General features: G+C 64.7%; 56 protein-coding genes (1 of these 56 running past the window's edge). 40 read left to right on the plus strand and 16 right to left on the minus strand.

What is annotated here, in order from left to right; genetic code table 11:
- The first annotated feature begins 47 nt into the window (after positions 1–47).
- The 6 genes from B0I08_RS00265 (at position 48) to trmD (ending at position 4,647) form a co-directional block, all read left to right on the plus strand.
- Positions 48–1,046: a DMT family transporter gene (locus B0I08_RS00265; RefSeq protein ID WP_219905585.1), complete on the plus strand. Its 999-nt coding sequence runs from the start codon at positions 48–50 to the stop codon at positions 1,044–1,046.
- A 570-nt stretch (positions 1,047–1,616) separates the two neighbouring features.
- On the plus strand, positions 1,617–2,039 hold the full coding sequence (gene rpsP, locus B0I08_RS00270; RefSeq protein WP_106208692.1) for a 30S ribosomal protein S16: 423 nt from the start codon (positions 1,617–1,619) through the stop codon (positions 2,037–2,039).
- Between the two features lie 4 nt (positions 2,040–2,043).
- The gene (locus tag B0I08_RS00275; protein WP_106208694.1) at positions 2,044–2,280 is read left to right on the plus strand and encodes an RNA-binding protein; all 237 of its coding nucleotides are present in this window, start codon (positions 2,044–2,046) and stop codon (positions 2,278–2,280) included.
- 2 nt (positions 2,281–2,282) lie between these two features.
- A complete protein-coding gene (gene rimM / locus B0I08_RS00280) occupies positions 2,283–2,894 on the plus strand; it encodes a ribosome maturation factor RimM (RefSeq protein WP_245884413.1) in 612 nt (203 codons plus the stop codon).
- A 96-nt stretch (positions 2,895–2,990) separates the two neighbouring features.
- A complete protein-coding gene (locus tag B0I08_RS00285) occupies positions 2,991–3,947 on the plus strand; it encodes a formate/nitrite transporter family protein (protein ID WP_106208696.1) in 957 nt (318 codons plus the stop codon).
- 10 nt (positions 3,948–3,957) lie between these two features.
- Positions 3,958–4,647, plus strand: coding sequence for a tRNA (guanosine(37)-N1)-methyltransferase TrmD (trmD, locus tag B0I08_RS00290; protein ID WP_106208698.1), 690 nt, complete (start codon positions 3,958–3,960; stop codon positions 4,645–4,647).
- A 141-nt stretch (positions 4,648–4,788) separates the two neighbouring features.
- Here trmD and map read toward each other — a convergent pair whose 3' ends face one another.
- Both map and B0I08_RS00300 read right to left on the minus strand, forming a co-directional pair.
- A complete protein-coding gene (map, locus tag B0I08_RS00295; RefSeq protein ID WP_106208700.1) occupies positions 4,789–5,559 on the minus strand; it encodes a type I methionyl aminopeptidase in 771 nt (256 codons plus the stop codon).
- The gene (locus tag B0I08_RS00300) at positions 5,556–6,203 is read right to left on the minus strand and encodes a TetR/AcrR family transcriptional regulator (RefSeq protein WP_106208701.1); all 648 of its coding nucleotides are present in this window, start codon (positions 6,201–6,203) and stop codon (positions 5,556–5,558) included. Before B0I08_RS00300 ends, map begins: the two co-directional genes overlap by 4 nt.
- Before the next feature lie 54 nt (positions 6,204–6,257).
- Between B0I08_RS00300 and B0I08_RS00305 the strand changes: the two genes are divergently transcribed.
- The 7 genes from B0I08_RS00305 (at position 6,258) to B0I08_RS00335 (ending at position 11,322) form a co-directional block, all read left to right on the plus strand.
- Entirely contained in the window at positions 6,258–6,737 is a 480-nt protein-coding gene (locus tag B0I08_RS00305) for an MFS transporter (protein WP_106208703.1), read from the plus strand.
- A 178-nt stretch (positions 6,738–6,915) separates the two neighbouring features.
- Positions 6,916–7,266, plus strand: a complete 351-nt coding sequence (gene rplS / locus B0I08_RS00310) for a 50S ribosomal protein L19 (RefSeq protein ID WP_106208705.1) — start codon at positions 6,916–6,918, stop codon at positions 7,264–7,266.
- Positions 7,267–7,354: 88 nt separating this feature from the next.
- On the plus strand, positions 7,355–8,122 hold the full coding sequence (lepB, locus tag B0I08_RS00315) for a signal peptidase I (RefSeq protein WP_245884415.1): 768 nt from the start codon (positions 7,355–7,357) through the stop codon (positions 8,120–8,122).
- 2 nt (positions 8,123–8,124) lie between these two features.
- A complete protein-coding gene (locus tag B0I08_RS00320) occupies positions 8,125–8,874 on the plus strand; it encodes a ribonuclease HII (RefSeq protein ID WP_106208709.1) in 750 nt (249 codons plus the stop codon).
- A 12-nt stretch (positions 8,875–8,886) separates the two neighbouring features.
- Positions 8,887–9,210: a DUF2469 family protein gene (locus B0I08_RS00325; protein ID WP_106208711.1), complete on the plus strand. Its 324-nt coding sequence runs from the start codon at positions 8,887–8,889 to the stop codon at positions 9,208–9,210.
- 220 nt (positions 9,211–9,430) lie between these two features.
- Entirely contained in the window at positions 9,431–9,787 is a 357-nt protein-coding gene (locus B0I08_RS00330; protein ID WP_106208713.1) for a YraN family protein, read from the plus strand.
- Entirely contained in the window at positions 9,787–11,322 is a 1,536-nt protein-coding gene (locus B0I08_RS00335; RefSeq protein ID WP_106208715.1) for a YifB family Mg chelatase-like AAA ATPase, read from the plus strand. Before B0I08_RS00330 ends, B0I08_RS00335 begins: the two co-directional genes overlap by 1 nt.
- 47 nt (positions 11,323–11,369) lie before the next feature.
- Here B0I08_RS00335 and B0I08_RS00340 read toward each other — a convergent pair whose 3' ends face one another.
- On the minus strand, positions 11,370–11,837 hold the full coding sequence (locus tag B0I08_RS00340; protein ID WP_106208717.1) for an SRPBCC family protein: 468 nt from the start codon (positions 11,835–11,837) through the stop codon (positions 11,370–11,372).
- Positions 11,834–12,169 (minus strand): ArsR/SmtB family transcription factor, encoded by a 336-nt coding sequence (locus B0I08_RS00345; protein WP_106209911.1) that lies wholly within the window; start codon positions 12,167–12,169, stop codon positions 11,834–11,836. The genes B0I08_RS00340 and B0I08_RS00345 overlap by 4 nt, the downstream gene beginning before the upstream one ends.
- Positions 12,170–12,348: 179 nt before the next feature.
- Here B0I08_RS00345 and dprA point away from each other — a divergent pair, with 179 nt between their 5' ends.
- Both dprA and B0I08_RS00355 read left to right on the plus strand, forming a co-directional pair.
- On the plus strand, positions 12,349–13,779 hold the full coding sequence (dprA, locus tag B0I08_RS00350) for a DNA-processing protein DprA (protein ID WP_106208719.1): 1,431 nt from the start codon (positions 12,349–12,351) through the stop codon (positions 13,777–13,779).
- A 145-nt stretch (positions 13,780–13,924) separates the two neighbouring features.
- Positions 13,925–15,037, plus strand: coding sequence for an acyltransferase family protein (locus tag B0I08_RS00355; RefSeq protein ID WP_181243095.1), 1,113 nt, complete (start codon positions 13,925–13,927; stop codon positions 15,035–15,037).
- Between the two features lie 133 nt (positions 15,038–15,170).
- On the opposite strand, the gene B0I08_RS00360 is transcribed toward B0I08_RS00355, so the two are convergent.
- Positions 15,171–15,668: a MarR family winged helix-turn-helix transcriptional regulator gene (locus B0I08_RS00360; protein WP_106208723.1), complete on the minus strand. Its 498-nt coding sequence runs from the start codon at positions 15,666–15,668 to the stop codon at positions 15,171–15,173.
- Between the two features lie 68 nt (positions 15,669–15,736).
- On the opposite strand from B0I08_RS00360, the gene B0I08_RS00365 reads away from it, so the two are divergent.
- Positions 15,737–17,782 (plus strand): MMPL family transporter, encoded by a 2,046-nt coding sequence (locus tag B0I08_RS00365; RefSeq protein WP_106208725.1) that lies wholly within the window; start codon positions 15,737–15,739, stop codon positions 17,780–17,782.
- Positions 17,783–17,900: 118 nt separating this feature from the next.
- Complete coding sequence (locus B0I08_RS00370; protein ID WP_106208727.1) at positions 17,901–18,821, plus strand: phosphodiesterase; 921 nt, start codon at positions 17,901–17,903, stop codon at positions 18,819–18,821.
- A 349-nt stretch (positions 18,822–19,170) separates the two neighbouring features.
- Here the strand turns inward: B0I08_RS00370 and B0I08_RS00380 are convergent, their stop codons facing one another.
- The 3 genes from B0I08_RS00380 to B0I08_RS00390 form a co-directional block, all read right to left on the minus strand.
- Positions 19,171–19,749: a YdeI/OmpD-associated family protein gene (locus tag B0I08_RS00380; protein WP_106208729.1), complete on the minus strand. Its 579-nt coding sequence runs from the start codon at positions 19,747–19,749 to the stop codon at positions 19,171–19,173.
- A 230-nt stretch (positions 19,750–19,979) separates the two neighbouring features.
- Positions 19,980–20,198, minus strand: a complete 219-nt coding sequence (locus B0I08_RS00385) for a helix-turn-helix transcriptional regulator (RefSeq protein WP_106208731.1) — start codon at positions 20,196–20,198, stop codon at positions 19,980–19,982.
- A complete protein-coding gene (locus B0I08_RS00390; RefSeq protein WP_106208733.1) occupies positions 20,195–20,611 on the minus strand; it encodes a hypothetical protein in 417 nt (138 codons plus the stop codon). The genes B0I08_RS00385 and B0I08_RS00390 overlap by 4 nt, the downstream gene beginning before the upstream one ends.
- Before the next feature lie 148 nt (positions 20,612–20,759).
- On the opposite strand from B0I08_RS00390, the gene B0I08_RS00395 reads away from it, so the two are divergent.
- Entirely contained in the window at positions 20,760–21,659 is a 900-nt protein-coding gene (locus tag B0I08_RS00395) for a tyrosine recombinase XerC (protein ID WP_106209913.1), read from the plus strand.
- A gap of 35 nt (positions 21,660–21,694) precedes the next feature.
- Here the strand turns inward: B0I08_RS00395 and B0I08_RS00400 are convergent, their stop codons facing one another.
- Entirely contained in the window at positions 21,695–22,345 is a 651-nt protein-coding gene (locus B0I08_RS00400; RefSeq protein ID WP_106208735.1) for a M23 family metallopeptidase, read from the minus strand.
- A 483-nt stretch (positions 22,346–22,828) separates the two neighbouring features.
- Here B0I08_RS00400 and rpsB point away from each other — a divergent pair, with 483 nt between their 5' ends.
- From rpsB to B0I08_RS00445, 9 genes are all read left to right on the plus strand, one after another.
- On the plus strand, positions 22,829–23,905 hold the full coding sequence (gene rpsB / locus B0I08_RS00405) for a 30S ribosomal protein S2 (RefSeq protein WP_106208737.1): 1,077 nt from the start codon (positions 22,829–22,831) through the stop codon (positions 23,903–23,905).
- 9 nt (positions 23,906–23,914) lie between these two features.
- Entirely contained in the window at positions 23,915–24,742 is an 828-nt protein-coding gene (gene tsf, locus B0I08_RS00410; RefSeq protein ID WP_106208739.1) for a translation elongation factor Ts, read from the plus strand.
- 111 nt (positions 24,743–24,853) lie between these two features.
- On the plus strand, positions 24,854–25,567 hold the full coding sequence (gene pyrH, locus B0I08_RS00415; RefSeq protein ID WP_106208741.1) for a UMP kinase: 714 nt from the start codon (positions 24,854–24,856) through the stop codon (positions 25,565–25,567).
- Positions 25,568–25,704: 137 nt separating this feature from the next.
- Positions 25,705–26,259, plus strand: coding sequence for a ribosome recycling factor (frr, locus tag B0I08_RS00420; protein WP_106208743.1), 555 nt, complete (start codon positions 25,705–25,707; stop codon positions 26,257–26,259).
- Positions 26,259–27,206 (plus strand): phosphatidate cytidylyltransferase, encoded by a 948-nt coding sequence (locus tag B0I08_RS00425; RefSeq protein WP_106208745.1) that lies wholly within the window; start codon positions 26,259–26,261, stop codon positions 27,204–27,206. The genes frr and B0I08_RS00425 overlap by 1 nt, the downstream gene beginning before the upstream one ends.
- A 14-nt stretch (positions 27,207–27,220) precedes the next feature.
- Positions 27,221–27,772, plus strand: coding sequence for a DivIVA domain-containing protein (locus B0I08_RS00430; protein ID WP_106208747.1), 552 nt, complete (start codon positions 27,221–27,223; stop codon positions 27,770–27,772).
- 253 nt (positions 27,773–28,025) lie between these two features.
- Entirely contained in the window at positions 28,026–28,589 is a 564-nt protein-coding gene (locus B0I08_RS17960) for an aggregation-promoting factor C-terminal-like domain-containing protein (RefSeq protein WP_425432980.1), read from the plus strand.
- 218 nt (positions 28,590–28,807) lie between these two features.
- Positions 28,808–29,113: a hypothetical protein gene (locus B0I08_RS00440; protein WP_106208750.1), complete on the plus strand. Its 306-nt coding sequence runs from the start codon at positions 28,808–28,810 to the stop codon at positions 29,111–29,113.
- A gap of 2 nt (positions 29,114–29,115) precedes the next feature.
- A complete protein-coding gene (locus B0I08_RS00445) occupies positions 29,116–29,823 on the plus strand; it encodes an alpha/beta hydrolase (RefSeq protein WP_106209916.1) in 708 nt (235 codons plus the stop codon).
- Between the two features lie 51 nt (positions 29,824–29,874).
- On the opposite strand, the gene B0I08_RS00450 is transcribed toward B0I08_RS00445, so the two are convergent.
- Positions 29,875–30,924: an AI-2E family transporter gene (locus B0I08_RS00450; protein WP_106208752.1), complete on the minus strand. Its 1,050-nt coding sequence runs from the start codon at positions 30,922–30,924 to the stop codon at positions 29,875–29,877.
- An 18-nt stretch (positions 30,925–30,942) separates the two neighbouring features.
- Positions 30,943–32,895: a coiled-coil domain-containing protein gene (locus tag B0I08_RS00455; RefSeq protein WP_106208754.1), complete on the minus strand. Its 1,953-nt coding sequence runs from the start codon at positions 32,893–32,895 to the stop codon at positions 30,943–30,945.
- Positions 32,896–33,178: 283 nt separating this feature from the next.
- Between B0I08_RS00455 and B0I08_RS00460 the strand changes: the two genes are divergently transcribed.
- Positions 33,179–34,969: a DUF8094 domain-containing protein gene (locus B0I08_RS00460; protein WP_106208756.1), complete on the plus strand. Its 1,791-nt coding sequence runs from the start codon at positions 33,179–33,181 to the stop codon at positions 34,967–34,969.
- A complete protein-coding gene (locus B0I08_RS00465) occupies positions 34,966–35,877 on the plus strand; it encodes a tetratricopeptide repeat protein (RefSeq protein ID WP_106208758.1) in 912 nt (303 codons plus the stop codon). The genes B0I08_RS00460 and B0I08_RS00465 overlap by 4 nt, the downstream gene beginning before the upstream one ends.
- A gap of 224 nt (positions 35,878–36,101) precedes the next feature.
- On the opposite strand, the gene glgB is transcribed toward B0I08_RS00465, so the two are convergent.
- Both glgB and B0I08_RS00475 read right to left on the minus strand, forming a co-directional pair.
- Positions 36,102–38,276, minus strand: coding sequence for a 1,4-alpha-glucan branching protein GlgB (gene glgB / locus B0I08_RS00470; protein WP_106208760.1), 2,175 nt, complete (start codon positions 38,274–38,276; stop codon positions 36,102–36,104).
- Entirely contained in the window at positions 38,276–40,351 is a 2,076-nt protein-coding gene (locus B0I08_RS00475) for a maltotransferase domain-containing protein (RefSeq protein ID WP_425432981.1), read from the minus strand. Before B0I08_RS00475 ends, glgB begins: the two co-directional genes overlap by 1 nt.
- 127 nt (positions 40,352–40,478) lie before the next feature.
- Between B0I08_RS00475 and glgP the strand changes: the two genes are divergently transcribed.
- A complete protein-coding gene (gene glgP / locus B0I08_RS00480; protein ID WP_106208762.1) occupies positions 40,479–43,034 on the plus strand; it encodes an alpha-glucan family phosphorylase in 2,556 nt (851 codons plus the stop codon).
- Positions 43,035–43,208: 174 nt separating this feature from the next.
- Here glgP and ybaK read toward each other — a convergent pair whose 3' ends face one another.
- Both ybaK and glgX read right to left on the minus strand, forming a co-directional pair.
- Entirely contained in the window at positions 43,209–43,685 is a 477-nt protein-coding gene (gene ybaK, locus B0I08_RS00485; RefSeq protein ID WP_106208764.1) for a Cys-tRNA(Pro) deacylase, read from the minus strand.
- Between the two features lie 21 nt (positions 43,686–43,706).
- Entirely contained in the window at positions 43,707–45,767 is a 2,061-nt protein-coding gene (gene glgX, locus B0I08_RS00490) for a glycogen debranching protein GlgX (protein ID WP_106208766.1), read from the minus strand.
- Between the two features lie 65 nt (positions 45,768–45,832).
- Between glgX and B0I08_RS00495 the strand changes: the two genes are divergently transcribed.
- The 8 genes from B0I08_RS00495 (at position 45,833) to B0I08_RS00530 (ending at position 56,572) form a co-directional block, all read left to right on the plus strand.
- Complete coding sequence (locus B0I08_RS00495; RefSeq protein WP_106208768.1) at positions 45,833–47,011, plus strand: cysteine desulfurase family protein; 1,179 nt, start codon at positions 45,833–45,835, stop codon at positions 47,009–47,011.
- A complete protein-coding gene (locus tag B0I08_RS17665; RefSeq protein ID WP_181243096.1) occupies positions 47,001–47,717 on the plus strand; it encodes a hypothetical protein in 717 nt (238 codons plus the stop codon). Before B0I08_RS00495 ends, B0I08_RS17665 begins: the two co-directional genes overlap by 11 nt.
- A 266-nt stretch (positions 47,718–47,983) precedes the next feature.
- Entirely contained in the window at positions 47,984–50,266 is a 2,283-nt protein-coding gene (locus B0I08_RS00505; RefSeq protein ID WP_181243097.1) for a carbon starvation CstA family protein, read from the plus strand.
- Positions 50,267–50,325: 59 nt separating this feature from the next.
- Positions 50,326–50,547 carry a YbdD/YjiX family protein gene (locus B0I08_RS00510; RefSeq protein WP_106208770.1) on the plus strand — a complete coding sequence of 74 codons (222 nt, stop codon included), beginning with the start codon at positions 50,326–50,328 and terminating at the stop codon, positions 50,545–50,547.
- Positions 50,548–50,622: 75 nt separating this feature from the next.
- A complete protein-coding gene (gene mnmA, locus B0I08_RS00515; RefSeq protein WP_106208773.1) occupies positions 50,623–51,771 on the plus strand; it encodes a tRNA 2-thiouridine(34) synthase MnmA in 1,149 nt (382 codons plus the stop codon).
- Between the two features lie 60 nt (positions 51,772–51,831).
- Positions 51,832–54,246, plus strand: a complete 2,415-nt coding sequence (gene ligA / locus B0I08_RS00520) for an NAD-dependent DNA ligase LigA (RefSeq protein ID WP_106208775.1) — start codon at positions 51,832–51,834, stop codon at positions 54,244–54,246.
- Between the two features lie 315 nt (positions 54,247–54,561).
- The gene (locus B0I08_RS00525; protein WP_146134280.1) at positions 54,562–56,019 is read left to right on the plus strand and encodes an alpha/beta hydrolase; all 1,458 of its coding nucleotides are present in this window, start codon (positions 54,562–54,564) and stop codon (positions 56,017–56,019) included.
- A 52-nt stretch (positions 56,020–56,071) separates the two neighbouring features.
- Positions 56,072–56,572 (plus strand): hypothetical protein, encoded by a 501-nt coding sequence (locus B0I08_RS00530; RefSeq protein WP_106208779.1) that lies wholly within the window; start codon positions 56,072–56,074, stop codon positions 56,570–56,572.
- A gap of 56 nt (positions 56,573–56,628) precedes the next feature.
- Here B0I08_RS00530 and B0I08_RS00535 read toward each other — a convergent pair whose 3' ends face one another.
- Positions 56,629–57,117 (minus strand): NUDIX hydrolase, encoded by a 489-nt coding sequence (locus B0I08_RS00535; protein WP_106208781.1) that lies wholly within the window; start codon positions 57,115–57,117, stop codon positions 56,629–56,631.
- Between the two features lie 83 nt (positions 57,118–57,200).
- Between B0I08_RS00535 and gatC the strand changes: the two genes are divergently transcribed.
- A complete protein-coding gene (gatC, locus tag B0I08_RS00540) occupies positions 57,201–57,524 on the plus strand; it encodes an Asp-tRNA(Asn)/Glu-tRNA(Gln) amidotransferase subunit GatC (RefSeq protein ID WP_106208783.1) in 324 nt (107 codons plus the stop codon).
- A protein-coding gene (gatA, locus tag B0I08_RS00545) for an Asp-tRNA(Asn)/Glu-tRNA(Gln) amidotransferase subunit GatA (RefSeq protein ID WP_106208785.1) crosses the window boundary here: on the plus strand, positions 57,524–57,671 show its start. It continues 1,391 nt past the right edge of the window; the window shows 148 of its 1,539 coding nt (coding positions 1–148); the start codon lies at positions 57,524–57,526; its stop codon lies beyond the right edge, outside the window. Before gatC ends, gatA begins: the two co-directional genes overlap by 1 nt.

A 57,671-nucleotide genomic window follows, 5' to 3' on the forward strand; every position in this document is an offset into this window, starting at 1 on the left:
GCGGATGCCGCGGTGCCTATGTCTCTGGTCCTCGCTACCGTAGAGGCGTGAGTAGACCCGATCGTCCCGAACCTGTTAGATCGTCTCCGGCACCCGGGGCTGCACGCCCGGCATCCACCTCCCCGGCGCCCGGCTCCACCTCCCCAGCATCTGGCGCGGTCATCGCGGAGGCTCCTCGGGGTTGGGTTCTCACCGCGATCGTTGTCACCGTGCTGGCCTGGGCGAGCGCATTTGTGGTCATCCGGGGCACCGGCGAACACTTCAGCGGTGGTGCTCTTGCGTTGGCGCGGCTGCTGGTGGGCTCGCTTCTGCTTGGACTTCTGGTGCTCCGCGGCCGGTGGGTACGTCCCAGTTCCCGCGAATGGTTGGCGCTGGCGCTGTTCGGCGTCGCCTGGTTTGGCGCTTATAACGTGGCCCTCAACACGGCCGAGCAGACTCTCGACGCCGGCACCACAGCGATGCTCGTGAACATCGGCCCGATCCTGATCGCCCTCGGCGCGGGCATCTTCCTCGGTGAGGGAATACCGAAGTGGCTGGCGATCGGCGCTGGTGTCGCATTTGCCGGAGTGATACTCATCGGCGCGGGTAGCGGTGCGTTCACCGGAACCGTGGACGCCGCCGGTGTGATCTGGTGCCTCGTTGCAGCGGTCACCTACGCGATCGGTGTGCTGGTGCAGAAGCCACTGCTGCGTAACCTGCCGTCAGCGCAGGTGACGTGGCTGGGGTGCGTTGCCGGAACGATCGCGTGCCTGCCCTTCGCGGGATCACTCGCTGGTGACCTGCGCGACGCGCCCGTCAGCGCCGTCCTCGGTGCTGTCTACCTTGGCGCGGTACCCACAGCACTCGCGTTCACCACCTGGGGATATGCGCTCGCACGGGTGCCCGCCGGCCGACTCAGCATTTCCACCTATGTGGTTCCTCCGCTGGTGATCCTGCTGGCCCTCGTGGTGTTCGGAGAGGTACCGCCGTTGCTCGCGATCCTGGGTGGGGCGGTGTGCCTGGTCGGCGTTGCGTTGAGCCGCAGAAAGCCGCGCGTTCGCGGGTGACCAGCCCCGGGGCATCCCGCCCATCTCAAGCAACCTAGACTCAGCGATCGTCGACTCAGCGATCGTCGACTCAGCCATCGTCAACTCACACGTGGTCGGCCAGCCCATGCTCCACTCACTCATGGCCGAGCGTCGACTCCTCTGGCCCGGCCGAACCTGGCCGCACCCGACCCGACCTGACCCGACCCGACCCGACCTGACCCGGCCTAACCTGGCCCGGCCGAACCTGACCTGACTTGACCTGACCTAACCTGGCCCGACCCAACCCAACCCGACCCGACCCGACCTGACGTGACCTGGCCTGGCCTGGCCTGAACTGAACTGGCTTGCCACGACCCGCTCGGGCGAACCTCGCCGCGACGCCGTTGCGGCAGGATTTTCCGACAATTGGACGAAATCCGCCCGGGTGGTAGGCGTGTATGCCAAGTATCTGGCAGAATAGGGAGTCGCGTCCGTCGTCGTCCGACCCTCTAATCAGACCCGATGGACACCCTTAGAGCTTTTTTGCCGAGTGTGCCCCCACGCTCACGGCTAGCAGTTCGACACCCTTATAAGTAATTCAGGAGAATTGTGGCTGTCAAGATCCGTTTGAAGCGCATGGGCAAGATCCGTGCACCGTACTACCGCATCGTTGTTGCCGACTCGCGCACCAAGCGCGACGGTCGTGTCATCGAAGAGATCGGCCTGTATCACCCGACCGAGGAGCCCTCGTACATCGAGGTCAAGTCGGAGCGCGCGCAGTACTGGCTGGGCGTCGGCGCGCAGCCGTCCCCGCAGGTTGAAGCAATCCTGAAGCTCACGGGCGACTGGGGAACCTTCAAGGGTGACAAGGACGCTGTCAGCACCGTCAAGGTCAAGGAAGCGAAGGTTCCCTTCGAAGCCGACCTCAAGAAGAAGCCGGTTCTCAAGCCCAAGTCCGAGAAGCCTGCTCCCGTCGTTGAGACCGTCGTAGCCGACGAGCCCGACGCTGCTGCAGACGCCGACCAGGCATAGCAGCATGCTCGCTACCGCCCTCGAACACCTCGTCAAGGGGATCGTAGATAACCCCGCCGAAGTGAAGGTTGTAGCAAAGAACTCTCCCCGTGGCGAGGTCCTTGAGGTGCGCGTGCACCCCGAGGACCTCGGCCGGGTCATCGGGCGCGCCGGTCGCACCGCGAAGGCTCTCCGCACGCTGATCGCGGCACTTGCCGACGGCAAGCGTGTGCGCGTCGACGTGGTAGACACCGACTCCTAGTCGTGGCTGCTTCTGACAATGCGTCGGCCTCCGGGCGCACGCAGCTTCGCATCGGGCGTCTCACTAAGGCGCACGGCCTCAAAGGCGCAATAAAGATCGAGCTATACACGGATGACCCGGAGCGACGTTTCGTCCCCGGTGCCGTGTTCTCGCTCCAGGTTCCGACCGGGCACGCCTGGCACGGCAAAACCCTCGAGCTCGTCGAGCTTCGCTGGTACAACAGCCACGCGGTGGGCTTTTTCAAGGATGTGCCGGATCGCAGCGCCGCCGAGGCCCTGGTCAAGGCGATTCTCTGGGTCGAGCAGGATGCCGCAGAGCTCCCCGAAGAAGAAGACGCCTGGTACGACCATCAGCTGGTGGGACTGACAGTGCTTCGCGACGGGGTGAAGGTCGGCGTCGTCTCGCAGATCGATCACTTCCCGGCACAGGATCTGCTCACGGTGAAAACCGACGACGGCGACGTTCTCGTGCCGTTCGTAAAGGCGATCGTCACCGCGGTCGACGTCAAGGCGGGCACGCTCACCGTGACCCCGCCGCCCGGATTGTTCGAGCAGCTCCCTGAGGACGAGCTCGACCCCGAGTTGGCCGCTCGACCCACCACCGAGAGCGAATAGTCGCCTCACCGGGACTTTCGTCCCGCAAATCGGTGTTCCCCGAGTTCTACCATTGAACGTCGGCCTCTCGGCTGATCCATATGGGAGAAGCGCCGAATGTCGTACGTCAAGCCGGACCAGTTGATCGACGCGATTGTGCACTCCGGTGTCGACAAATCCAACCTCACCGTCTGGCAGATGATCGCCCGGGGCACCCTCGCCGGCGCGATTCTCGGTGCCGCGACCACCGTCGCCCTCACCGCATCGGTGCAGACGGGGCTTCCCATCGTGGGCGCTGTGCTCTTTCCCGTCGGTTTCGTCATCATCATCCTGCTCGGGCTCGAGCTGGTGACCGGCAGTTTCGCTCTGATCCCCCTCGCCGTGATGGAAGGCCGCACGAGCCTCGCGAAGTGCGTGAAGAACTTCGCGATCGTGATTGTGTCGCATATCTTCGGAGCGGTGCTATACGCGGCCCTCTACACATTCGCCATCACGTACGCGGGCACGGATACATCCGACCCCATGATCGAGGCGATCATTCACTTGGCCGAGCACAAGGTGCTGCCCTACGCGGCGGCGGGCGGCGCCGGCATCGCCGTGGTCGTCATCAAGGCGATGCTCTGCAACTGGATGGTTGCGATCGGCACCATCATCTCGTACAGCTCGACATCCACCTCAGGAAAAATCCTCGCCATGTGGCTGCCCGTCACCATTTTCTTCAGTCTCGGACTCGAGCACGCCGTCGTGAACATGTTCGCGATTCCTGCAGGGATGATGCTGGGAGCGGATGTCAGCTTCGGACAGTGGTGGGGCTGGAACCAGGGTCCGGTATTGCTCGGTAACCTGCTCGGGGCGATGCTCTTCACAGCGCTGCCGATCTACTTCTCACATCGCACGCGAGTGAGAAGCGCCTCCGAGCCGCGCGCCGGGCACGCTTCGGGCCAGCGCAGCGCAACTGCTTCGGACGGACGCACTGAGACCACCCATGATGAACCCAACGGGACCGCCGCGAACGGCGAGTCTCTGCTCGAACCACGCGCTGCTGCGGAGTCGGGGGCGTTGCAGCACTCCTAGACTCCTTAGCGTGCGCATCGACATCCTGACCATCTTCCCCGAGTTTTTCTCCGTTCTGGACGTTTCCCTCGTTGGTAAGGCGAGAGCGTCCGGACTCATCGCGCTGTCCGTGCATGACCTCCGCGACTTCACCCACGACAGGCACCGCACGGTCGACGACACACCGTACGGCGGCGGTGCGGGCATGGTCATGAAGCCAGAACCATGGGGCGAAGCTCTCGACTCAATCCTCGCTGACGCCGTCGTAGAGACGACCGTTGTGTTCCCGTCGCCGGCGGGGGAGCGATTCACCCAGGCGACGGCCCGCGAACTCGCGCTCAGCCCCCACCTCGTATTCGGGTGCGGGCGATACGAGGGAATCGACCAGCGCGTCATCGACCACACCCGTACCCGTGCGAACGTGCGTGAGATCAGTCTCGGGGACTACGTTCTCAACGGCGGCGAGGTCGCGGCCATGGCCATGATCGAGGCGATCGGTCGACTGGTGCCGGGCATGGTGGGAAATCCGGAGAGCCTCACCGAGGAGAGTCACGAAGACGGTCTGCTCGAGTACCCCAGCTACACCAAGCCGTCGGCCTGGCGAGGGCTCGAAGTTCCGCCGGTGCTGTTGAGCGGCAACCATGCCAAGATCGCGCAGTGGCGGCACGCCCAGCAAGTGGAACGTACCGAGCGCGTCCGCCCCGATCTGTTGCCCGGCTGACTCACGGACGAGTAACGGTCAGGACCAGCGCGCTGGCGGGGCGCGCGTGCGGTCAGGAGGCGCGTGCGGTCAGAACGAGCGTGCGTGCTGGCGGGACGAGCGTGCGGTCAGGACCAGCGCGCTGGCGGGACGAGCATGCGGTCAGGACGAGCGTGCGGTCAGGACGAGCGGGCCGTCCGCCGTGATCGCGACGGTGTGCTCAGCGTGCGCCGCGCGCGAGCCGTCTGCGCTGCGCAGCGTCCAGCCGTCGCGATCGGTGTAGATCTTGTCCGTGGTGTGCATGAACCACGGCTCAATCGCGAACACCAGGCCCTCGCGCAGCGGCACCCCGCGTTTGGCGCGTCCGTCGTTCGGGACATGGGGATCGCCGTGCATGGTGCGTCCCACACCGTGACCGCCGAAGTCAGTGTTCACTCCGAGACCGGCACTGCGGGCGACGGAACCGATGGCCGCAGACACATCGCCCATCTTTCCGCCGGCGATAGCGGCGGCGATGCCTGCTTCCAGCGCGAAGTCCGTGACCTCGATGAGTCTGAGATCCTCTTCCCGGGGCGTGCCGACAATCATGGTCAACGCTGAATCGCACACCCATCCATTGACAGACGCGGCAAAGTCGAGGCTGATCATGTCGCCATCGCGCAGGCGGTAGTCGTGGGGGAGACCGTGCAGCGCGGCGTCATTGACCGACGTGCAGATGACCTTTCCAAACGGCGAGGCGCCGAAGGAGGGGTGGTAGTCGATGTAACAGCTCTCGGCGCCGCTGCTGCGAATCATGCCGTGCGCGAGCTTGTCAAGGGTGAGAAGGTTCACACCGACTGCCGCAGCTTCGGACGTTGCCTCGAGCACGCTGGCCACGAAGCTGCCCGCCGCTCGCATCTCATCGATCTCGGCGCGGGTGCGTAGTTCGATCACGGAACGACCGGGAGGTGGGTGGATTCTCTAAGGTAGCCGCGAGCGATCTCGCGTGCTTTCTGGATGAATCTCTCATCACCCTGCGGCTCAAGAAGGAATGCTCGCTTCATGAGCGCGTTTTCGATTTCGACGATGATCTCCAGATCGAAGATCAGGTCGTCGGTCGGCACGAAGTTGTACTTCTCGCCGAGGATTCCCGCGATCGCGCGCGAGAAGACACCATTGTTGCTCAAGCTCGGGTCGAGGAACCGGTCGTTGATGACGTCACCGAAGCGGAGGGCGCGGAAGCCGACGTGATTGCGATGCATGTCAACGAAGGTGTCGATGGCGGCGTCCAGCGCATTCCGCCATGCGTTCTGGTCGTTTTCCAGCGCCGCGAACACCCGGTCGGTGTAGTGCTCGAGGTTGCGTGCCGCGAGGGCGCGAAGGAGGGATTGGATGTTTGGAAAGTACCGGTACACAACACCGACGGATGAGCCGGACCGGATCGCGACGTCGCTGGTGGTGAGACTGTCGATTCCGTCGGCGTGGATGATTTCCGCCGCTGCGTCGAGCAACTTTTCGACCCGCTGCGCGCTGCGCTGCTGAATGGGCTCTGTCCGGACCAGGCCTTGGACAGTGGGAACTTCCTGCTGGTCGTTCATGAGAATGTGTCTTCCGATCGGGTAGCGTGCCACTGCTGAAGATACCCTTAAGTTATGTCCTATCGCCGACTTCTTTACCTCGGCCAGTTCGTGGCCGCGGTTGTTCTCCCCACGTGGGTGCTGGTTTCGCGGGGGATACTTGCCGACGGGGTGGGTTGGGAACTTCTGGTATATCTCTTCGCCTGCCCGGCGCTGTTTCTGTCAATGGTCGTAGTGGGCGCGCTGATCAACGCGCGCGTCAGCGTACGGTCGATCCGCGCGGTCTCGTGGCGCGACGCGTCGCTGCTGACGGTCTGGTACCTCGCGATTGTGGCGTACGGACTGTGGGCGTTCCAAGCCCTAGCGGTCGCCGTGGTGCTGCTCTCGATCGCGGCCTTCTGGGTGTCAGCCTGGACGCTGTTCCGCGAAACCCGGGCCCGATTCCGAGGAATTGTTGCGGACTTCGAGCGCGCGGCGCAACCTCCGGGGGCCGCCGGACCTACCGTCGAGCCGCGGCGCATCATTGTGATCAACCCCGATGAGAAACCCCGGTGAGACAAAGCCTGGCCCGGATCGCTCCGTGGGTTAGCAGCTTTGGCTTGCGTATGGCAGAATTACCCCTTGTGCCATGTTTCGGCTCTGCCACAGGGGAGCAAACGGTTCGGGCACACCCTTCATTCTTTTACATAACAGAACGTGATCGACCTGTGGCGGTTACAGAGAGCGACAAGCCATGAGCCATCTCCTCGAAGGCGTCGACGCAGCTTCACTGCGTTCGGACGTCCCCGACTTCCGCGCGGGTGACACCGTCAAGGTGCACGTAAACATCATTGAAGGTACCCGTTCACGTATCCAGGTCTTCCAGGGTGTCGTTATCGGTCGCCAGGGTGACAGCGTTCGCGAGACCTTCACGGTCCGTAAGGTCAGCTTCCAGGTTGGCGTCGAGCGTACCTTCCCGGTGCACTCCCCGGTCATCGATCACATCGAGATTGTGACGCGCGGCGATGTTCGCCGCGCGAAGCTGTACTACCTGCGCGACCTGCGCGGCAAGAAGGCAAAGATCAAGGAAAAGCGTTTCAACTAACTGACGCGCCAATCCACCTCGAGCTCCCTGCATCTACACTTGGCAGGGAGCTCGATGCTTTAACAATCAGGGCTTAAACGACAGGCGCATGAATGACGGACACAGTTTGACGGACACAGTAGACGAGACGCCAGACGGCAGTCTTGATCGACCACGGGACCGTCGGGCAAAGAGCGCGATGCGCTTCGCCCGAGACATCCTGCTCATCTTTCTTGCGGCCCTGCTGATTTCGTTTTTGATCAAGACGTTCCTGATTCGATCCTTCTACATTCCGTCCGAGTCGATGGAACAGACTCTCGTTCTCAACGACCGGATCATCGTCAACGAACTCACTCCCGACCTGGTGCCGATCAGTCGAGGCGACGTGATTGTCTTCCAGGACCCGGGCAACTGGCTTCAGCCCCAGCCCGTTGTTGAGAAGAATCCGCTCGCTGCGGCCATCGACTCTGCGCTCGGCTTCGTCGGGCTGAGTGCGACCGACAGCAACGACCACCTCATCAAGCGGGTCATCGGGCTTCCCGGGGACCACGTGATCTGCTGTGACGAGTTCGGCAGGCTGACCGTCAATGGCACCGCGCTCGAAGAGCCGTACACCCAGCTCAAGGACGGGTTTACCGACGCGTCACCGGAGACGTTTGACATCGTGGTGCCCGAGGACTCCCTCTGGGTCATGGGCGACAACCGATACCAGTCTGCGGATTCGGCGTACCACCACGCGAACGAACCCGGCCACGAGTACGTCCCGTACGACGACGTCGTCGGGCGGGCCTTTGTCGTCAGTTGGCCGCTGAGTCGCTGGGCCTGGCTCGACAATTACCCGCTGGTTTTCAGCGATGTCGAGGACGCGAGCAACTAGTCGTGGCTGTTGCCGAACCCACCCTTGAGTTCGAGACGGAGTTGCACAACTCGGGCGCGCGCTACGTCATCGGGTGCGACGAAGTCGGTAGGGGTGCCATTGCCGGTCCCGTCGGAGTGGGAGTGTGCTTGGTGGATGCCGCGGTCGGCGCTCACCCGGAAGGCCTCAGGGATTCCAAACTCCTCAGTGAGAAGCGTCGGGAGGAACTCGCTCCCCGCGCGGCGCTGTGGGCTCGTTTCAGTGCGGTGGGTCTCGCCACTGCCGAGGAAGTGGACGCCGTCGGCATCATCGCGGCGCTGGGGATAGCCGGAAAGCGTGCGCTTGCGAGCCTCCACCAGGCCGGTGCGAACGTGCGTGACAGCGTCATCCTGCTCGACGGCTCGCACGACTGGCTTTCTCCGTCGCTGGCCACACCATTGCGGGTGCGTACCCGGGTCAAAGCAGATCGCGACTGCGCGTCTGTATCCGCGGCATCCGTTCTCGCCAAGGTGCACCGCGACCGCCTTATGATCGCTGCCGACCTGGCACACCCGGGATATGGCTGGGCGTCCAACAAGGGTTACGGCTCGGTCGCCCATTTCGACGCAATAGCTGCGCTCGGGGCGACGCCGCTGCACCGGCACACCTGGTTGCGCTCGGCGACGCCGACGATCCTGGACCCAGGGGCGTCAGGCGGCGGCGAAACGGGTGCCTCGGGCAACGGAATTGTCAACGCTGTGCACGCCTCGAGCCTGCTCGCGGAAAACGCCTAGACTGATCCCAGCATGGAAGAAGACGAATTCGAAGACTACGACCGAGAGGTCGAGCTTGCTCTCTATCGGGAGTACCGCGACGTGGTGTCGCAATTCCGTTATGTCGTGGAGACGGAGCGCAGGTTTTATCTCGCCAACGAGGTCAGCCTGGTGCGTCAGGACACGGAGCATGACTTCTATTTCGAACTCACCATGAGTGACGTGTGGGTCTGGGACGTCTACCGTTCCGACCGGTTTGTGAAGTCCGTGCGCGTTCTCACGTTCAAGGACGTCAACGTCGAGGAGCTCAGCGCGAAAGAGCTGGAGCTGCCGAAGGAACTCGCGCTCGACGAGTAGTCGCGCTCGACCTTGTAGCGGCGCTCACCTTGTCGCGGCGCTCGACGAGTAGCCGTGGTCGACATGTAGCCGCGCTCAACGAGTACCCGTGGTCGACGCTAGTTGTACTGGCACCACGTCCTCTCCTCCCCAGCCGTCGCTCCTGTCCGGGAACACACCGACCGCGGGAGCTGCGACTGAACGCTCTCCGCCCCCGGCATCCTCGGGGAGGGAGGTTGCGATGGCGGCGAAGGACGAGCTCGGCAGACGCGGTGAGGTGCTCGCGGTCGCACACCTCGAGGCGCTCGGGCTCGAGGTGATCGATCGCAACTGGCGGTGTCGTCAGGGCGAGATCGACATCGTCGCGCGTGACGGCGCGTATGTCGTCTTCGTCGAGGTGAAGACGCGCTCCAGCACCTCCTTTGGCTCTCCGCTGCAGGGGATCACGCCCGCGAAACTGGCGCGCCTGAGACGTCTCGCGGCTGCGTGGTGCGCGGCGCACTCCGGAGACCATCGCTGGGTTCGAATCGATGCCATCGGGGTCCTCCTGCCACGCGTCGGGCCCGTAGCGATCGAGCACCTCCCGCGGATCTTCTGATGGCTCTGGGAAGAACGCACGCGGTGTCGCTGCTGGGGTTGCGCGGCGCGATAGTAGAGATCGAGGCGGATATCTCCAGCAACCTGCCGAGCATGGTGCTTATTGGTCTACCCGACACAGCCCTCAACGAGGCGAAGGATCGCGTTCGTGCGGCCGCCACCAATTCCGGTTGCCCACTCGCCGGGCGTCGCATAACGGTAAACCTCTCGCCGGCCGCGCTCCCCAAACACGGCTCAGGGTTTGATCTCGCCATTGCCCTTGCGGCGCTCGCGGCAAACGGCACGGTGAGCTCCGAATCGATCAACGCGGTGGTGCACCTGGGTGAGTTGGGTCTCGACGGCAGGCTGCGTCCGATCCCGGGGGTACTGCCGGCCGTGCACGCCGCCGCGCAGGCCGGGTTCGCTACCGTGATGGTTCCGACGGGCAACGCGGAGGAAGCTGCGCTCGTTCCTGGAATTCGGGTGGTCGCCGTTCCGTCACTGCGGGACGCGGTGATCTGGCACGGCGGAGCGTTTGCACCCGAACCTGTCGAGCCAGTACTGGTTTCTGTGCCCGCGGAACCTGAGGAAGACAGCAGCGATCTGGCGGATGTTGTCGGCAACGAGGAAGCCGTCGAGGCGATGGTGGTTGCGGCTGCGGGTGGGCACCATGTGTTTTTGCTCGGGCCTCCCGGGGCGGGCAAAACAATGCTTGCGGCACGACTTCCCGGGCTTCTGCCTGATCTGGACGCGCAGGCCGCCCTGGAAGTGAGTTCGGTTCGATCGCTGTCGGGATTGCCTGTCGGGGGCAGCCTCGCGCGCCGCCCGCCCCTCGAGGCACCCCACCACACGGCGACTGCCGCCGCGCTGGTGGGCGGCGGCAGTGCGATGATCCGGCCGGGAGCGGCGGCGCGGGCGAGTCACGGTGTGCTCTTCCTCGATGAGGTGCCCGAGTTTAGTTCCGCCGTGCTCGACGCGCTGCGACAGCCCCTCGAATCTGGGCTGATCACGATCCACAGGGCCAATTCGGTGGCGCAGTTTCCCGCGCGGTTTCAGCTGGTTATGGCAGCAAACCCCTGCCCGTGCGGACAATACGGGCCGCGAGACTCAGACTGCACCTGCAGCCCGCAGGTGCGTCGTCGCTACCTTGCGCGAGTGTCTGGTCCGCTGCTGGACCGCATCGACATTCAACTCCGGGTTCACCGCATCACGTCAGCGCAGATGCGGATTGGCGACGAGAATCCTCGCGTGAGCACAGAGAAGGCCCGCGCGCGCGTCGCCACCGCGCGACTCGTGGCGGCAGAGCGCCTTGCCGGGACACCGTGGAGCCTCAACTCACAGGTGCCCGGCAAGTGGCTGCGCGCTGCGGAATTCCGCTTATCTCCGGCTGTCACCGCTTCAATCGACCGGGCGTTGGAGCGGGGCGGACTGACCATGCGTGGCTATGACCGGGTGCTCCGGTTGGCGTGGACGCTTGCCGACCTCGACGGCGCCACCGCGCCTCGTGCAGATCACGTAGGTCGGGCTCTGTACCTGAGGAAGGCGATGACAACGTAGCGGGGAGTGAACAACGGAACTGCTCCCTCGTGGCGCGGGTTTGCCGCTCAGCGAGTGAGGAACGCTTCGATGCGTTCGAAGGCGCCGACCCACGCCATTGTTTGGAAGAAGTCGCGCACCTCGGGGGTGGGGAAACCCGACTGAACCACTGTGACCAGCGTCGAGTCATCCTGATGGGCCTCGAAGGTGACCACAACGTGTGTGGTCATCGTCATGCCATCGGGATCGCTGCCTGTGGCGTCCGTCACGAGACGGTGTGGTCGATCGATCTCGAGGAAGGTCTGGGTCTCCCGGAAGAGGGAATCTCTGTCCGTTCCCCACACGGCGGTTTGCTGCCCGCCGACGCGGAGATCTGTGGTTATTTCCACGATGCCGGGAGTCTCGTCGAGGATCGAGTACCAGATCTTCTGCTTCTCGGCATCGGTGTAGGCGTCGAACACCTCATCCGGGGTGGCAGGGAGGATCCGCGTCATCCTCAATTCGATTGTTTCGTTTTCGGTGGTGCTCTCGCTCATTTCTCGTGTCCTTTCTGGAGGGTGAAGTAGGCATCGAGACCGTCGAGTCGACGCTCCCAGAGCCGCTGATAGAAACTGATCCATGCCATCGCGTCATCCAAGCGCTCAGCGCCGAGCCGACACTGGCGGGTTCGGCCGATTTTCTCGGTCACAACCAGCCCGGCGTTCTCCAGGACGCGAACATGTTTCGCCATCCCCGTCACGGTGATCCCAGCCGGTTGGGCGAGCTCGCCTACGGTCGCAGGGCCATCGCCGAGCTGAGTGAGAATTCCACGCCGGGTGGGATCCGACAGCGCTGCGAAGGCCTCGTCGAGGGGACTTTGATGAACCATGTGGTTCACTATTGCACCCTCCGTCATCAAGATCAAGGGTCGTGCGGAATCCTCTCCCGAACCGCACGAGAACGCGACAAACAACTCACAGGTTTTGCATCGGCCCCCTATGGAGTTGGCCCAATCGCAATCGTGGACAGGGCGCATCATCCACCCGGTGCGCGGAAAGGCAGAGTCCCATGACCATGTTCGGAATCAAGGAGTCTGAGGCCGCAACGTTGGTCCACACCGTGTCCAGCGAGCCGTTGGATCGCGAAGCCACCCGTGACCGGGTGGCTCGGGCTATGTGGAGCGGCATCATTGAGCCCGGAGATCGCACCGCCGGACTCATCGTTACCCACCTCGGCGCGGCACTGGCGTTGACTCTTGTGATCGAGGGGCGCTCGCCATCCGCAGTAATCGACGCGCTCGCGCAAACCGGCGCAGGCGACCTCGGAGAGGATGCCGGTCTCGTCGCAGACCTGGCGAAGGCGCTCGCCCGGTGGAAACCTCGCGTAGTGCCAGAAGCCACCCTGACGGCGCTTCGGCGCGCAGAGCGGGTTGGTGCGCGGCTGCTCGCACCGCAATCGCCCGACTGGCCGGGCGGCTTGGACGATCTTGGTTTTCATGCGCCGCTCGCGTTGTGGTGCCGGGGAGCGGATGGCGCGCTCGGAGCGCTGGCAAACTCCATAGCGCTCGTGGGGGCGCGCGCCGCGACGGGCTACGGCGAGCACGTGACAATGGAGGCATCGGCTGGGCTCGTGGACCGCGGCTACGCGATCGTGTCCGGTGCTGCGTACGGAATCGATGGGATGGCCCATCGGGCGGCTCTTGCCAGTCACGGGGTGACCGTGGCATTCCTGGCGGGGGGCGTCGACCGCTTCTACCCGAGCGGACACGACACCTTGCTGACCCGAATCGCTGAGTCCGGGGCGGTGATCTCTGAGCTTCCTTGTGGGGAGCCCCCTACGAAGTGGCGATTCCTCCAGCGCAATCGTCTGATCGCGGCCGCCAGCAGGGCCACCGTAGTCATGGAGGCAGGGTGGCGTTCAGGCTCGCTGAACACTGCCGGCCATGCCGCGGCCCTGGCTCGCCCGCTGGGCGCCGTTCCCGGACCGGTGACGAGCGCGGCCTCCGCCGGGTGTCATCGGCTTATCCGCGAGTTCGACGCAGTGTGCGTAACCAACCCCGACGAGATGGCCGAACTCGCCCCGCTGACCTTCGATGAACTAAAGCCCGGCAGATTCGACCTCGATGGCAGCTCGAGCCCGGCCAATAGTGCGGAAGCGGAAGCGGAAGCGGAAGCGGCAGCGAGATCGGGATCGGGAACGGCAGCGGAAGCAGCAGCGGCAGCCGGATCGGGAACGGAAGCGGAAGCAGCAGCCGGATCGGGAACGAACCGTGTGGACCCTCGGCCGAGTCGTCCGGTATCCCTCGGCGACCGGCCGCCGGTGCAACTGCGGGTGCTCGACGCGCTGAGTGCGCGTTCGCCGCGGACCGTCGTGGACGTGGCCGCACGCTGCGGTCTGTCGGTCGCTACCGTGCAAGCGACTCTGGGCCTGTTACAACTGGAACAGAAGGTGATCGAGCGCGAAACGGGATGGGCCGTTGTGCCGCGGGGCCGCGAATAGTCGCCGCCTCACGGCGGTGGGCGTGTCGACGAATATAAATCAGCTTCGACGATAGGCTGACTTGTGCTCATTTACTAAGTGATGCGCACCCCCTTCCTGACGCATGATTTACATGTGCGGGCATCCCCAGCAAGAGGAGCCATCGGTGTCGAGACACACTCGCGGAACCGGGCGCAGAATCAACTCCATTCAGGTGGCACGGGGGCTGGCCGCGCTCGCCGTGGTCGCGTTCCATGCGCTGGCGACCCAGCCCAAGTACTTCGGCGCCGACGTCCTCCCGGATTTCTTCTCGGGTGGCATGGTCGGAATCGATCTGTTTTTTGTGATCAGTGGGTTTGTGATGGTGCTGACTACCCGAGGGCGACACGGCGCCGTGCGCGAGGTGGGTGTTTTCGCGTGGAACCGCGCTTTTCGGATTTATCCGACCTATTGGGTTTACGCACTGATGCTGATCCCAGTGGTGATGTTCCTTCCTGGCTTTGTGAACTCCTCTCAGGGCGGAAACGTTGACATCGTCGGCTCGTTACTTTTGCTTCCGGGGGAGACGCTGCCGATCCTGCTGGTCGCGTGGACGCTGACGCTCGAGCTCTGGTTTTACATCGTTTTCGCGGTCATCCTCGCCCTTCCCGAGCGATTCCTCATTCCGGCTCTAGGGGCCTGGGCTCTCGTGCTGGTGCTGCTCAACTGGAACGGACCGCAGGCGCTGCATCCGCTTCTTCAGGTTCCCGCGAACTCCATGGCCATCGAGTTCATCTTCGGCGGCGTGGCCGCGATCCTCTTCCGGCACGTCAATCGCTACATCGCCATCGCCGCAGGCGCGTTAGGTGTCGCTGTGCTTCTGACACTCGGCACTGCCTCGATTATCGACATTTATAGCGGGCCAGACCTCGTGCGACCGCTCACGGTCGGACTCGGGTTCGGTCTGGTGGTGCTCGGTGTGACCGCGTTTGAGCAGCATGGCGGCATTGGCGTCTTCAGCAAACTGAGGGTACTCGGCGACATGTCCTATTCGGTCTACCTCAGTCACGTCCTTGTCCTCGCTGTCACTGGGCGGGTGTGGCTGGCGATCGCTGGTCCACTGTGGATGAATCCTCTCGTGACCGCTCTTTGGTGGGTTGCCACCCTGGTGGCCGTCCTCGGAGTCGGGTACGCGAGCTACCGCCTGATCGAACGCCCGACGCAGGCGTTTGCAAAAAAGTGGCGGCTACGGGTGTTCTCCCCGGTGGCCCCCGAGCCGAAAAGCGTGGTCCATACATAAGCCAGGCGGGCGAGCCGCACACGATGGTGGGTGCGGCCGCACTTCGGCAGGTGACCACTTGCGCATCTGGCGCCGGATTCCGGGGCTGGGAACTATCTCGGCAGCACACTCGTTCTGTCAGCGCCGTGTCTTGTCAGCGCAATTGTTCCTGATACACGTGCGCCACACGGCGCAGGTACGTGGTTATTGCCGCTCTCTCGGTGGTGGTGAAGTCATCGAGTAGTCGATCCACTCCCATGATGAGCGGAAGGACGTGCCCCATCGCCGCGTCGACGGAAGCCGGGGTCGGCACGACCATCACGCCGCGGCGATCGGTCGGGTGGGGTTCCCGAGTGACATGACCCACCGCCGTGAGCCGATCAACGATGATCGTTGCCGCAGCGGTCGTGACCCCCAGGCGTCGTGCGATCTGGCTGGGGCTGAGCGGCCCACTCGCGATGAGGTGCTGCATCGCGTCGAAATCCCGGCGGTTGACCGATAGCGCCGAGCTGACCTTCGATTCGAACGCGGAGGTGAGCTGAAGTACTTCCCGCAAGAGTTTGCTGGCCTCGCGGACCTCAATCTGCGGCGGGCCGGAAACCGCGAGGACCGCGCTGGTCGGCTCCGCGTCATCCACCGTGAAAGGTTGCATAAGCACCATCCTACGAATAAAGTCTCTAATTGAACTGATAGTCAAATCATTTAGCTAAAAGGGACGTTATGCGACGCCTGACAGATTTTCTCACCGGTCGAGCCACATCGTGGATCGTGCTCGTGGTGACACTCCTCGCGGCCGGGGCGGTATTTGCACTCGGTTCCGGCACCGACTCCGAAACCGGCCCGGGAGCGGGCTTGCCGGACAGCGCCGAATCTGTGCGGGTGAGCCAAGCGCAGGAAGGCCTGCCGAGCGCCGACTCGACCTCCGCCATCCTCGTGTACAGCAACGGGGGCGACGAGCTGTCTGCACCCGAGCTGACCGCCATCACGGCAGCCTCGGCAAATCTTGCGGGGCTGTCGAGTGAGGGTTTCGTGCCTCCGCCCACGGTTTCCGACGATGGATCCACGGCGCTCGTGATTGTTCCTCTCGATGTGGAGGAGGATGTCGCGATTCAAACCGAGCGTGCCGACGAGCTCCGGGCGCTCGCCAACACGGATCTGCCGAACGGGCTGAGCGCCTTGCTGACCGGGCCGGAGGGCTTCACCGTCGACATCACCGCGGTTTTCGCCGGCGCCGATTTCACCCTCCTCCTGACCACGGTCATCGTGGTTGCAATCCTGCTCATCGTCACCTACCGCAGCCCCTGGCTCTGGCTGGTCCCCCTGATCGTGATCGGGATCGCAGACGGCATCGCCGGTATCGTGGCGACGCGGGTTGCGGCGGCAATAGGGATCACCCTGGACGCGTCGACGACCGGGATTCTCTCGGTGCTCGTGTTCGGCGCGGGAACCAACTACGCCCTCCTGCTCATCGCCCGGTATCGGGACGAACTTCGCACCCATGAAGACCGCCGGGCGGCCATGTCGACTGCTCTTCGCGGTGCGGGTCCCGCCGTTTTGGCGAGCGGCAGCACCGTCGTCCTGAGTTTGCTGACGCTCCTGTTCGCGCAGCTGACGGGAAACCGGGCGCTCGGCATAGCGTGCGCCACCGGGATTGTCATCGCGATGCTGTTCGCGCTCGTTGTCCTTCCCGCCGCACTGGTGCTTTTTGGCCGTGGCTTGTTCTGGCCATACATCCCGCGATTCGGTTCAGCGGACCCGTCGGCCAAGGGAGTCTGGGCGCGGCTCGGAGCCCGGGTAGCTCGGCGGCCCCTTGCGGTCGCCGCCATCGGAGTGATGATCCTGGGCGGGCTGTCGGTGGGAGTAACGCAGCTTCGCACCGGTCTCGCGCAAACCGAGGTGTTCATCTCGGAACCCGAGTCAGTACGAGGGCAGAATCTGATTGCGGAGTCTTTCGCCGCGGGCAGTGGCTCGCCCACCACGGTGATCGTCAATTCGGCATTCGCCGATGAGGCGGTGGATGTCGCGTCCGCCGTCCCTGGAGTGGATGCTGCAACTATTGGCGAGAGCGACGGGACGATCACCGAGATTAGCGTGGTGCTGGCCGCCGCGGCCGAGACCGAGGAGGCCTTCGACACCGTGCGGGCGCTCCGCGCCGATCTCGGGGCACTCGATGGGGCAGATGCCCTGGTAGGCGGTTCCGATGCCCAGGCGCTGGATGTCTCCACCGCGACCCTTGCGGACCAGAACCTGGTGATTCCTCTGATACTCGCGCTGGTGTTCCTCGTGCTGATGATCCTGTTGCGGTCGCTGCTCGCGCCCCTGTTGCTGTTGTTCACGGTAGTCGCGTCGTACTTCGCCAGTCTCGGCCTCAGCTGGGTTCTGTTCCGTACGGTGTTCGACTTCCCCGCGATGGACACCAACGTAGTTTTGCTGAGTTTCCTGTTCTTGGTGGCGCTCGGGGTGGACTACAACATCTTCCTTGTGACGCGCGCCAACGAAGAGGCAAAGCTGGTGGGCACCCGTGCGGGCATGATCCGAGCGCTGTCCGCGACCGGTGGTGTGATCACCAGTGCGGGGATCCTGCTCGCGGCGGTATTTGCGGTGCTCGGCGTGCTCCCGCTGATTACCCTGACCCAAATCGGCATCATCGTTTGCGTGGGAGTTTTGCTTGACACCTTGTTGGTGCGCACGGTGATCGTCCCGGCGCTCGCCTTCATCTCGGGCGATGGATTCTGGTGGCCGCGCAAGCTGATGCCCCGCTCCTAGTGCCGGCCAGAAGTTCCGCCAGGTCGCTCGGCCAGTCGGTCCGCCCGAGGCGGCAGAACGACGTCGGCCACCGGAACCTGGACTTCTCGGTGTCGGGCGCGGCCCTTAGGCTGGGCGCGTGACCCAACTTGGACAGTATCCTGCCGCCGCGCATGTCATTGCGCACATTAGTGACACCCACTTTCTCGCTCGCTCAGCACCCCTGTTCGGCTCGGTCGACACAGACGAGAACCTCGCGCAGGCGCTGAAGCAACTCGAACGATCCGGCATCCGTCCGGAGGCCCTGGTCTTCACGGGGGATCTTGCGGACCTGGGGGAGCCGGATGCCTACACTCGGCTGCGTGGCATCGTCGAACCGGTTGCGGAGCGACTTGGCGCCCGCGTGGTCTGGGTGATGGGCAATCATGACGAGCGGCCGCAATACTCTGAGCTGCTTTTTGACGCCGCGCCCACTGAAGCGCCGCAGGACCGTGTCTACGACCTCGATGGACTTCGGTTGATCTCCTTCGACAGCACGGTGCCCGGCTATCACCACGGGGAGCTGACCGACGGGCAGCTGGAATGGCTGGCGGACCTGCTCGCGACGCCGGCACCGCACGGCACCATCCTCGCCATGCACCACCCACCGATTCCCACCCCGCTGCTCTGGGCGATGGAAATGCTTGAGCTTCGCGGGCAGGACCGGCTGGCCGCGGTGATTTCCGGCACCGATGTGAGGGGAATCCTGGCCGGGCACCTGCACTACTCCACGCACAGTACCTTCGCCGGGGTGCCGGTTTCAGTGGCCGCGGCGACCTGTTACACGCTCGATCTCACGGCGCAGGACCGTCTTCTGTCTGGGGTGGACGCGGGCCAGTCGATCAATATCGTGCACGTGTACGAGGACCAGATAGTGCACTCCATAGTTCCGGTGGGGGACACCACGGAGGTCACCGGATTCTCCTCCGAGCACCGCGCAACCATCGAGGCGATGACTCCCGAGCAGCGGTTGGAGATGTTCTCCAACAAGCAGTCCAAGTTCAACCTGGGCGACGCTTAGTCGGCAGTGACAGTGACAGCGGTAGCGACAGCGATAGCGGTAGCGACAGCTGCGTTATTGGTGCGAGCGGTGCTGGGCGACGCTTAGTCGGCAGTGACAGTGACAGCGGTAGCGACAGCGATAGCGGTAGCGACAGCTGCGTTATTGGTGCGAGCGGTGCTGGGCGACGCTTAGTCGGCAGTGACAGTGACAGCGGTAGCGACAGCGATAGCGGTAGCGACAGCTGCGTTATTGGTGCGAGCGGTGCTGGGCGACGCGTAGTCGACAGCGATCGCGACGGCAACAGAACCGGCGATTGCTGTGGTTTAGGTGCGCACGCTGCTGGGCTGCTGGTGCGCGCGTTACGGACCTACGGGTGTGCGCGCTCGCCCTTGGCTGCCTTCATTGCTGTTTCTTCGATTCTTCGGGCGCGCGTAGTTGGGGTTTTCGCTGCTGCGATCCACTCAAGGATGCCGCGTCGCACTGACCGCGGGAACTCGTCGAAGGCTGTGCTTGCGCCCGGATGGCGAGCGAACTCGCCGGTCAGATCAGGCGGTAGTTCAAGGTTGTTGATCGAATCGAGCTTTTCCCAGCTCCCGTCAGCTTGCGCAGTGGTGACTGCTACCTGTCCCGCCGGGCGCATCTGGCCCGACTCGGCCAAACGCTGCACCCGCTCTTTGTTGGTGCGGGACCAACCGGAACCTGGCCTCCGTGGGGTGAACCAGAGCATCGTCCGCTCGTTATCCAGACGAATCTGGCGGGAGTCGACCCAACCGAAGCACAACGCCTGCTCGACCATTTTCGCGTAGCCAATCGCGGGACGGCCAGTGGATGCGCGCCACGACACAACAAAGAGCCCCGACGCGGTTGCGTGGTTGTTCTCCAACCAGTCGCGCCATTGGTTCTCGTGTTCGAAGTGTCTGCGTGGTGCGTCATCCGGGAAGGGCATGAGGCCACGGTAGGGGGCGGATATTCAGCGCGGAACCCCTTACGCAACCCCGCTGCCAATCAGCAGCGACGTTGGGCGCGGGCAATAACTGGTCACCTCCGCAAGATCTGGTCATCTGCCGCAAGATCTGGTCACCTACAGCAAGGTCCGGTCACCTACTGCCGATCTGGTTACCTACCGTAAGATCTGGTTACCTATCGCAAGATCTGGTCGGCTCTTGCCTGAGCTAGTCAACTCGAGGCCGGCGGGAGCGGATCGTCGGGCGGCGTGAATATCGCTTCAATGGGGAGTGAGAAAAGCCGCGCGATACGAAACGCGAGGGGCAGCGCGGGATCGTACTTTCCCGTTTCGAGGGCGTTGACGGTCTGGCGCGATACTCCGAGCCGATCGGCGAGGGCGCCCTGTGTCAACCCTTCACGTTCCCGCAGGTGCTTCAGATCGTTCTTCATCGCGCCCGCGATACCGTGCTCGTCACAAGCCAACCCAGCATGCCCGCGCCGTAGATGATCCAGCCGTCGCCCGTCAGACCCAGTCCTGCGATTTCCAGGAACGCAACAGTGACAGCTGCCAGCATCGCTACGCAGAAGCCCACCGCGAGCCCCTGGAGCAGAAGGAATCGCTGATAATCGTCGATCCGACGGATGTGTCGCAGAATCGCGACGACCACCCACAGCAGCGGGACTACGGGCAGGATTGCCCAGACGAACCGCCACGGGCTTTCGCCATCCAGATCGCCCCAGAGGAGGACCGCGGTAAGCACCACCGCGTACCCGATCATGCCGGGCCAGAACTCGCGGTGGTATGCCCGCGCAATGGTCCTGTCGCCCGTACTTGCGTCCGTCTTGTCAAGGTTGCTTGTCATGCACATATCTTGACCGACACCTCTCGGGGTTGTCAAGCGTCCTTGTCATACTCGTTCAGACCCGTCGGGCGTGAGTCTCGAGCGGAATCAGGTTCATTGTGCGGCTCGCCTGTCTGGACTTCTCCGCACCGTGCGCAACTATGGTGAGATGCAGCTGGAACGGGCGGTTCAGGACTTCGTGGTCTACCTCTCCGCCGAGCGCGGTTTCAGCGCGCACACAGTGCGTTCCTACACGTCCGACCTGCGCGACCTGGTGGAGTTCGCGGCCACACGCGGGGTCGAGCAAACGGATCAGCTTGACCTGGAACTCTTCCGGGACTGGCTGTGGCGGGGGTCGACGTCTGGTCTGGCGAAGTCCACCCTCGCGCGCCGTTCCGCCGCGTCACGGAGCCTGTCCGGGTGGCTCCGGCGCAGTGACATCACTCCCACGGATCCCGCGGTGCGGCTCCGCGCCCCCAAGTCGGACCACCACCTTCCCCGCGTGCTGACAAGAGCACAGGTAGACGCGGTTTTCGCGGACCTCTCGGCGTTGGCTTCGACAGGGGATGTCGCAGCCGCCCGCGACCTCGCCGTCGTAGAACTGCTGTACGCGTCCGCGCTGCGCGTTAGCGAACTCGTGGGACTCGACTTAGATGACATCGACTCCGGCCGACTCACTGCCCGCGTCATCGGCAAAGGATCGAAGGAACGTGTGGTTCCGTTTGGGATCCCCGCCCAGCGCGCGCTCCAGCAGTACCTGCCTCTGCGGGAAACCCTGATCACGCGGCCAACGGCGGCACTTTTTCTCGGCGCTCGTGGGGGCAGGCTCGGAACGCGAGCGGTCTATGAGTTAGTGGCAAGCATCCTCGAGACCATTCCCGGCTCGGGCCCATCAGGACCGCACACACTGCGCCACACAGCGGCGACGCATCTCCTTGATGGCGGCGCGGACCTCCGCTCGGTTCAGGAGATGCTCGGCCACGCCAGCCTTGGCACAACACAGCTGTACACCCACGTCTCCGCTGAGCGGCTCAAAGAGAGTTACAAGATGGCTCACCCCCGCGCGTAGTCTGCGCAGCCGAGATGGGCTGCCCGACCCATCGCCTAGCCGTCGAATCGGCGGGTGGGCAGCAGCACGGAGCGCGGGATGCCTTCGAACAGTAATAGCGGTGAGACATACTCGCCATTGATGCGCACGCCTACGTGAAGACAAAGCGTTTCGCAATGCGGCGGGCCAGTGCCGACCGGAGCGACTTCCCCGATGACCTGCCCCCGCTGCACTGCATCCCCTCGGCGCAGCGCTGTGTTCACCGGCTCGTAGCTCGACAGGTGTCCGTCGGAGTGCATGATCGACAGAACGGGCCGGTCAACAACCACGCCGGCGAAGTGCACCGCGCCGTCGGCGGGCGCGATCACCGCGCCGCTGGTGCTGATGTCAATTCCGCGGTGGCCTGCCGCGTAGCGCCGAGGGGGAGCGGCATATGCCCGGTGGATGAAGCGTGCGCCAGCGGTCGGCCACAGCCACGTCCCGCTGACCGACCTTTCTCCCGGGGTGGCTGGCTCCGCGCCCCCACCTGAAGCCGCTCGGACGGCGGCAAAGCTGTGGTCTACGACCGTCGCGAAGGCGGGAGGAGGATCCTGCGCCGCGGAGGCGCGAGGAGGATACTGCGCCGCGGGCGAGGGCGGGAGCGGGAGCGGGAGCGGGATGAGCGGAAGGATGAGTATGAGGACAAGGGATACGGCGGCGCGTGGCATCCACCTATCGTCAGGATCTTTTTGAGTTCGGAACGGATGTGCGGGGAGGCCGGGGATTTCCGCCGCGCGACCAGGGTTGTCAGGGAGCAGTGCTGCCGAGGTGGCGCTGTAATGGATCAGTGCTGTCGGGGAGTGGTGCTGTTTGCGAGCAGTGCTGTAGGGGAGTGGCGCTGTAGGGGAGTGGCGCTGCCGACAAGCGGTGCTCACAGAGTGGCGCTGCCGACGAGCGGTGCTCTCACAGAGCGGTGCTATGATTTTGGAAGCATCCCGAGCTTTCGGGGTGACTACGCGTGCCCGTTGTGCTCTTCAGAGCATGCATTGCATCCACTCAGTCCGCACCCTTTTCGCGAGAACTTCGCGCCGATCGGGAGCAGGCGGTTGCGTGCCGGGCGCCAGGATCGCGCCAACCGGCCGCGATGACAACTGAGTAGGCACGATACGGCGCTGCCACAAAGCAGCGCGTGCCAGATAAGGACTACGACCATGGCCGTCGTTACCATTCGCCAGCTGCTCGACAGCGGCGTGCACTTCGGGCACCAGACCCGCCGTTGGAACCCGAAGATGAAGCGCTTTATCCTGACCGAGCGGTCCGGAAGCCACATCATCGACCTGCAGCAGTCGCTCGCACACATCGACAAGACCTACGACTACGTCAAGGAGACGGTTGCCCACGGTGGCACCATCCTCTTCGTCGGAACCAAGAAGCAGGCTCAGGGCTCCATCGCCGAGCAGGCTCAGCGCGTCGGCCAGCCCTACGTCAACCAGCGTTGGTTGGGTGGACTGCTCACCAACTTCCAGACGGTCTCCAAGCGTCTTGCACGCATGAAGGAGCTGGAAGAGGTCGACTTCGACGACACCACCCGTGGCTACACCAAGAAGGAGCTGCTCATCCAGCGCCGCGAACTGGTGAAGCTGCAGAAGAGCCTCGGTGGTATCCGTAACCTCACGAAGACCCCGTCTGCCGTGTGGATCGTGGACACCAAGAAGGAGCACCTCGCGATCGACGAGGCGCACAAGCTGGGCATCCCGGTCATCGCCATCCTGGACACCAACTGCGACCCCGACGATGTTCAGTACCCGATCCCGGGCAACGACGACGCGATCCGCTCCGTTGGCCTGTTGACCCGCATCATTGCGGACGCAGCGGCCGAGGGCCTCGTCCAGCGTCACCAGAAGCCCGAAGAGGGTGCAGAAGTTGAGCCCCTCGCCGCGTGGGAGGCCGAGCTGCTCGCCGCTCCCGACACCGCGACCGAGGCGCCCGCCGCGACCGACGCCGCAACTGAGGCTCCTGCCGCAGCTGAGGCCACCGAGGCGCCTGCTGCTGAGGCTCCCGTTGCTGAGGCTCCCGCAGCCAACGTCGAAGAGAACGACGCAGACGCAGCCGTTGCCGAGAAGGCCGCTGAGGCTGACGAGACCATCGTTCCCGAGCACACCGTCGAGTCTGACGCTGAGACCGAAGCGAAGATCGAAGCTGAGGCGACCCCCGCCGAGAAGAAGCCGGCCGCAAAGCCCGCCAAGAAGACCGCTGCTGCAGCAGACGCTGCCGCCGAAACCAAGTAAGGAATCACGATGGCAGATTTCAAGCTGGAAGACCTGAAGACGCTGCGCGAGCAGCTCGGTACCGGCATGGTTGAGACCAAGAACGCGCTCGTCGAGGCGGGCGGTGACCTTGCAAAGGCCACCGAGCTGCTGCGTCTGCGCGGCGCGAAGAGCAATGCGAAGCGCTCCGACCGCTCCACCAGCGAGGGCCTTATCGCCGCGAAGGAGAGCGGTTCGACCACCACGCTCATCGAGCTCGCGTGCGAGACCGACTTCGTCGCCAAGAGCGACAAGTTCATCGCGCTCGGCGAGAAGGTCCTCGAGGCCGTCGCCGCAGCCGGTGCCGCGAACCTTGAGGAAGCCCTCGGCGCTCCTGCGGGCAGCCAGAGCGTCAGCGAACTGATCGGCGACGAGGCAGCAATCCTCGGCGAGAAGATCGAGCTGCGCCGCGTGGAGCTGCTCACGGGGGACAAGTTCTCCGTGTACCTGCACCGCACCAGCTCCGACCTGCCTCCGCAGGTTGGTGTTGTTGTCGCCTACACCGGTGACGACGCGGAGACCGCTCGCAGCATCGCCCAGCACATTTCCTTCGCGAACCCTGCGTACGTGAGCAAGGACGAGGTCCCCGTGGCCGACGTCGAGAACGAGCGTCGCATCGTCGAGGAAATCAGCCGCGGAGAGGGCAAGCCAGAGGCAGCCCTTCCGAAGATCATCGAGGGACGCCTGAACGCGTTCTACAAGCAGGTAGCCCTGCTTGAACAGGACTACGCACGCGACAACAAGTTGTCCGTGAAAAACGTAGCTGCCGACGCCGGCATCACCGTGACCGGGTTCGCCCGATTCAAGGTCGGCGCGTAACACAGTGAGCCAGGGGAGGTCCGAGACAGTTGTCTCGGACCTCCCTTTTTTACGCCTCCCATAGTTTTCGTCCCATAGCCTGTATCGAGCCACCACGAGGGAGATTTCCACATGACAGAAAATCGCAGACGACGCGTCCTACTCAAATTGTCCGGTGAAGCTTTTGGCGCCGGTTCTCTCGGTGTCAATCCCGATGTGGTGAGCGCACTTGCCAAGGAGATTGCGGAAGCGTCGAAGGATGTCGAGATCGCCATCGTCGTCGGCGGCGGCAACTTCTTCCGTGGCGCAGAACTGAGCCAGCGGGGCATGGATCGCGGTCGCGCTGACTACATGGGCATGCTCGGCACCGTGATGAACGCTCTTGCGCTCCAGGACTTCCTTGAGCAGGCCGGCGCCGCGACGCGCGTGCAGTCCGCCATCTCGATGACCCAGGTAGCGGAGCCATACATCCCGCGCCGAGCGGAGCGCCACCTCGAGAAGGGCCGGGTCGTAATCTTCGGCGCCGGGGCGGGCCTCCCGTACTTCTCGACGGACACCGTCGCCGCGCAGCGTGCGCTGGAGATCGGCGCGGACGTTGTGCTGGTCGCCAAGAACGGCGTCGACGGCGTTTACACCGCGGATCCGAAGACGGATGACACGGCGACGATGATCCACGAGATCACCTACCAGGAGGCGCTCGTGCAGGGACTCAAGGTGGTTGACTCCACCGCGTTCAGCCTCTGCATGGACAACCGAATGCCGATGGTTGTGTTCGGCATGTCGCCGGCGGGAAACCTCGCGTCTGCCATCCGTGGTGACCGGATCGGTACTCTCGTCAGCGCCTGACCCGTTGGCGGGAGCTCCCTGCCGGTTGGCGGTGGTTCCCGCCACAGGGGCGGCAGAGCCCGACACACGACCCGACCCGGCCGCGCTTTTCACAGGCGGCTTTCACCTAAACTTGTAGCAACACGAAGGAGCGATACGTGATTAGCGACGTAATGACCGAGGCCACAGACAAGATGAACAAGGCCGTCGAGGTCGCCAAGGATGACTTTGGCACCGTGCGCACCGGTCGCGCCAACCCCGCCCTTTTTCAGAAGGTGCTCGTGGACTACTACGGAAGCCCCACCCCTTTGGCGCAGCTCGCCTCGATGCAGAACCCCGAGGCGCGCACGCTACTCGTCACGCCGTACGACAAGACCGCGCTGAAAGAGATCGAAAAAGCGCTCGTCAACGTGCCTAACCTCGGCGCAAACGTGGGGAACGACGGTGAGGTCATTCGGGTCACGCTGCCCGAGCTCACGCAGGACCGCCGCAAGGAATTCGTCAAGCTCGTGCGCAGCAAGGGCGAAGATGCCAAGGTTGCCATCCGCAACATCCGCCGTCGGGCGAAAGACGACCTCGACGCTCTGAAGAGCGAGGTCGGTGAGGACGAGCTCGCTCGTGCCGAGAAGGACCTCGAGGGTGTGACCAAGGCGCACGTCGACGCGATCGACGAAGCGTTAAAGCGTAAAGAGATCGAGCTGCTCGAGGTCTGATGACTGAGGCGCCGGACGGCCCGCCTCCCCGCTTGAAGAAGCGGGGTCATTCGCGCGCCGAATTTGAAGCGACCGTTGCGGACATCGAGGCCCAAGTGCGTGCCTCGAACGCTCGCCTCGAAAAGCGCGCGGGCCGTAACCTGCCGATGGCGATTCTCATCGGACTCGGCCTCGGTGGCGGACTGCTGGTCAGCCTGCTCTTGGTCAAAGACCTGTTCGTCGTATTCGCGGGCGCGCTTCTGGTCTTCACCGCGTTCGAGCTCGCCAGCGCGCTCCGCTTTGCCGGACGCGACGTGCCCCGCATTGCGACCGTCGTCGCCGCGCTGGCCGTGGGTCCCGCGTCCTTCTACTGGCTCGAGGACGGTCACTGGCTTGTGACCCTTGCCGGGATGGCTCTCGTGTCGGTGTGGCGCGTTGTGGAGACGCTCTGGCCGAAACACCGCGCCCCCCGCGCGGAAGTTGTGAAGGACATCTTCGCTGGCATCTTCGTGCAGGGCTATGTTGTGTTCCTCGGGAGTTTCGCGCTGCTCCTGGCGGGCCACGAGGGTGGCGAGTGGTGGGCGCTGGGATTCTTGGTCGTCGTTGTGTCTACCGACATCGGTGCGTACGCGAGCGGGTTGCTCCTGGGCAAACACAAGATGGCGCCGCGGATCAGTCCGAAGAAGACCTGGGAGGGTTTTATCGGCTCAGTGGCCGCGGCCGTGATCTCGGGCATCCTGGTCGCCGTGTTCATGATCCAGCAGCCGGTCTGGGTGGGATTGCTGTTTGGCGTGGTCCTCGCTCTCACCGCGACCCTTGGCGACCTGTCCGAGTCCCTGATCAAGAGAGATCTCGGTATCAAGGACATCAGTACGTGGTTGCCCGGCCACGGGGGCTTTCTTGACCGCGTCGATTCGGTGTTGCCGTCCGCGGCAGCCGCGTATGCGTTTTACCTGATATTCGCGTAGGGCAAGATAGTCCGGTGAGCACAACTTTTCCGCGCGTCCGTCGGCCCCGACTGGGGTACAACGTCGACCAGGTAGAGGATTTCCTCGAAGAAGCGCGGCGGGCGTACACCGCCGAGCGGGGCGAGCCGAGCGTAGTCAGTGCGGAGAGCATCCGTCGTGTCGCGTTTGACCTCGAAAAGGGCGGATACTCGACCACCCATGTCGACTCCGCACTGGAGCGTCTGGAGGACGCATTCGCCGGCAGGGAGCGGGATCAGGTCTCAGCGGAGGTGGGCGACGCAACCTGGTTTGAGCGTGCGCGTGACACCGCACAGGAGATCCTGGACCGGCTGGACCGCCCGGCCGCGCACCGTTTCGACCGGGTGGGACCGCTCTCGACGGGATACCATCCCACGGACGTCGATGCCTTCGGTGACCAACTCACGGGATATTTTCAGGATGGCACGCCGATGAGCGTTGACGAGGTGCGCGGAGCCGCATTCCGCAGCAGGCGTGGGGGCTATTCCGAAGCGCAGGTCGACCTGCTTCTGGACGCCGTAATCGACGTCATGCTGGCCGTCCGCTAAAACGAACTTGGGCAATCTCGCAATTATGAGGTAAATTAGCCGACCTATGGGTAAACATTCGATAACTGTGTCGTCCCACGGTCAGCCTTCCGCGACCCGGACTTCACTTTCAAGGACCCCTGCGGCCACGCGCACGACTGGCACCGCCGTCGCTACTCCGGTATCCGGAGTACAGCGCCCTGCGCCGCGTAAGTCGCGTCGTTCGCCGTTCTTCCTCCCCGCGCTCGCGTCATTCGCAACCGCCGCCATGGTGATGGTCGTGGTCGTGGACCCGTACTCCGGTGCCTACGCTGCTGCAGCGCTGCCCTCTGAGTGGGAGTCGAACCAGCCCACCCAGACCCTTGTCGTTGCCGATGGGTACGCGGTTGACACGGCTCTGGATGACTACACCATCGAAGAACCGCCGCCGCCGCCACCACCCGTGGTGGTTGCGGAGGTTGAGCCGACGAAATCGTCGTCTTCTTCGTCTTCCCGCTCCTCGTCCTCTGCTGCCCCGGCTGCGGGCACACCGGATCCCGGATCGGCCAAGGCCGTGGCACTGGAAATGGTCAGTGCGCGCGGCTGGGATGACGCGCAGTACAACTGCCTGGTCTCGCTCTGGAACAAGGAGTCGGGCTGGAACATGTACGCGCAGAACAAGTCCAGCGGTGCCTACGGCATTCCGCAGTCTCTTCCCGGCAGCAAGATGGCGTCCGCGGGCGCTGACTGGGCCACGAACGCCGCAACACAGATCTCGTGGGGCCTCGGGTACATCTCGGGGCGTTACCAGACTCCGTGCGGCGCCTGGACCCACTCGCAGGCGGTCGGCTGGTACTGACCCACTCACGGCCGTGTGCGCCGTGTCTCGGGTTTGCTGGATCGAGAAATAAGCATTAGACGGCGTCGGCGGGGTTTTCCCGCCGGCGCCGTTGGTGTTTTCGGCCGCGTTTCAGCAGCATTCCAGCAGAGTTTCCGCAGAGTTCCAGCATAGTTTCAGGAGTGTCGCAGCAGATCGACGAGCATGGCCGAATCGCGCGTACGCCTAAGCTGGTGGGTATGCCTCGATCCAATCGTCCCCGCGGACCCCGTCAGGGCCGCGGCGATGACGACGACGGGCTGGACTTGTCCCGCGCGCTGGCTGGGCGACGCGAGAACACCTACAAGCGCGATGGTGCGTGGACCGCACAGAGCGTGGCCGCAGCATCCGCCACAAAGCACTACACCTGTCCATCCTGCGGACGTGACATCGCCCCGGGTGTTGCCCACACCGTCGCCTGGCGGGCAGACGGAATAATGGGCGAGGCAGATGACATTGCCGCCCGCAGGCACTGGCACACCCACTGTTGGAGGATCAAGCCGTGACCATCGAGATTCGCGGCGCAGTCGAGCTGCCCGCCGTGCGTGAAGACATTGAGCTGACCACCTCGGACGGCCTCACCTTGGTCGGCGAATTGGCGCTGCCGGAGTCGGGTGCGCCCGTCGCGACCCTCGTGTCGCTGCATCCGCTCCCCACCCACGGCGGTTTTATGGACTCTCACATTCTGCGAAAGGCGGCGGCCAGGCTGCCCGCGCTCGCGGACGTGGCCGTATTGCGCTTCAACTTTCGCGGCGTGACGTCCCCGCGCGGGCGATCGGAAGGCGAGTTCGGCGAGGGAATCGCTGAGGCCGCCGACCTGGCTGCCGCGATGGACTTCGTCACCGCCCGCGGGCTGCCCCATCCCTGGCTCCTCGGGTGGTCGTTCGGAACAGAAGTTGCCCTCAAGTTTGGGCTTCGTCATGCGGTGGATGGCGCGATCCTGCTTTCTCCGCCGCTGCACCGAACGTCGCCTGAGGAGATCGCCGCGTGGGAGGCCAGCGGCAAGGAATTGCTCGTGCTGGTACCGGAGTTTGACGATTACCTGCGGCCCGCCGAAGCTGCGGAGCGGTTCGCGTCCGTCCCCAGCTGCGACATCGTCGGCGTCGAGGGCGGAAAGCACCTCTGGGTTGGGGAGACCCAGACTAAACGAGTGCTCGACGAGATCGTCGCGCGCGTGAATCCTGCCGCGCTGCCGCTACCCGCCGTCTGGGAGTAGCGGCAGGGCCCTCAGAGCGCGTCCGGTGCGTCAGCGGACGCGCGCGATGCGTCAGAGCGCATTCTGGCGCGGCACGAACACCTGTTTGATGATGAGCAGTACCGAGGCGGCGACGGGAATGGCCACGAGAGCGCCCAGGACGCCGAGCAGGGTGCCGCCGATGAGTGCCGCGAGCACCACAACGACTCCCGGCACTTGAACGGCCGAGTTCATGATGCGCGGGCTGATCACGTAGGCCTCTACCTGCATGTAGACGAGGTAGTAGATCCCTACGGCAACGACCTGCCACCCCGGACCCTCGAAGAGCAGAACGCCCAGGGTGATGACGATCGCCGAGGTGAGCGTTCCCACGAGGGGAATGAGCGATCCGATCACCGCGATGAAGGCGAGCAGCGCCGAATATTTCACCTGGAAGACGAAGGTGAGCAGGATGAACGAGAGCACGCCGTTGACCAGCGCCAGTGCGCCCTGGCCCATCACGAAGCGGCCGACGGATGCGCTGACCTGCTCCGCGAGGTCAACGAATTGCGCACGCTTCGAGGCGGGAACGAGCTGGAACAGGGCACGCTTGATGGATGCCAGCGACGACACAAAGTAGAGGGTCAGAATCAGCACGATGATGGTGCCGAATACGGCGTTCGCGATGGTGACGCCGGCAGCGAGGACCCCGCCGCCAATGCTCAGCACGTCCAGATCCTGCAGGAAGCTGTCTGCCTGGTTGAACACCGTGTCGACGTCGAGCCACGGGATCGTCTCTTGTAAGTCGTCCCGGAACCCGGGGGTGAAGACCGTGGGGATGATTGTCTGAAGCTGCGCGACAAGGGTCGTGATCTGATCGGTGACCACAGGGATGATTGCGAACACCAGACCGGTGAAGGCCCCGAGTACGCCCGCCAGGACGGTGAGAATGGCCAGGGAGCGCTTCCATTTGTGCCGCTCGAGGAAGGACACCAACGGGTCGAGGCCGAGCGCGATGAACAGCGCCGCTCCGACATAGGTGAGGATCGTGGCCAGGTTTCCCACGGCAGCGCCGATCCCCAGCGCAACAATGACGCCGAGTCCGCCGAAGAGCCCGATGCTGAACGCGTTATGGATTTTCAAGCTGGGCCCCTCGCCGCATCAGTCCTGGTTTGTTGCCTTCTCTGCCTGCGACAATACCCCGCGCAGGCTCTCGAAGTATCCTGCCACGGCCTCGCGCTCCAGCCGGATCGTGGCGAGGCGATCCTCGGATTCAGTGACCAGGCGGGTGGTGCGCTCCTCAGCGTCGTTCACCATCGCCTTGGCACGAGAGTCGGCGTCGTCCAAGATCTCGCGCGCGGTCGCTTCGGCGCGTTCGCGCGCGGTTCGCAGCTGTTCTGTGGCGAATGCCTCGGCGGTGACCGCCTCGAGCCGCTTCTCTGTCGCCCGGGCGATCGCGTCGTTGAGCTGGGCCTGCGCCTCGTCGAGGTACTTCTGGGTTTGCGCGCTTGCCTCCTGTTGGCGGGTAAGCGCGTCCCTCTCAGCCTCGTCGCGACGGGCCTTCAGCTCCACGTCGAGGTCAATGCGCGCCTGCTCCGTCTCGCGGGCAATGGTCGATCGGGTCTCATCGAGATCGAAGGCAATCTTGGCCTGAACGGTTTCCAACTCGAGCGCGAGCTCTGAGCGCTGTCGTTCGACGTCGCGGACAAGGTCGGTGCGCTCCTGCTCCACATCGTGCGCAAGGATCCGACGCGCTTCCACACTCTCGGCGTCGACCTCGGCGCGCGCGGCGGCGACTTCGGCCGCGACCGAAGTCCGTGCAGCGGCCACCTCCGCCTCGATGTCCGCGCGGGCAGTGGCCGACTCGCTGTCGAGCAGTGCGCGCGCCGCAATGAGCTCAGCGTCGAGAGCTGCCCGGGTGGCTTCGGCCTCTCCCTCTCGGGCGGCGCGGGCACGCGAGTTCTCGCTGTCAATCGCCGCGCGAGCAGCCACGGTCTCATTCGCCAGCTCGGTGCGCTGGGTGGCGATCTCATTCGTCAGCTCGGTGCGTGCGGTGGTGATCTCGTTCACCAGCTCGCTTCTGGCGCTGCCAATCTCGATATCGAGCGCCTCGCGGCCGGCAGAAATCTCGTTCTCGAGGGCCGTGCGCCTGGTCGACATCTCAATCTCGAACTCCGTGGTTCGGGCGAGCAGCTCGTTGTCGATCTCGGTGCGACGCGCTGCGGTGTCGTTGTCCAAAGTGGCGTAGGCCGCCGCCATCTCACCAGCGAGCGCGGCCCGTGCGGCCTCCGTCTCGTTGGCAAGACGAGTGTTCGCGGTGTCGAATTCGAGGGCGAGTGCGGCGCGTCCGGTCTCCAGCTCCCTGGCGAGGTCGGTGCGCCCCTGCTCGATGTCGCGGGCGAGATCGCCGCGGAGGCGAGCGTTTTGCGATTCGTAGTCGATACGCCCCAGCTCAGTCTCGCGGGCGAGGATCGCCGCATTCTCCCGCGCTTCGCTCGCCTCGCGGGCCGCGACCGCGGCGAGTTCGGCTACTTCCCGTTCGGCCGCGGCGCGAATGGCCGCAGCTTCCCGCTTCGTGGTGGCGCGGAGTTCGGCCGCTTCGGTGGCAACGGCGCCGCGAATGGCTGCCGCTTCTTTCATTGCGCCGCTGACGAGTGTTTCGCCTTGCTCGGTGGTCCCACGAAGAAGCTGGTCCGCTTCGGTTCGCGCGGCGTCGCGCAGCTGCGCGGCAGCCGTTGTGGCGTCCGACAGCTTCTTTTCCGCTTCGTCGGTCGCGTCCCTGACGAGTCGCTGCACGTCGACCTGCACCGACCTGCGCAGCTTTTCGGCGTCAATGTCGGCCTGGCTGATCAGCCTGGTGGACTGTTCCTCGGCGACGCGAAGCGTGCTTTCGAGGCGAGTTCCGAGCCCGGCGTAGGTCGGTGTGCCCGCCTCGTCGAGCTCCGCCTGGAGGTCCTCGGCGACGGCTGCGAGCCGCTTCGCCTCTTTCGCGGCCTCCGCGCGATCGGCATTTGCCTTAATGAGGTCACGCCTGAGATTTTGGACCGCGCGGTCTACCTCTTCTTTACGGTAGCCGCGAAGTTCTGAACCGAAATCTGCATCGTCAGCAGCCACGGGGTCTCCCTAAAGTCATTCAAACTGTGACGAGTTTAGCGAGCCGTTCGAAGCGAGCGCATTCGGTGTTACCGCCCGGGCGATTGCGCTGTCAGATGATTCCCAGATGCTGGGTTAGGTGCAAATCCGGGGCATCAGCTATTCTGAAATGTCTTTGACGTTGCCATCCTTCGGCGTTTTCCCGTTGGATCCCTCCTCTCGCCCCTGATGCGAGCGTCCAGTTCCACTGCGACGGAGGGTGCCTGACCAACCCCAGGGCAGGGCAGCACGAAAGGAGTTACCCGTGCGATTTGTTCTCGCCATAGTCAGTTTTGTACTCGCGGCCCTGATGATCGGTCTGGGGATTGGTCAGCGCACCTTCCTCGCAGGGCCAGACGAGGTCACTGCGTCGACCACAGAAACAAGCCAGACGCCCGTGACCATCATCGACGGAAGCGCGCTGAATGCCAACGCGCAGTCCCAAACGGTCAAAATCGACGGCGCCCCCACTGTCTCGGCCGCATACGGCAAGACCGGCGATGTGCTCGCATGGGTGGGCGACGCGAGTTACACCCTCATCACTTACGACGAAGAAAGCGGCGAGCTGGTCTCGACCGTTGAATCCGGCTCAGAAGAGACCGTCCCTGCGTTGGCCGGCTCCGACCTGTGGCTGCGTGAGTACTCCGCCGAGTCCCCGATGCGCATTCGCGTCAACCTTCCGGAGGACGTCTCGATTGTCGCCATCTCTGATGGCACGGCCGCCGCTCCGAGCGACATCAGCGTCAGCTGGCCGCTCGACAACACCTCGCAATCCGCCGGGCCCCTCATGATTGCCGGTGCGGGTTTCCTGCTGCTCGGCCTCATATTCCTCATCTGGGGGCTCACCCACGTGCGCAAGTCCCGTGGCCCCCGGCGCACCCAACAGAAATCACCCAAAATGCCTAAACTCCCGCGTCAGCCGCGGTACAAGCCCGTCAAAGCGAAACGTCCCAAGGCGCTCACCACCGGACGTAGCCATCGCAACCGTCGGGTCGCTGTTTCCCTTCCGTTGCTACTCGCGGGCGCGGTAGCGCTGTCGGGGTGCAGTGCCGGTATCTGGCCGATGGCTGACGGCGTGACATCCGCCTCTCCCACCCCCACTCCCACCGACGGTGCCGAGTCCGAAATCGAAGTGCCCTCGGTCACCGAGGCGCAGGCTACGAGCATCATCAGTGACATCGGCGCGGTCGTCGCGCAGGCCGATTCCACCCGCGACAAGGCGCTTCTTGCCACCCGCATGACGGGTCCGGCGCTCGAGCTTCGTTCGGCGAACTACGACATCGCCGCAGTTGACGCGGCCGCCGCGGGAACGCCGACCGAAATTCCGTCCGAGACCGTCGAACTGGTGCTTCCGCAACAGTCCAGCGAGTTCCCGCGCACCATCTTTGCGGTCGTTCAGGAGCCCGCAGCGGCTGACGCCGACCCCGCGGTTGCTGTGGCGGCGCCGACCGCGATGATGCTGGTGCAGGATGATCCTCGCTCCAATTACAAGGTCGAGTATGCAGTTTCGCTGCTCGCGGGCATCGTGGTGCCGGGCACCGCTCAGCCCAGCGTGGGCGCGGCCCTCGTGTCTCCGGACAGCAAGTTCCTGCAGATGGCGCCGTCCGCGGTCGCCGGCGCGTACGTGGACGTGCTTATGAAGGACACCGCAAGTGAATTCTTCGCCCAGTTCGACCTGACCGTCGACTCGCTGTACACGGCCTCCGGCCTTCCCGCGAAGACCACCCGCATCCAGGAGCTGTCGACCACGGCAACGGAGACCCTCACCGACAGCGTGGGCACGGGCAGGGTTCTCGGCATGACCACCGCCGACTCTGGCGCGATCGTCGCCGTGCAGGTGAACCAGACGGACGAGGTCAAGCCCGTCAAGGCCGGCGCCGCGGCCCTCACCGCGGGCGCTACTAAAGCTTTGCTTGGCAAAGACAAGAGCACTACCGGCGTGGTCGGCACGTACAGCGCAGAGCTGTTGTTCTACATTCCGTCCGCAAACACCCCCGGCCAGGTGAAACTCCTCGGATTCTCGCGGAGCCTGGTCTCAGCGAAGGAGCTTCCGTGACCAACGTTCCTCTCAGCCCTGCGAGCATGCGCGGCGCAGTCGACCTCTCGTCGCTTGTGAACCCGCGACCGGCCCCGACGCCCGTTGCCGCGCCTGAGGGCGGCACATCGTCGACCGTGGTGCTCGCGGCCGATGACGCGTCGTTCACGCAGGTGCTCGAACTCTCCAACACCGTGCCGGTGGTTGTCGAGTTCTACGGGCAGGGCGTTGCAGCGCAGCTCGGACCAATCGTTGAGTCATACGGCGGCCGGATCGTTCTCGCCACCGTCGACGGGCAGGCGAACCCCCAGCTCGCGCAGGCGTTCCAGGTCACCCAGATCCCGACGGTCGCTGCGGTTGTCGGCGGCCGTCCCGTGCAGCTGTACGTCGGAGCCTATCCCGATGCTGAGGTTCGTCAGGTGCTTGACCAGGTGCTCGAGCTTGCGGCGAAAAACGGCGTGACCGGCGTGGTCCCGGCGGGCGATGCCCCGGCGGTCGAGCCGGTGGAAGAGCCGCTTCCGCCCCACCACCAGGAGGCGTTCGACGCCATCGCAGCCGGCAACTATGAGGCTGCGATCGCCGAGTACAAGACCGCTATCGCGCAGAACCCGCGCGATAGCCTCGCCGTCGCCGGCCTCGCGCAGGTCTCTCTGCTCCATCGCCTCGACGGGGTCAGCCTCGATGAGGTGCGAAGTGCGGCTGCGACCGATCAGGCGGATGTCACGGCGCAACTGGCCGTTGCAGATCTCGACGTCAGCGGGGGACACCTCGAAGACGCGTTCGATCGCCTGCTCACCCTGTTTCCGACCCTTGACGCGGACGGCAAGACTGCCGTGCGCACGCGCATGCTGGAGTACTTCGAGATCGCTGGCGCGGACGACCCGCGGGTCATCGCGGGCCGTCGCCGGCTCACCGGCCTGCTGTACTGACGGCACTGCGACGCGCTAACGCTGCATTCCGACGCGCTGCACTGCGACGCGCTAACTCTGCGACGCGCTAACTCTGCGACGCGCTAACTCTGCGACGCGCTAACTCTGCGACGCGCTAATGCTGCATTCCGCCGCCACAGCATTTACCCGAACACAGCGAAGGGCGCCACCGATCGGTGGCGCCCTTCGCTTTTGCTGCGCGAGGCGACAAGCCCCGGTGGCCGCTACTCCTTACGGAGCTTCAGCCAGAGCCCGGCGAGAGGCGGCAGGGTGAGGTCGGCGGATGCCGGCCGACCCGCCCACGGCTCGTCGACGGCCGTGACAGACCCGTAGTTGCCTACGCCCGATCCGCCGTACTCGACGGCGTCGGTGTTGAGCAGTTCGTCCCACGTGCCTGCGAAGGGCAAACCGGTGCGGTACGGACCCACGGGCGCGCCACTGAAGTTCATGAAGATCGCAATGGGCTGCCCGTCCGTGTCCCACCGAAGGAACGACACCACGTTGTGCTCGGCGTCACCACCCTCGATCCACTCGAATCCGCTCGGCGAGTTGTCCTGCTGCCAGAGAGCCGGCTCGGCACGGTAGATGTGGTTCAGTGCTCCTACGAGCTTCAACAGGCCCTGGTGCACCGGCTGGTCGAGGATCCACCAGTCGAGTCCGCGCTCTTCGCTCCACTCCGACAGCTGGCCGAACTCCTGGCCCATGAAGATCAGCTGCTTGCCGGGGTGCGCCCACATGAAGGCGAGGTAGGCACGGAGGTTGGCGAGTTTCTGCCACTGGTCACCGGGCATCTTCGCGAGGAGCGAGCCCTTACCGTGCACGACCTCGTCGTGGCTGATCGGCAGCATGAAGTTCTCGCTGTACGCGTACAGGAAGCTGAAGGTGATGTCGTTGTGGTGGTGCGAGCGGTACATCGGATCGAACTGCATGTACTGGAGCGTGTCGTGCATCCAGCCCATGTTCCACTTCATTCCGAACCCGAGTCCGCCGCCCGACGTCGGGGCCGTCACTCCGCCCCACGACGTGGATTCTTCGGCGATCATGATGATGCCCGGGTTGCGCTTGTACGCGGTCGCGTTGACCTCCTGAAGGAAGGTGATCGCCTCGAGGTTTTCCCGTCCGCCGTACTTGTTCGGCAGCCAGTCATCCCCCTCGCGTGAATAATCCAGGTAGAGCATGGACGCGACGGCATCCACGCGGAGGCCGTCGATGTGAAATTCCTCAAGCCAGTACAGCGCGTTGGCGACCAGGAAGTTGCGCACCTGAGAGTCGCCGAAGTTGAAGATCAGCGTGCCCCAGTCGGGCTGCTCGCCTCGCCGCGGATCGGAGTGTTCGTACAGCGGCTGCCCGTCGAACCTGGCCAGAGCCCACTCGTCCTTGGGGAAGTGCCCGGGTACCCAGTCCATGATCACGCCGATGCCGGCCTGGTGCAGCCGGTCGATCAGATACTTGAGGTCGTCGGCGTGTCCGAACCGGCTGGTCGCCGCGTAGTACCCGGTGACCTGGTAGCCCCAGGAACCGCCGAACGGGTGCTCCGCAAGCGGCATGAACTCGACGTGAGTGAAGCCGGTTTCCTCGAGGTACTCGATCAGCGGATCGGCCAAATCGCGGTAGCCGAGACCGGGACGCCAGGAGCCGACGTGCATCTCATACACGCTCATAGCGGAGTTGATGGCATCGGTCGCGCCGCGGGTCGCCAGCCAGGCAGCGTCGTCCCAGACGTGTTTCGTCTCGCCGACTACAGAGGCATTTGCCGGGGGATGCTCCGTGTGCCGAGCCATCGGATCGGAACGACTGACCCATTCCCCACTGGAGGTACGCAGCTCAAACCGATAGTTGTTCCCGGGAGCAAGGCCCGGGATGAAGAGCTCCCACACGCCATTGTCGTCCAGACGACGCATCGCGTACAGCACGCCGTCCCAGCCGTTGAAGTCGCCGAGAACGCGGGCAGCGGTTGCATGAGGCGCCCAGACGCTGAACGACGTTCCGAGGACATCCTCGTGGGGGCGGTAGTGAGCCCCCAGCACCTTCCAGATTTGTTCGTGGCGGCCTTCGCCCCACAGGTACAGGTCGACCTCGCCAACCGAAGGCACAAATCGGTACGGGTCATCGCTGATCCAGGGCGCACCGTTGTCGTAGGTCGTTTCGAGTGTGTAAGCCTGGCCCGAACCGGCCGCGAAACCCTCCCAGAGTCCCTCCGCGGTGTGACGCAGCGGAACCCGGGTACCGTCGGCCTGAACGGCCGTCACGGTCCAGGCGAGGGGACGAACGGCACGAATGACAAAGCCGCCGTCAATCTGGTGCTGGCCGAGCGTGTCGTGCGGACGGGGGTGGATGCCCTGTACGAGGGAAGCAATGAGCCCGGGGTGGAGCTCAGGAAGCGAGTGCAGCTCGGCCATTAGGCGTCCTTTGGCTGTGGAGAGTCGGATGGTCCCGCGGCTGCGGGGGTGTAGTCGACGGAGAGAATGTGCACGGGCTCGTAGAACGCGTCCAGGCGCACGTAGTTGTCGCTACCCCAGGTGAACCTCTGGTCGGTCAGCAGGTCCTTCACCTCGAACGTGCCCCCTGCAGGCAGGCCCAGCTTGGACAGGTCGAGGTGGATGGTTGTCTCCCGAACGGAATGGGGATCCACGTTGGCGACGACAATGATGCCGTCGGCTTTGCCCGAGCGGGTGAACTCACCGGCCAAATACTTCGTGTACACAAGGATTGAGTCGTCGTCGCTCCAGTGCACCTCGAGGTTGCGCAGCTGGCGCAACGCGGGATGTGCGGCACGGATCTTGTTCAGCTGTGTCAGGTAGGGCGACAGGGATGCACCACGCTGCTCGGCCGCGGCGTAGTCGCGCGGCTTGAACTCGAACTTCTCGTTGTCGATGTTCTCTTCGCTGCCCGGGCGGGCAACATCTTCATACAGCTCGTAACCGGAGTAGACGCCCCAGGTGGGTGACCCGGTCGCTGCGATCGCGGCGCGCACCTTGTAGGCTGCCGGGCCGCCGAACTGTAGGTACTCCGTGAGGATGTCCGGCGTGTTCACAAAGAGGTTCGGACGAAGGTAGTCCGCGGTGTCGTGGGCGATACCGGTGAGGAACTCGGTGAGCTCTTCCTTCGTGTTGCGCCACGTGAAGTACGTGTACGACTGCTGGAACCCCACGGCTCCGAGCGAACCCAGCATCGCCGGGCGCGTGAATGCCTCGGCGAGGAAGACCACGTCGGGGAACTCGGTGTTGACCTCGTGCAGCAGCCACTCCCAGAACTGGAGCGGCTTGGTGTGCGGATTGTCGACGCGAAAGATGGAGACGCCGATGCCAATCCAGTACTTGACGATCCGCAGGATCTCTTCGCGCAGCCCGATCGGGTCATTGTCGAAGTTGATCGGGTAGATGTCTTGGTACTTCTTCGGCGGGTTCTCGGCGTAGGCGATTGATCCGTCCGGCAGTGACGTGAACCATTCCGGATGCTCCGTCACCCAGGGATGGTCGGGTGAGCACTGCAGGGCGAGGTCGATAGCGATCTCAAGGCCCTGCTTGCGCGCGGCGTCGAGGAAGGAGGAGAAGTCCTCGATGGTACCGAGCTCCGGATGGATTGCGTCGTGCCCGCCAGCCGCGCTTCCGATCGCCCAGGGGGAGCCGGGGTCGTGCGGGCCGGGGTTGAGGGTGTTGTTGGGCCCCTTGCGGAAGGTCTGACCGATCGGGTGGATCGGGGGCAGATATACGACCTCGAAGCCCATGTGCGCAATCGCAGGCAGGCGCAGTTCGGCGGAGCGGAACGTGCCACTCGTCCACGAACCGTCCGCATTTTTGCGGGCGCCTTCGCTGCGCGGGAAGAACTCGTACCAACTACCCACCGCTGCGCGCGTGCGTTCCACGCGCAAGGTCAGCTCAGCGCTGAGGGTGTCGAGGCTCGCGATCGGACGGTCGGCAATGAGTGCGGTCAGCCGCGGGTCGCTTGCCGCAGCCAATCGATCTGCGGGCGAGAGGGTCTTGTCTTTGAAGATCCGGATCGTGTCCTTGACAATCTTCTGTATACCGGCGCGTCCGAGGAGCTCGACCCCCATTCGGAACATCAATTCGACGTCGATACCCGCCGGAATCTTGATTTCGGCGTTGTGCAGCCAGCTGGCCCAGTCGTCGCTGTACGCGTGCACGCGGTACCGCCACTGGCCGGCAGCTGGAACCTGGACATCCACCTCCCACCGATCAAGCCCGGGCGCTCCCGGGTGCATCCGATGGGTGGTCTCGGTACCGGAGGGGGACGTCAGCTGCAGCTCAACGCCCAGCTGATCGTGGCCCTCGCGGAAGACCGTCGCGCCAAAGGGCACAACTTCTCCGGCAAAGGCTTTCGCCTGCCACCTGTTCTCGGGTTGTTGGGGCCTCAGATGACGAATCGGAATGCGCCCGATTCGCGGTTCATAAGACTCACGCTCGACTGTGTTTTCTGGTGCGGCTGCGATGCCGTCTACTGGTTTCGCCACGATTCGACCGTACCGCTAAATCGACCCTCAGCGGGCAGCTCGCGCGCTTGTCGTCAAGACTTGCTCGTCTATAGGGCGAAGTCACAGGCGCCTATGTCGTCAGATCTCGCCCGGGCATTAGGGTGGCAGGGTGAAGGCAATCCGACGATTTACCGTGCACACCGTTCTTCCTGAAGCGCTGATTTCGCTTGAGGAACTCGCCACGAATTTGCGCTGGTCCTGGCATCATCCGACCCGGCAGCTGTTTGCGTCGATTGCTCCGGAAGTCTGGGACGAGATTGGTCACGATCCCGTCGGACTCCTGGGTGCCGTCGAGCCAGCGCGCTGGCAGCAGCTCGCAGACGATACCGAGTTCGTCGAGCGGGCCAACGCGCTGCGTGACGACCTGCACGCGTACCTGACCGAGCCACGCTGGTACCAGGGGCTCGAGGATGCGCCGAGCACGATCGCCTACTTCTCACCCGAGTTCGGTATCGCCGCAGCGCTGCCGCAGTACTCCGGCGGTCTCGGAATCCTCGCGGGCGATCACCTGAAGAGCGCGTCCGACCTGGGCGTACCCATCATCGGCGTCGGACTGTTCTACCGGGCGGGGTACTTCCGCCAGGCGATCTCGCGCGAGGGATGGCAGCAGGAGACATACCCGGTGCTCGACCCCGATGGCCTGCCGCTGCGGGTGCTGCGCAACCCCGACGGCACCGCGGCACAGGTGACGCTCGCTCTGCCCGACGGCCGGGCGATGCGCGCACGCATCTGGCAGGTTGCGGTCGGTCGCATCACGCTGTTGCTGCTCGACACCGACATCCCGGAGAACGAGGACGCGCTGCGGTCGGTGACCGACCGGCTGTACGGCGGCGGGGGAGAGCACCGCCTGCTGCAGGAGCTGTTGCTCGGCATCGGCGGCGTACGCGCCATCAAGGCGTTCACCGAGCTCACCGGCGTCGCCGAACCCGAGGTGTTCCACACAAACGAAGGCCATGCCGGTTTCCTCGGCCTGGAGCGCATCAGCGACCTCATCGGCAACGGCTTGTCGTTCGACGAGGCACTGCAGGTGGTGCGCGCGGGTACGGTCTTCACAACCCACACCCCTGTTCCCGCCGGCATCGACCGGTTCGAAAGCTCCCTCATCGCGCGCTATTTCTCCGCCGACTTGCTCCCGGGCGTCGACACGGCCGCGGTGCTGAGCCTCGGCGCCGAAGACTATGACGGTGGGACCCCGAACACGTTCAACATGGCGGTCATGGGCCTGCGCCTGGGACAACGTGCGAACGGCGTTTCGCAGTTGCACGGCCACGTGTCCCGCGGGATGTTCGGTGCCCTGTGGCCCGACTTCGACCAGGACGACGTGCCCATCGCATCCGTCACCAACGGCGTGCACGCGCCGACCTGGACGGACCCGCTGCTGATGGAGCTCGCCTCAGACCGCCTCGGCAGCACCGACACGACAACGGCCGACTGGAATTCTTCTGCCGTCACCAGCGCCGACCTGTGGAACGTGCGTGGGCAGATGCGCGCCCAGCTGGTTGCGGATGCGCGCGAGCGCGTCGCGGCGGCATGGTCGGAGGAGAATCCCGGGGTCGGCAGCCCCGGCTGGATCGATCGGATACTCGACCCGAGGGTGCTCACCATCGGCTTCGCCCGTCGGGTGCCGACGTACAAGCGCCTGACCCTCATGTTGCACGACCCCGAGCGGCTGAGGGCTCTGCTGCTGCACCCGACCCGGCCTATCCAGATCGTCATCGCGGGCAAGTCGCACCCCGCGGATGAGGAGGGCAAGCGCCTGATCCAGAAGCTGACGCAATTTGCTGCGGGAGCGGACGTACGGCACCGCATCGTTTTTCTGCCCAACTACGATATCGCGATGGCGCAGGTGCTGTACCCCGGCACCGACGTATGGCTGAACAACCCGCTGCGACCGCTCGAGGCCTGCGGCACCAGCGGAATGAAGGCGGCGCTGAACGGCTCGCTCAACCTGTCGATCCTCGACGGCTGGTGGGCAGAGTTCTACGACCAGGAGAACGGGTGGGCCATTCCCACCGCCGACAGCGCGGTGGACAGCGGCGAGCGTGACACGCTCGAGGCCGAGGCAATGTACGACATCATCGAGCACCAGATCGCTCCACGGTTCTACGACCGAAACGATTATGACGTTCCGGAGCGCTGGGTGTCCTCGATACGTCACACGTTGTCGACCCTGTCGCAGCCGTTGAGCGCAGACCGAATGGTGCAGGAGTACGTCACCCGGCTGTATGTGCCGGCTTCCCACGCCGAGCGCACCATCAGTGCCTCGTCGTACGGTCCAGCACGCGAGCTTTCGGCGTGGAAAGCGCGGGTGCGCGAGGCCTGGCCGAGCGTCCAGGTCACTCACGTCGAGTCAGGGGGAGTCGATACGACGCCGCAGGTCGGTGACTGGCTGCACGTGCGAGCGCTTGTCGAGCTCGGTCCGTTGGCTCCGGAAGACGTCAAGGTCGAGGTGGTCTACGGCAAGGCGCAGACTGGCGACGAGCTGACCAAAATACGGCGACTCGCTCTGACTTTCGAGAGTCACGAGCTTGGGCAGGCCGCGGTATTCGTCGGCACCGTCGAGCTGGCACGCCCGGGGAGCTTCGGCTACAACGTGCGGGTTGTTCCATCCAACGATCTGCTGGCCACCCCCGCGGAGCTCGGACTGATCGCGGTCGCCCACTAGACGGAACGGTCGACGCGCGGGTCGCGCAGGACGCGCGACCCGCGCGCAGGCCACGCCGCCTGCCCGTGGGTCGAGCCGCCCGCGTCACGACCGCGTCAGTCCTAACCAGACGTCGTCGGTCCTAACCAGACTTCGTCAGTCCCACCCAGACCTCGTCAGTCCCACCAGCCCGCGTCAGTCGCGGGCGATCGGTGCCGTGATGCCGTCGGTGATGCGCAGCAGGTCCGCTGGAGCTAAACCGATGTCGAAACCCCGGCGCCCGCCCGAGACGAATATTGTCTCGAAAAGCTCCGCTGTTTCATCGAGCACAGTGGGAAGGCGCGTTTTCTGTCCGATCGGGCTGATTCCGCCGAGGACGTATCCCGTCTTGCGTTGAGCCACGGCCGGATCGGCCATTGAGGCTCGCTTACCGGACACGGCCGCGGCGAGTGCGCCGAGATCGAGTTTGCCGGCCACGGGCACGATAGCGACCACCAGGCGCCCGTCGACCTCGGTCATCAGCGTCTTGAACACCTGTTCAGCGTCGAGTCCCAGCTCGGACGCCGCTTCGAGCCCAAAATTGCGGTTCGCAGCGTCGTGGGTATAGGAGTGGGAGGAAAACGAAATACCGGCCGCCTCAAGTGCGACCGTCGCGGGGGTTCCGAGGGCCATAAGCCCAGTGTGCCAGTGCGGTCAGTAGGCGCGCAGCAGGATCATCGAGGTGCCCGCGACCGTGAGCTCGGAGCCCGGCGCGTGGTGAGTCTCCTGCTCGCCAGGCCTTTCTGGCGCGGATTCTCTCGCGGAGTCCCAGAGCAGGCTGTATCCCGCAACGTCGGCGTGTTGGGGGAGCGTCACCGTTATGTCGTTCTCCAGCCCGTGAACGATGAGCAGGATGCGGTTCAGTTCCTCGAACTCGGGGGTGGAGGCGGCGAGGTACTGCAGGGTGCGTGCGGCGGGCGAGTTCCAGTCGGCCTCGCTCATCGACAATCCTTCGGTGTTGTACCAGTCCATCTGCGACGCCGACGGAACCGTCTCGGCGGCGCGCCCGAACCGCACCGGGCGTAGCGCGGGATTCTCCCGACGCAGCCGCAGGAGATCCCGGGCGATCTTCACCTGCTCGAGCTGCCAGGGCTCGCGCTCCCTCCAGGACAGCCAGGTCAACTCGGTGTCGTGACAGTACGCGTTGTTGTTACCACGCTGGCTGCGCCCGTACTCGTCGCCCGCGGTGAGCATCGGAATTCCCGAAGACAGCAGCAGCGTGCCCAACAGGTTACGAATGGCCTTGCGCCGAGCCGCGAGTACCGCAGTGGACCCGGTCGGTCCCTCGACGCCGTGGTTGAAGGAGTGGTTGTCGTTAGACCCGTCCCGGTTCTTCTCGCCATTGCCGAGATTGTGCTTCTCGTCGTAGGCGGTCAGGTCGGCGAGGGTGAAGCCGTCGTGGGCGGTGATGAAGTTCACGGACGCGAGCGGGCCGCGCTTCTCGGTGAACACATGCGACGAACCCGCGAAGCGGCGGGCAAATCCGCCAATACCCTGCTTGGCATCGCCGTTGTGGCGGGCGGACGCGACATCCGACAGCCAAAAATCCCTCGCCCGGTCGCGGTAACCATCGTTCCATTCGTGGAAACCGACGGGGAAGTTGCCCACCTGCCACCCGCCGCTTCCGACGTCCCACGGTTCGGCGATCATTTTTACACCCGCGAGCGCGGGGTCGTTCACGATGGCGTCCAGCAGCGGATGGCCGGGATCGTATTCGACGCGGGCATCACGGCCGAGCGTTGCGGCAAGATCGAACCGGAAGCCGTCGACCTGCACCTCGTTTGCCCAGTAGCGCAGCGAGTCCATCACGAGGCGCTGGGGGACGGGGTGGGAAAAGTCGACGGTGTTGCCGCAGCCCGTGACGTCGATGTACTCGCCGTCGGCGAGCTGCCGGTAGTAGCTGGCATTGTCGAGGCCACGCAGGGAGGTGGTGGGTCCCGTCGGTCCCTCTTCTGCGGTGTGGTTGTAGACGACGTCGAGGATGACCTCGAGGCCCGCCGCGTGGAGCAGTTTCACCATTCCCTTAACCTCGCGCAGCACTGCCCCGGCGCCCGCGGCCTGCGCCGTCCGGGTCGCGTAGGCGTAGTGCGGAGAGAAGAAGTTGAGCGTGTTGTAGCCCCAGTAGTTCGTCAGTCCCTGCTTGATCAGGCGTTGCTCGCTCACCGACTGGTGGATCGGGAGCAGTTGCACCGTCGTCACCCCGAGGTCCTTGAGGTACTCGATCGTGCTGGGGTGCGCGAGCCCGGCGTAGGTGCCGCGGAGCTCTTCGGGAACATCTGGATTCAACCGGGACAGCCCGCGGACGTGGGCCTCGTAGATGACCGTGAAATCCAGGGGGACCTGCGGCTTGACCACGCCGCCCCAGTCGAACGAATCATCCTGCACGAAGGAACGCCAATCGCCGTTCGGCGTGCGTGCGAGCCCGCGGGAGTAGGGATCGAGCAGCACCCTCGTCGGATCGAATCGGTGCGTTGCGCCCGTGGGGCCGGACGCCCGCACGGCGTATCGAGCGCCAGGAACCAACGCGGCCGAGGCGCCGACCCACACCCCGGCAGAATCGCGAGTCATGGGCACGACCGAGTCGAGCCAACTCGCGTCGCGCTCGGAGAAAAGACACAGTTCCATGGCGGTGGCGTGCTGTGACCAGACACGCAGCTCGCCGCCCTGGCTTGTCGCGGTTACGCCAAGGGCGCGCAACGGATCGGAATCAGGCATGGGACCTAGAGTAGTTACTGCACGAGTCCGCGATGTTCCGGGCCGTTCTGCCCTAAGGATTCCTCATGGCCATTTACCTCGATCACGCGGCGACCTCTCCGCTGACGCCGGAGGTTCTCGCCGCGTATGTCTCCGCGCTCGGGGTAGTTGGCAACCCGTCGTCGATTCACAGCCAGGGCCAGAACGCAAAACGCATGCTTGAAGAGGCCCGCGAACAGGTCGCGGCGTCGCTCGGAGCCGATTCGGTCGAGGTGACGTTCACCTCGGGCGGAACAGAGTCGATCAATCTCGCCGTCAAAGGTCTTTACTGGGCGCGCAACAAGTCTCCAGCGTTGCGCCCGCGCGTGCTCATCGCGGCGGGGGAGCACCACGCGACCGTGGACGCCGCCAGTTGGCTCGGAGCGTTCGAGGGCGCGATCATCGAAGAGGTTGCCATCGACGAGGCGGGGCGCATCGACCTCTCCGCGCTCGAGGCGGCGCTCGCGGATGACGTCGCGCTGGTCAGCATCCTCTGGGCCAATAACGAGGTCGGCACGATCCAACCGATTGCCGACGTAGTCGCGCTCGCCGCGGCCCACGGGGTTCCGGTGCACGCCGACGCTGTCGCTGCCTACGGCTACATTCCCCTCGATTTTCACGCGTCCGGGCTCGCGGCCCTCAGTGTTTCTGCCCACAAGATCGGGGGACCGACCGGTACCGGCGCGCTTGTGCTCGCGCGCAGCGCCACCGTCATCCCCCTGATTCACGGAGGCAACCAGCAGCGTGGACGCTCCGGTACGCAAGACGCCGCGGGCGCGGTGGCGTTCGGTGTCGCCGCCTCCGCCGCGGTGCGCGACCTGGCGGCCCACTCCGTAGCGTTGCAGGTGTTGCGCGATCGCCTCATCGCTGGCGTGCGCGAGGCCGTGCCGCAGGCGATCCTCCGTGGCGATCCGGTTGACCGCTTACCCGGCAACGCGCACTTTACCTTCGCTGGGTGCGAAGGTGATTCGCTGTTGTTCCTGCTCGATGTCGCGGGATTTTCCGTGTCCACCGGCTCCGCCTGCCAGGCGGGCGTGCCCGAGGCGTCCCATGTGCTGCTGGCGATGGGGCTGAGCGAGGCCGATGCCCGGGGTGCTTTGCGGATGACGCTGAACCACACGACCACGACCGACGAAGTCGACGCGTTCATAGCGGCACTCCCTGCCGTGGTGTCCCGCGCGACGGCAGCGGGCTACGCCGATCGGGATGTGTCCCGTGGCGCATAGCACCCGGCACGGCAACCCGGACGGTGCCCGGCACGGCAACCCGGACGGTGCCCGGCATGGCGACGCGGACGGTCTCCGGCGCAGCGCCGCGCGCGCGCCTGCACTGCTCGTGAGCGGCGGCCTCGCGTTGGCCCTGCTGCTGACGGGGTGCACGGGCGGTGACGGTTCGGGCTCGGGCGGCTCGAGCTCAGGCGGCTCGGGATCGGGCTCCGGCTCCGGAGACTCTTCCGCGACGGAATCCGCGAGCCCCTCGCAATCACCCAACACTCCAGACCCGGCGCCCAACGACTCGCCTCTTATGGCCGTCTACCCGGCTGAGCTCACGGCCGCATCCGCGGAAGCGGAGACGGTTCGCGTCGCCGATCAGATCCAGGCGCTCCTCGACCCCTCAACCATTCTCTTCGTCGACGACCACCCGCAGCTGGTCGACTCCTCTACGGGCACCGGCCAGTACTTCGGAGTGTTGCGCATCCTGAGTTTGACCGAGTCGACCGATCCTGTGTTGCTGGCGAAGGTCCTCACGCTCGAACTCAAGGGCGCCGGATGGACGGAGGCGAGCGTCGACGCGACCGACGGCTCGTACTTCGTCGCGCTGGTCAGTTCTAAAAACGCAGACCAAGCCTGGATCCTGCAACTGGGCGGCGATACATCCGCAGAGGGCAACGGGGCTATCACGCTGAACCTGCTCAGTCCAACCTTCCCCTGATCACCTGCCCTTGCCCTGATCACCTGCCCTTCCCCTGATCACCTGCCCTCTCCCAGATCACCTGCCCTCTCCCAGAACACAGGTCTAAATACCCGACCACAACCCGCCGAGGTCCGCTACGGACAGGTGCCTGATTCGCGACATCCCGCTCAAAAATGAGCAACTATTCCCGGGGCAGGGAGTACTCAGCTGCTAATTTGGCCGAGTCACGTCGCAGCCAATCTTTGTCGAAGCTGCACATTGTGACCATCTCAAAGGGGAGAACCATGGGCATCGCTTCCAGCGTTCCGAGTGAAACAGCAGACGACGGGATGGTGACGCGCGATCCTTCGCTGCCGCCAGTCGCAGTCGACCCGCATATCCAGGAAGCGGAGGACCGCAACTGGACTCCCGCGAAGATCGCGATCTGGGCAGCGATCTCGCTGTTGGGCGGCCTCAGCTGGGTGATGCTCGCGATCGTACGTGGCGAGTCCGTCAACGCCATCTGGTTTGTTTTCGCGGCCGTCTGCACCTATCTCATCGGGTACCGGTTCTACTCCAAATACATCGAAAAGCACCTTCTCAAGCCGAATGACCGCCGGGCCACCCCCGCGGAATACAAAGCTGACGGCAAGGACTACGCCGCGACCGACCGCAGGGTGCTGTTTGGGCACCACTTCGCGGCGATAGCCGGAGCGGGTCCACTGGTCGGGCCCGTACTCGCGGCACAGATGGGCTACCTGCCCGGAACAATCTGGATCATCGTGGGGGTCGTTCTCGCCGGCGCGGTGCAGGACTACCTCGTGCTCTTCTTCTCGATGCGTCGGGGCGGGCGTTCGCTCGGCCAGATGGCCCGCGACGAACTCGGCGTGATCGGCGGCACTGCTGCCCTGATAGCGACGCTCGCGATCATGGTGATCATCGTCGCGATCCTCGCCCTCGTTGTGGTCAACGCGCTCGCGGAAAGCCCGTGGGGAGTGTTCTCCGTGAGCATGACCATCCCGATCGCGCTGTTCATGGGGTGCTACCTGCGGTTCTTCCGCCCGGGCAAGATCACCGAGATTTCCATCATCGGCTTTGTGTTGCTGATCGCGGCCATCGTCGGCGGTGGCGCCATCGCCGGTACCGAGTGGGGCGCGGCGTTCTTCCACGTCGAGCCGCTTCCGCTGGCCATCGGAATCATCATCTACGGTTTCGTCGCGGCAATTTTGCCGGTCTGGCTGCTCCTCGCGCCGCGGGACTACCTGTCGACGTTTATGAAGATCGGCACTATCGGGATGCTCGCGGTCGCGATCATCATCGTTCGGCCGGAGATCTTTGTGCCCGCCGTCAGCGAATTCGCCGTCGCCGGAAACGGCCCGGTTGTCGCCGGCACACTCTTCCCGTTCCTGTTCGTCACGATTGCCTGTGGCGCGCTCTCCGGCTTCCACGCACTCATCGCTTCTGGCACCACGCCGAAGCTGGTGGAGAAGGAACGCCAGACCCGCGTCATCGGTTATGGCGGGATGCTGATGGAGTCGTTCGTTGCCATCATGGCCCTGGTCGCGGCGCTGTCGATTGACCGCGGCATCTACTTCGCGATGAACTCCTCCGCCGCGATGACTGGCGGCACCGTCGAAGGCGCTGTCGCGTTCGTCAATGGACTCGGACTGACGGGTGTTAACCTCACCCCGGAGATGCTCACCCAAACGGCGAAGGACGTCGGCGAGGCATCCATCATCTCCCGCACCGGCGGCGCCCCGACCCTGTCCGTCGGGCTCGCGCACATCATGCAGCAGGTCTTCGGCGGCAGCGGCATGATGGCGTTCTGGTACCACTTCGCGATCATGTTCGAGGCGCTGTTCATCCTCACCGCGGTAGACGCCGGCACCCGCGTGGCCCGGTTTATGCTGCAGGACAGCCTCGGCAACTTCTTCCCGAAGTTCAAGAACACCTCGTGGCGTCTCGGAGCCTGGCTCACCACGGCGATCATGGTCGCCGCGTGGGGCGCCGTGCTGGTGATGGGTGTCACCGACCCACTCGGCGGGATCAACACGCTCTTCCCGCTGTTCGGCATCGCCAACCAGCTGCTTGCGGCGATCGCGCTGGCGGTGTGCATGGCTATTGTCGCCAAGCGGGGGCAGTTCAAATACCTCTGGATCGTGGCAGTGCCGTTGGGCTTCGCCGCGGTCGTGACGATCAGCGCGTCGTTCCTGAAGATCTTCTCGAGTGTTCCCTCGGTCGGCTACTTCGCCAACAACCGGGCCTTCTCCGAAGCACTTGCGGCGGGAGAGACCAGCTTTGGTACCGCGACGAGCGTGGAAGCGATGGAGGCGGTGGTGCGCAACACGATGATCCAGGGCATTCTCTCGATCCTGTTTGTCACCCTCGCGATCATTGTGATTGCCGCCGCCGTGCACGCGACCTGGAAGGCGTTCCGCACGCGATCGAACTCCACGAACGAGGATCCGGCAATCGCGTCGCAGATGTTTGCGCCGGCCGGCTTCGCCTCCACCAAGGCTGAAAAAGCCGTCCAGGCCCAGTGGGACGCACTTCCCCCTGCTGACAAGCCCCGCCGGTCGGGCCACTGATGGGGACGTCACCGATGGGGACGTCACTGATGACGGCAGTGGGAGCGTCAGATTGGCGGATGCTGGCAGCGCGTGCTGCTGCCCGACTGAGAGCCATCGCGCAGCACGTCTCGTGGTACGTCTCCGCGATGATGGGCGACGACGCGTACAGAAAGTATCGCGAGCACCACGAGTCGCAGCACCGCGACGACGACAGCGCGGAGCCGATGCTGACCGAGAAGCAGTTCTGGCGAGACCAGACCGACCGCCAGGACACCAACCCGCAGGGGCGATGCTGTTGAGTTGACCGCCGATCCCTGGCCAGTAGTCCCGGTCGAACTGCACCCGGGACAATCGCGGCGCGTAGACTCGAATCCATGCGTGTTCTTGCAGCAATGAGTGGTGGCGTCGATTCCGCGGTGGCGGCGGCGCGGGCCGTCGAGGCCGGACATGATGTCGTCGGCGTCCATCTTGCCCTCAGCCGGATGCCGGGCACCCTGCGTACCGGCTCGCGCGGATGCTGCACGATCGAAGACTCGATGGACGCCCAGCGCGCCGCGAACATCATTGGCATTCCGTATTACGTCTGGGATTTCTCCGAGCGCTTCAAACAGGACGTGGTGGATGACTTCGTCTCCGAGTACTCCGCCGGTCGCACCCCGAACCCATGCATGCGCTGCAACGAACGGATCAAGTTCGCGGCGCTGCTAGAGAAGGCGATCGCCCTCGGTTTCGACGCCGTTGCCACGGGTCACTACGCAAACATCGTCACCGACGCCGGCGGCAACAAGCAGCTGCACCGCGCTGCCGCCTGGGCCAAGGACCAGTCCTACGTGCTCGGCGTGCTGAATACCGAGCAGATCAACCACAGTATGTTCCCGCTGGGCGCGACACCGTCCAAGGCGGAGGTGCGCGCCGAGGCTGCTGAGCGCGGGTTCAGTGTCGCTTCAAAGCCCGACTCCCATGACATCTGTTTCATCCCGGACGGCGACACCCGCGGCTGGCTCGCGGAGCGGGTGGGCGCGGAGAAGGGCACGATCCTCGAGCGTGATGGCTCCGTTGTCGGAACCCACGAAGGGGCACACGCCTTCACCGTCGGGCAGCGTCGTGGTCTGAGCCTCGGGGTGCCCTCGCCAGACGGCCGTCCGCGGTTTGTGCTCGAGGTTCGACCGAAGGACAACACCGTCGTGGTCGGCCCGAAGGAGGCGCTCGACATTGCCGAGATCGCCGGTATCAAGATCAGCTGGGCTGGCCTGGACCCGGTGCAGTCCGGCATCGTGACGGATCCGTCCGATCCCTTTGAGTGTGAGGTGCAGATTCGCGCGCACGCCGACCCGGTACCCGCGGTAGCCCGCGTGGTGATGGTCGGGGAAAGTGCCGAACTAGTCGTCACCCCGCACGTTCCTCTGAACGGCGTTGCCCCGGGCCAGACCGCCGTCATCTACGTGGGCACCCGCGTGCTCGGGCAGTGCACCATCGATCGCACCGTCAGCGCCGTGCCGGTGCCGGCCGCCGCAGCACACTAGTTCACTAGTCGCTTCCCGGCGGCAGGCACCAACGTCGGAGGTGTTCCGTAAACTGAGCGAGTGGCTGAGACATACACGATCGATGAGCTGGACACCGCCAAGAACGAACGCGATCTGCTGACGACGCGCATCCTCGAATGGCGCGAGGCGTACTACGTGCGCGACGAGAGCCTGGTCTCCGACAGCGAATACGACATCGCCCTGCATCGGCTCGAAGAGCTGGAACGCCTTTTTCCTGAGTTGCAGAGCCAGGACAGCCCTACCCAGATCGTCGGCGGGCGCGCCCAGGCAACCCTGTTCGACCCGGTGGAGCACGCCGAGCGAATGCTCAGCCTCGACAACGTGTTCTCGGTTGACGAGTTCCTGGCGTGGTCGACGAAAGTCGAACGTGACTCCGGCCGGCGGGTCGACTATCTGTGCGAACTGAAGATTGACGGGCTCGCGATCAACCTCCGCTACGTCGACGGCGTCCTCGTCTCCGCGGCAACGCGCGGCGATGGCGTTGTGGGTGAGGACGTCACGGAAAACGTCGCCCTGGTCAGCTCGATCCCTCAGAAGCTCGCCGGAACGGGGCATCCACCCGTCGTCGAAGTACGGGGAGAGGTTTTCATTCCGGTAGTTGCGTTCCGCGAAATGAACGCGGAGCAGACGGCCGCCGGAGACCGGGTGTTCGCCAACCCCCGCAACGCCGCCGCGGGCAGCTTGCGGCAGAAGGCAGAGGGCAAGAACCCCGAAAAGCTCGCGTTGATGCATCGTCGTCTCGGGCGACTCGAAATGCTCGTTCACGGCATCGGGGCGTGGCCAAATCCACCCGTCGATTCGCAGAGCGCTGTGTACGAACTCCTGAAGGGGTGGGGCCTGCCGACCAGCCCGTACTTCTCGGTGCGCGACAGCAAAGAAGCTGCCGCGGAGTTCATCGAACACTACGGAGTGCACCGCGACAGCGTTTCTCACGAGATCGACGGAATCGTGGTGAAGGTCGACGAGCTCGAACTGCACAACGAGCTCGGCGCGACCAACCGGGCGCCGCGCTGGGCGATTGCGTACAAGTATCCACCAGAGCAGGTGAACACCACGCTTCTCGACATCGTTGTCAGCGTCGGCCGCACCGGTCGCGCGACACCGTTCGCGGTGATGGAGCCCGTGCGTGTGGCGGGCTCGGTTGTGCGCCAGGCGACCCTGCACAACCAGGACGTCGTGAAAGCAAAAGGCGTGCTCATCGGCGACACCGTCGTGCTGCGCAAGGCGGGTGACGTGATTCCCGAGGTTCTCGGTCCCGTGACGGAGCTGCGCGACGGTACGGAACGCGAGTTTGTGATGCCGACGGACTGCCCGGAGTGTGGCACGCCGCTTCGGCCCATGAAAGACGGCGACATCGACCTGCGCTGCCCGAACGCGCGTGCCTGCCCGGCACAGGTGCGGGGGAGAGTGGAGCACATCGGCAGCCGCGGCGCACTCGACATCGAGGTGCTCGGCGAGGTCACTGCGGCGGCCCTCACGCAGCCAGTGGTACCCGCCACGCCGCCGCTGGTGACCGAGGCTGGATTGTTTGACCTCACCGTCGAAGACCTTTTCCCGATTCGCGTGCTTGTGCGAGACAGCGAAACCGGCGAGGTGAAGTTAGTCGATGTGGCGACCAACGCCGACGGCAGCCCGGGGGTGCCCATCCCCAAGGAGGTCACTCCATTCCAACGGCTCCGCAGGCTGAAGGGACGAGACGCCGACCCGGTCTTCGACCGCGAGGATCCGCCGCAGGGGGGCAATGCTTTCGTCGGTGACGAGCTGCACGTGCCGTCCAAGGCAGCCATCGACCTGATCGAGAACCTCGAGAAGGCGAAGACCAGCCCGCTCTGGCGGCTGCTGGTGGCGCTCAGCATCCGTCACGTTGGTCCCGTCGCCGCTCGCGCACTGGCCAACTACTTCGGGTCGCTCGACGCGATCCGCGCCGCGACGGCGGAAGAGCTCGCGGCGGTCGAAGGCGTCGGTGGGATAATCGCCGAAGCCGTTCTCGACTGGTTTGAGGTGGACTGGCATCGGGACATCATCACCGTCTGGACGGCCGCCGGGGTTCAGTTCGCCACTCCCGGCCATCCCGGCCCAGGGGCCGCCGTTTCGGCGGATGGTCCCCTCGCGGGTTTGACCGTCGTAGCGACCGGCAGCCTCGAAGGCTACACCCGCGAAGGCGCGCAAGAAGCGATCATCGCGGCGGGTGGCAAGTCAGCCTCCAGCGTGAGCAAGAAGACCGACTACGTTGCAGCTGGTCCGGGTGCCGGATCCAAGCTGGGCAAGGCCGAAGCGCTCGGCCTGCGCATCATCGATGCGGCGCAGTTCACTGCCCTGCTCGCTGGGGGACCGGACGCGATCGCCCTGCCAACCGAGCAGGCAGCCGAACCAGCAGGGGGATCAGCAACCGAGCAGGCCGAAGAACCGGCATCCGAACCAGCGGGGGATTCAGCAGCAAAGCCGGCCGTGTAGCTCGCTTGGACAGCGCCTCCGACGACGGCTCTGACACCGCCGCGGAATCGGTTGCGCAGCCCGCCCCGGGCCCCGCTATGTCGTCCGCAAAAACGGCCCCCGAACTGGGGTAGACACATGGGCTGTTCGTAACGCGAAGTTAACGTGAATTCCTCGCGTTTACGCGAGTGGCGCCAATAAGATTGCCCTGTACCTCGCCCCACCCGAGGGGGTGATCAGGTGGGGTACCTAGAGGGGGGCCCGGCCGAATTGCTGTTAGTAGCCGCAGCTCTTCTTTACGCCTCCGCACAGGGTCCTGTCGCGGGGCTTGTAGCCGTGGGCGAAAACTCCTACTCCGTTGTGAGCGAAGTCGCGACGGGCACCGATCCCGCCTCCATGCCAGGGGTCACCCCGCTGTTTCTCGTGAGTAACATCTCGAGCGATTCATCCGCCGTGCACGGGGGTGCCGCTCCCAGCGCTTCTGCGGCGATCCCGCCATACCTGCTCGCGGACGCGGGGGGAGCGCCCGTCGGCGACCTGGGCATCCGTCGGACGGCGACTACTGCTGGACTCTCTGCTGCTGTACCAGCCGTCTCGATGGCGGAGCTCACCACGCTGCGCAGTGTGCCGCTGTTGCGGCAACTGGGATACTTGCCCGAGCGCACTCTCTCGTCTTTCCTGAGCGCTCATCCCGCCATCGTTCCCGAACTGCTCGCTGCGCCGCCGGCGGCCACGGAAGTCACGGGGTGGTGGGCGTCGCTCGATTCGGCCGCGACAGCAACGCTCGCTGAGGCGGCCCCGCAACTGGTTGGCAACCTGGAAGGCATTCCCGCCAGCGTTCGCAACGAGGCCAATCGGCGATGGCTCAACCAGTCGATCACGAGCCGCGAGGACACCGCCGCGACCTCGGACAGCCGAACCCTCGCAGCCCAGGCAGAACGTGAGTTGCACATGCTGGGTGAGGTCGAGGATGCGCTCGGGACCCAGAAGTCTGTTCCCGCGCGCAGCTTGTTATCGGTGGATCCGGAAGGCCAGGGGCGAGCGGCGGTGGTTCTCGGGGATTTGGCGGAGGCCGACTACGTCACCTTCCTGGTACCGGGGATGTTCTTCACGATCGACGGCCAGATCAACGACTGGACCGATGACGCCGCCCGGATCTACGACGAGCAGGTGAGCTGGTTGAACCTGATCAGCGAGACTGACTCCGAGGAAGCGGCGAAGACGGTGGCGGTGATCGCGTGGATGGGCTACGAGACCCCGAATCTCACGAACATCGGCAGCCTCGATCTCGCGGAAAAGGGAAGGGACGCGCTCGCCGGCGCCATCCAGGGTCTGTTGGCCGAACGCTCGAGCGACGAGCCGTATGTGAGCGTCGTCGCTCACTCCTACGGCACCACCGCGGCACTGATGGCAGTCACCGAGTACGACTTCTCGATCGACGCATTGGCGCTGGTCGGTTCTCCGGGTAGCGCCGCGCAGTCCGTCGACGAACTGCACGTTCGCGACGGGAACGTGTTCGTGGGCGAAGCGGCCTGGGATCCCGTACCGAACACGGCGTTCTTCGGCAGCGACCCCGGTTCAGAGAGCTTCGGCGCCCACCAGATGAACGTAGGCGGTGGGGTCGACCTGATTACCAATGAGGTCCTCGCCGCGTCCATTGGGCACAACGGCTATTTCGGCGCCGGCAGCGAGTCGGTGCGCAACCTTGCCCTCATTGGTATCGGACAGACCGAGCTGGTGACCGAAGGCTCCGCTGACGACAAAGAGAAGACGCTCGCGCTCCTTCACCGGTGAACGCGCCGTCGGTGGTAGCTTTTCTCACAACTCCTGACGCAGATTGAGGACAATGATGTCGTCCCATCCCCGTGCGCCCGCGGTCACGGTGCATTCGGTCACAGCCCGTGTGGTGACGGTGGGAGCGACGATGCTGTGTGTGTCCGCGTTCGCGGTTACGGCGAGCGGCTGTGCCCTCAGCGCGGGAAGCGGTGACTCTGCCGGCGCCGCACGCGATTCGCTGTATGAGACGCTCGACAGCACACAGGACCTGCTCGGCGGCAGCTGGGACAACCAGGATGATCCCACTTCGCGCGGCTGCGTAATTCCGCTATGGACAGACGGCGAGTCGTTTCCGGCTCTGCGGGTGGGGCCGGATCCTGCACGGGCGGATGTCGCGGTCGCGACTGTGTCGGCATTCTGGAGCGATCTCGGACTCGAGTTGACGACCACCGATGTCGGAGAGGTGGTCGAGCTGCAGGGCGAAAGCGACCTCGGCGAAGTGCTCATCCTGCGGATCAGCGCCGAGGCAATGACCCTCCAGGGCGAGAGCGAATGCCGCCCGGCAGCGTGACACCTCGAGCGTGACACCTCGAGCGTGAGGCGCTCGGGTCACGCGACGCGATGAACCTAGGCGGTGAACACTCGATTGACGGCGTGGAACTGCGCCTCGGGAAGGTTGTCGACGGCGGCCTGAACCCGCGCGAGCATCTCATCCGACATCACGGGTAGGGCGTTCAGCGAGAACCACGCGGCCTCCGTGTTCTCGCCGTCGGCGGGGCTGGGATCTCCCGCCTCCCAGCGCATCCGGAAAACCAGGTCGAGGTATTGGCTCAGGTCGCCGTTGTCGTACTGGGTTGGCGGTGTGACCGCGACCAACACCAGGCGCTCCGCGGAGGAAATGACGTCGGCCTCCTCCTCGACTTCGCGGACGGCCGCGACGGCTGGCTCCTCGCCGGGGTCGATGATGCCCGTCACCGGCGTCCACTGTCCGTTGTCTGCGCGCCGGACCAGGAGGACATCTTCTCCACGGATGACCACAGCGGTGACGCCCGACAGCCACAGCGGAGCGTTGCCGATCTTTTCGCGCAGGGCAAGGACGAAGTCAGGCGTAGTCATGAAGGCACTATAGCCGCGCGGTCCAACCAGTCAGCACGAATACACTGGAGCGGTATCCCCGATTGACACTTCTACGGAGTCGTATGTCTGAATCCCACCCAGAACCCGCCGACGGGATCACCGCCGATGTGGTGCGCCACCTCGCCGGGCTGTCGCGAATCGCCCTGTCCGACGATGAGATCGGAAAGTTGACTGGCGAGCTCGGCGCAATCCTCGAGAACGTTGCCAAGGTCAATGAGGTCGCGACTCCCGATGTGCCGGCGACGAGTCATCCGATTCCCCTCACGAACGTGTACCGGCCCGATGTACCGGGCGAGACCCTCACTCTTGAGCAGGCGCTCGCGGGTGCCCCCGAACACGACGGAAGCCGTTTCAAGGTCAGCGCCATCCTGGGAGAAGAACAGTAATGAGTCTCATCTACCTGAGTGCCGCGGAACTGAGCGCGAAGCTCGGCAGCGGCGAAGTGTCGTCTGTCGAGGCGACACAGGCCCACCTTGACCGCATCACCGCCGTCGACGGTGACGTGCACGCGTTTCTCCACATCAACGCTGAGG

The sequence above is a fragment of the Glaciihabitans tibetensis genome, from assembly GCF_003003265.1.
GTDB classification, from domain to species: Bacteria; Actinomycetota; Actinomycetes; order Actinomycetales; family Microbacteriaceae; genus Glaciihabitans; species Glaciihabitans tibetensis.

Coding starts and splice junctions, on each gene's coding strand:
- B0I08_RS00425 (WP_106208745.1), top strand. CDS start 26,259: ATGACTGAGGCGCCGGACGGCCCGCCTCCCCGCTTGAAGAAGCGGGGT.
- B0I08_RS00535 (WP_106208781.1), bottom strand. CDS start 57,117: ATGACTACGCCTGACTTCGTCCTTGCCCTGCGCGAAAAGATCGGCAAC.
- B0I08_RS00385 (WP_106208731.1), bottom strand. CDS start 20,198: ATGAAGAACGATCTGAAGCACCTGCGGGAACGTGAAGGGTTGACACAG.
- tsf (WP_106208739.1), top strand. CDS start 23,915: ATGGCAGATTTCAAGCTGGAAGACCTGAAGACGCTGCGCGAGCAGCTC.
- B0I08_RS00365 (WP_106208725.1), top strand. CDS start 15,737: ATGCGACGCCTGACAGATTTTCTCACCGGTCGAGCCACATCGTGGATC.
- mnmA (WP_106208773.1), top strand. CDS start 50,623: ATGCGTGTTCTTGCAGCAATGAGTGGTGGCGTCGATTCCGCGGTGGCG.
- rplS (WP_106208705.1), top strand. CDS start 6,916: ATGAGCCATCTCCTCGAAGGCGTCGACGCAGCTTCACTGCGTTCGGAC.
- gatC (WP_106208783.1), top strand. CDS start 57,201: ATGTCTGAATCCCACCCAGAACCCGCCGACGGGATCACCGCCGATGTG.
- B0I08_RS00380 (WP_106208729.1), bottom strand. CDS start 19,749: ATGCCCTTCCCGGATGACGCACCACGCAGACACTTCGAACACGAGAAC.
- B0I08_RS00325 (WP_106208711.1), top strand. CDS start 8,887: ATGGAAGAAGACGAATTCGAAGACTACGACCGAGAGGTCGAGCTTGCT.
- B0I08_RS00495 (WP_106208768.1), top strand. CDS start 45,833: ATGGCCATTTACCTCGATCACGCGGCGACCTCTCCGCTGACGCCGGAG.
- B0I08_RS00300 (WP_106208701.1), bottom strand. CDS start 6,203: ATGAACGACCAGCAGGAAGTTCCCACTGTCCAAGGCCTGGTCCGGACA.
- rpsB (WP_106208737.1), top strand. CDS start 22,829: ATGGCCGTCGTTACCATTCGCCAGCTGCTCGACAGCGGCGTGCACTTC.
- B0I08_RS00345 (WP_106209911.1), bottom strand. CDS start 12,169: ATGGTTCATCAAAGTCCCCTCGACGAGGCCTTCGCAGCGCTGTCGGAT.
- B0I08_RS00400 (WP_106208735.1), bottom strand. CDS start 22,345: ATGCCACGCGCCGCCGTATCCCTTGTCCTCATACTCATCCTTCCGCTC.
- B0I08_RS17960 (WP_425432980.1), top strand. CDS start 28,026: ATGGTCGTGGTCGTGGACCCGTACTCCGGTGCCTACGCTGCTGCAGCG.
- B0I08_RS00340 (WP_106208717.1), bottom strand. CDS start 11,837: ATGAGCGAGAGCACCACCGAAAACGAAACAATCGAATTGAGGATGACG.
- B0I08_RS00360 (WP_106208723.1), bottom strand. CDS start 15,668: ATGCAACCTTTCACGGTGGATGACGCGGAGCCGACCAGCGCGGTCCTC.
- B0I08_RS00390 (WP_106208733.1), bottom strand. CDS start 20,611: ATGACAAGCAACCTTGACAAGACGGACGCAAGTACGGGCGACAGGACC.
- B0I08_RS00530 (WP_106208779.1), top strand. CDS start 56,072: ATGATGTCGTCCCATCCCCGTGCGCCCGCGGTCACGGTGCATTCGGTC.
- B0I08_RS00275 (WP_106208694.1), top strand. CDS start 2,044: ATGCTCGCTACCGCCCTCGAACACCTCGTCAAGGGGATCGTAGATAAC.
- pyrH (WP_106208741.1), top strand. CDS start 24,854: ATGACAGAAAATCGCAGACGACGCGTCCTACTCAAATTGTCCGGTGAA.
- lepB (WP_245884415.1), top strand. CDS start 7,355: ATGAATGACGGACACAGTTTGACGGACACAGTAGACGAGACGCCAGAC.
- B0I08_RS00395 (WP_106209913.1), top strand. CDS start 20,760: ATGCAGCTGGAACGGGCGGTTCAGGACTTCGTGGTCTACCTCTCCGCC.
- ybaK (WP_106208764.1), bottom strand. CDS start 43,685: ATGGCCCTCGGAACCCCCGCGACGGTCGCACTTGAGGCGGCCGGTATT.
- B0I08_RS00510 (WP_106208770.1), top strand. CDS start 50,326: ATGCTGGCAGCGCGTGCTGCTGCCCGACTGAGAGCCATCGCGCAGCAC.
- B0I08_RS00285 (WP_106208696.1), top strand. CDS start 2,991: ATGTCGTACGTCAAGCCGGACCAGTTGATCGACGCGATTGTGCACTCC.
- B0I08_RS00330 (WP_106208713.1), top strand. CDS start 9,431: ATGGCGGCGAAGGACGAGCTCGGCAGACGCGGTGAGGTGCTCGCGGTC.
- glgB (WP_106208760.1), bottom strand. CDS start 38,276: ATGGCCGAGCTGCACTCGCTTCCTGAGCTCCACCCCGGGCTCATTGCT.
- dprA (WP_106208719.1), top strand. CDS start 12,349: ATGACCATGTTCGGAATCAAGGAGTCTGAGGCCGCAACGTTGGTCCAC.
- B0I08_RS00440 (WP_106208750.1), top strand. CDS start 28,808: ATGCCTCGATCCAATCGTCCCCGCGGACCCCGTCAGGGCCGCGGCGAT.
- glgX (WP_106208766.1), bottom strand. CDS start 45,767: ATGCCTGATTCCGATCCGTTGCGCGCCCTTGGCGTAACCGCGACAAGC.
- B0I08_RS00305 (WP_106208703.1), top strand. CDS start 6,258: ATGTCCTATCGCCGACTTCTTTACCTCGGCCAGTTCGTGGCCGCGGTT.
- B0I08_RS00505 (WP_181243097.1), top strand. CDS start 47,984: ATGGGCATCGCTTCCAGCGTTCCGAGTGAAACAGCAGACGACGGGATG.
- B0I08_RS00335 (WP_106208715.1), top strand. CDS start 9,787: ATGGCTCTGGGAAGAACGCACGCGGTGTCGCTGCTGGGGTTGCGCGGC.